The sequence below is a fragment of the Streptomyces sp. NPDC002209 genome, from assembly GCF_042890265.1.
Classification (GTDB): Bacteria; Actinomycetota; Actinomycetes; order Streptomycetales; family Streptomycetaceae; genus Streptomyces.
Genome location: NZ_JBIARX010000018.1, coordinates 57,672 through 113,736, shown reverse-complemented (window position 1 = coordinate 113,736; position 56,065 = coordinate 57,672). Strand labels below are relative to the sequence as shown.

Annotated in this window: 51 protein-coding genes, 1 tRNA gene and 1 pseudogene (2 of these 53 only partly in view); 13 read left to right on the top strand and 40 right to left on the bottom strand. The window is 71.9% G+C overall.

Going from position 1 to position 56,065, the window contains the following annotated elements; genetic code table 11:
• A protein-coding gene (locus tag ACFYXK_RS27880) for a hypothetical protein (protein ID WP_389413595.1) crosses the window boundary here: on the top strand, positions 1-240 show its 3' portion. It extends 180 nt beyond the left edge of the window; the window shows 240 of its 420 coding nt (coding positions 181-420); the start codon falls outside the window, past its left edge; the stop codon is at positions 238-240.
• Positions 237-590 (top strand): DUF488 domain-containing protein, encoded by a 354-nt coding sequence (locus ACFYXK_RS27875; RefSeq protein ID WP_389413613.1) that lies wholly within the window; start codon positions 237-239, stop codon positions 588-590. The genes ACFYXK_RS27880 and ACFYXK_RS27875 overlap by 4 nt, the downstream gene beginning before the upstream one ends.
• A gap of 88 nt (positions 591-678) precedes the next feature.
• Here ACFYXK_RS27875 and ACFYXK_RS27870 read toward each other — a convergent pair whose 3' ends face one another.
• From ACFYXK_RS27870 to clpS, 7 genes are all read right to left on the bottom strand, one after another.
• The gene (locus ACFYXK_RS27870; protein ID WP_389413594.1) at positions 679-1,629 is read right to left on the bottom strand and encodes a PLP-dependent cysteine synthase family protein; all 951 of its coding nucleotides are present in this window, start codon (positions 1,627-1,629) and stop codon (positions 679-681) included.
• Positions 1,629-1,907, bottom strand: a complete 279-nt coding sequence (locus tag ACFYXK_RS27865) for a MoaD/ThiS family protein (RefSeq protein ID WP_266628924.1) — start codon at positions 1,905-1,907, stop codon at positions 1,629-1,631. Before ACFYXK_RS27865 ends, ACFYXK_RS27870 begins: the two co-directional genes overlap by 1 nt.
• An 80-nt stretch (positions 1,908-1,987) precedes the next feature.
• Positions 1,988-2,095, bottom strand: a complete 108-nt coding sequence (locus ACFYXK_RS27860; protein ID WP_324603773.1) for a putative leader peptide — start codon at positions 2,093-2,095, stop codon at positions 1,988-1,990.
• Positions 2,096-2,172: 77 nt separating this feature from the next.
• The gene (locus tag ACFYXK_RS27855) at positions 2,173-2,595 is read right to left on the bottom strand and encodes a Mov34/MPN/PAD-1 family protein (RefSeq protein WP_389413593.1); all 423 of its coding nucleotides are present in this window, start codon (positions 2,593-2,595) and stop codon (positions 2,173-2,175) included.
• Positions 2,596-2,694: 99 nt separating this feature from the next.
• Positions 2,695-4,170: an amino acid permease gene (locus ACFYXK_RS27850; RefSeq protein ID WP_389413592.1), complete on the bottom strand. Its 1,476-nt coding sequence runs from the start codon at positions 4,168-4,170 to the stop codon at positions 2,695-2,697.
• A gap of 349 nt (positions 4,171-4,519) precedes the next feature.
• On the bottom strand, positions 4,520-5,137 hold the full coding sequence (locus tag ACFYXK_RS27845) for a DUF2017 domain-containing protein (RefSeq protein ID WP_389413591.1): 618 nt from the start codon (positions 5,135-5,137) through the stop codon (positions 4,520-4,522).
• Positions 5,137-5,451, bottom strand: a complete 315-nt coding sequence (gene clpS, locus ACFYXK_RS27840; protein ID WP_389413590.1) for an ATP-dependent Clp protease adapter ClpS — start codon at positions 5,449-5,451, stop codon at positions 5,137-5,139. Before clpS ends, ACFYXK_RS27845 begins: the two co-directional genes overlap by 1 nt.
• Positions 5,452-5,532: 81 nt before the next feature.
• Here clpS and ACFYXK_RS27835 point away from each other — a divergent pair, with 81 nt between their 5' ends.
• Together ACFYXK_RS27835 and ACFYXK_RS27830 are read left to right on the top strand one after the other, a co-directional pair.
• Complete coding sequence (locus tag ACFYXK_RS27835) at positions 5,533-6,861, top strand: nicotinate phosphoribosyltransferase (RefSeq protein WP_389413589.1); 1,329 nt, start codon at positions 5,533-5,535, stop codon at positions 6,859-6,861.
• 102 nt (positions 6,862-6,963) lie between these two features.
• Positions 6,964-7,566, top strand: a complete 603-nt coding sequence (locus ACFYXK_RS27830) for an isochorismatase family protein (protein ID WP_389413588.1) — start codon at positions 6,964-6,966, stop codon at positions 7,564-7,566.
• Positions 7,567-7,588: 22 nt separating this feature from the next.
• On the opposite strand, the gene ACFYXK_RS27825 is transcribed toward ACFYXK_RS27830, so the two are convergent.
• Complete coding sequence (locus tag ACFYXK_RS27825; protein WP_389413587.1) at positions 7,589-7,891, bottom strand: hypothetical protein; 303 nt, start codon at positions 7,889-7,891, stop codon at positions 7,589-7,591.
• 112 nt (positions 7,892-8,003) lie between these two features.
• Positions 8,004-10,415, bottom strand: coding sequence for an immune inhibitor A domain-containing protein (locus tag ACFYXK_RS27820; RefSeq protein ID WP_389413586.1), 2,412 nt, complete (start codon positions 10,413-10,415; stop codon positions 8,004-8,006).
• A 384-nt stretch (positions 10,416-10,799) separates the two neighbouring features.
• Between ACFYXK_RS27820 and ACFYXK_RS27815 the strand changes: the two genes are divergently transcribed.
• Positions 10,800-11,135 (top strand): hypothetical protein, encoded by a 336-nt coding sequence (locus tag ACFYXK_RS27815; protein ID WP_389413585.1) that lies wholly within the window; start codon positions 10,800-10,802, stop codon positions 11,133-11,135.
• Positions 11,136-11,168: 33 nt separating this feature from the next.
• Here the strand turns inward: ACFYXK_RS27815 and ACFYXK_RS27810 are convergent, their stop codons facing one another.
• Together ACFYXK_RS27810 and ACFYXK_RS27805 are read right to left on the bottom strand one after the other, a co-directional pair.
• Positions 11,169-11,912, bottom strand: coding sequence for an RDD family protein (locus ACFYXK_RS27810; RefSeq protein WP_389413584.1), 744 nt, complete (start codon positions 11,910-11,912; stop codon positions 11,169-11,171).
• Between the two features lie 99 nt (positions 11,913-12,011).
• Positions 12,012-13,604: an RDD family protein gene (locus ACFYXK_RS27805; protein WP_389413583.1), complete on the bottom strand. Its 1,593-nt coding sequence runs from the start codon at positions 13,602-13,604 to the stop codon at positions 12,012-12,014.
• Between the two features lie 269 nt (positions 13,605-13,873).
• Here ACFYXK_RS27805 and ACFYXK_RS27800 point away from each other — a divergent pair, with 269 nt between their 5' ends.
• The gene (locus tag ACFYXK_RS27800; protein ID WP_383519559.1) at positions 13,874-14,353 is read left to right on the top strand and encodes an SsgA family sporulation/cell division regulator; all 480 of its coding nucleotides are present in this window, start codon (positions 13,874-13,876) and stop codon (positions 14,351-14,353) included.
• Positions 14,354-14,400: 47 nt separating this feature from the next.
• Here the strand turns inward: ACFYXK_RS27800 and ACFYXK_RS27795 are convergent, their stop codons facing one another.
• On the bottom strand, positions 14,401-15,783 hold the full coding sequence (locus tag ACFYXK_RS27795) for an FAD-binding oxidoreductase (protein WP_389413612.1): 1,383 nt from the start codon (positions 15,781-15,783) through the stop codon (positions 14,401-14,403).
• A gap of 105 nt (positions 15,784-15,888) precedes the next feature.
• Between ACFYXK_RS27795 and ACFYXK_RS27790 the strand changes: the two genes are divergently transcribed.
• Entirely contained in the window at positions 15,889-17,439 is a 1,551-nt protein-coding gene (locus ACFYXK_RS27790; RefSeq protein ID WP_389413582.1) for a hypothetical protein, read from the top strand.
• Positions 17,440-17,542: 103 nt separating this feature from the next.
• On the opposite strand, the gene hppD is transcribed toward ACFYXK_RS27790, so the two are convergent.
• Positions 17,543-18,688, bottom strand: a complete 1,146-nt coding sequence (gene hppD, locus ACFYXK_RS27785) for a 4-hydroxyphenylpyruvate dioxygenase (protein ID WP_389413581.1) — start codon at positions 18,686-18,688, stop codon at positions 17,543-17,545.
• A gap of 134 nt (positions 18,689-18,822) precedes the next feature.
• Here hppD and ACFYXK_RS27780 point away from each other — a divergent pair, with 134 nt between their 5' ends.
• From ACFYXK_RS27780 to ACFYXK_RS27765, 4 genes and pseudogenes are all read left to right on the top strand, one after another.
• The gene (locus ACFYXK_RS27780) at positions 18,823-19,293 is read left to right on the top strand and encodes an Lrp/AsnC family transcriptional regulator (protein ID WP_030299924.1); all 471 of its coding nucleotides are present in this window, start codon (positions 18,823-18,825) and stop codon (positions 19,291-19,293) included.
• A gap of 86 nt (positions 19,294-19,379) precedes the next feature.
• On the top strand, positions 19,380-19,994 hold the full coding sequence (locus ACFYXK_RS27775) for an ArsR/SmtB family transcription factor (RefSeq protein WP_389413580.1): 615 nt from the start codon (positions 19,380-19,382) through the stop codon (positions 19,992-19,994).
• A gap of 65 nt (positions 19,995-20,059) precedes the next feature.
• The gene (locus ACFYXK_RS27770) at positions 20,060-20,272 is read left to right on the top strand and encodes a hypothetical protein (RefSeq protein WP_389413579.1); all 213 of its coding nucleotides are present in this window, start codon (positions 20,060-20,062) and stop codon (positions 20,270-20,272) included.
• A pseudogene (locus tag ACFYXK_RS27765) lies at positions 20,266-21,582 on the top strand (MFS transporter); the annotation flags it as partial. The gene ACFYXK_RS27770 and the pseudogene ACFYXK_RS27765, both read left to right, overlap by 7 nt.
• Here ACFYXK_RS27765 and ACFYXK_RS27760 read toward each other — a convergent pair.
• From ACFYXK_RS27760 to ACFYXK_RS27735, 6 genes are all read right to left on the bottom strand, one after another.
• Entirely contained in the window at positions 21,512-22,309 is a 798-nt protein-coding gene (locus ACFYXK_RS27760) for a S16 family serine protease (RefSeq protein ID WP_389413578.1), read from the bottom strand. The pseudogene ACFYXK_RS27765 and the gene ACFYXK_RS27760 overlap by 71 nt on opposite strands.
• A 185-nt stretch (positions 22,310-22,494) precedes the next feature.
• On the bottom strand, positions 22,495-23,136 hold the full coding sequence (locus ACFYXK_RS27755; protein ID WP_054222485.1) for an IclR family transcriptional regulator: 642 nt from the start codon (positions 23,134-23,136) through the stop codon (positions 22,495-22,497).
• A 510-nt stretch (positions 23,137-23,646) separates the two neighbouring features.
• The gene (locus ACFYXK_RS27750) at positions 23,647-25,431 is read right to left on the bottom strand and encodes a DEAD/DEAH box helicase (RefSeq protein ID WP_383519575.1); all 1,785 of its coding nucleotides are present in this window, start codon (positions 25,429-25,431) and stop codon (positions 23,647-23,649) included.
• Positions 25,432-25,561: 130 nt separating this feature from the next.
• Positions 25,562-25,939, bottom strand: a complete 378-nt coding sequence (locus ACFYXK_RS27745) for a type II toxin-antitoxin system death-on-curing family toxin (protein WP_389413577.1) — start codon at positions 25,937-25,939, stop codon at positions 25,562-25,564.
• Positions 25,940-25,986: 47 nt separating this feature from the next.
• The gene (locus tag ACFYXK_RS27740; RefSeq protein WP_389413576.1) at positions 25,987-26,187 is read right to left on the bottom strand and encodes a hypothetical protein; all 201 of its coding nucleotides are present in this window, start codon (positions 26,185-26,187) and stop codon (positions 25,987-25,989) included.
• Between the two features lie 154 nt (positions 26,188-26,341).
• Positions 26,342-27,820 (bottom strand): MFS transporter, encoded by a 1,479-nt coding sequence (locus ACFYXK_RS27735; RefSeq protein WP_389413575.1) that lies wholly within the window; start codon positions 27,818-27,820, stop codon positions 26,342-26,344.
• A gap of 181 nt (positions 27,821-28,001) precedes the next feature.
• Between ACFYXK_RS27735 and ACFYXK_RS27730 the strand changes: the two genes are divergently transcribed.
• Positions 28,002-28,073: transfer RNA gene (locus tag ACFYXK_RS27730), tRNA-Cys, on the top strand.
• A gap of 117 nt (positions 28,074-28,190) precedes the next feature.
• On the opposite strand, the gene ACFYXK_RS27725 is transcribed toward ACFYXK_RS27730, so the two are convergent.
• The 13 genes from ACFYXK_RS27725 to ACFYXK_RS27665 all read right to left on the bottom strand — a co-directional run bounded on the left by ACFYXK_RS27725 (position 28,191) and on the right by ACFYXK_RS27665 (position 45,214).
• The gene (locus tag ACFYXK_RS27725) at positions 28,191-28,397 is read right to left on the bottom strand and encodes a hypothetical protein (RefSeq protein WP_389413574.1); all 207 of its coding nucleotides are present in this window, start codon (positions 28,395-28,397) and stop codon (positions 28,191-28,193) included.
• Positions 28,398-28,867: 470 nt separating this feature from the next.
• Entirely contained in the window at positions 28,868-29,557 is a 690-nt protein-coding gene (locus tag ACFYXK_RS27720) for a hypothetical protein (RefSeq protein ID WP_389413573.1), read from the bottom strand.
• Positions 29,558-29,589: 32 nt separating this feature from the next.
• Positions 29,590-31,932: a hypothetical protein gene (locus tag ACFYXK_RS27715; RefSeq protein WP_389413572.1), complete on the bottom strand. Its 2,343-nt coding sequence runs from the start codon at positions 31,930-31,932 to the stop codon at positions 29,590-29,592.
• A 7-nt stretch (positions 31,933-31,939) separates the two neighbouring features.
• The gene (locus tag ACFYXK_RS27710; protein ID WP_389413571.1) at positions 31,940-32,368 is read right to left on the bottom strand and encodes a hypothetical protein; all 429 of its coding nucleotides are present in this window, start codon (positions 32,366-32,368) and stop codon (positions 31,940-31,942) included.
• Positions 32,369-32,916: 548 nt separating this feature from the next.
• Positions 32,917-34,086, bottom strand: a complete 1,170-nt coding sequence (gene mycP / locus ACFYXK_RS27705; protein WP_389413570.1) for a type VII secretion-associated serine protease mycosin — start codon at positions 34,084-34,086, stop codon at positions 32,917-32,919.
• 27 nt (positions 34,087-34,113) lie between these two features.
• Positions 34,114-35,541 (bottom strand): WXG100 family type VII secretion target, encoded by a 1,428-nt coding sequence (locus ACFYXK_RS27700; RefSeq protein ID WP_389413569.1) that lies wholly within the window; start codon positions 35,539-35,541, stop codon positions 34,114-34,116.
• Entirely contained in the window at positions 35,541-36,089 is a 549-nt protein-coding gene (locus ACFYXK_RS27695; RefSeq protein WP_389413568.1) for a hypothetical protein, read from the bottom strand. The genes ACFYXK_RS27700 and ACFYXK_RS27695 overlap by 1 nt, the downstream gene beginning before the upstream one ends.
• A gap of 168 nt (positions 36,090-36,257) precedes the next feature.
• Entirely contained in the window at positions 36,258-38,609 is a 2,352-nt protein-coding gene (locus ACFYXK_RS27690; protein WP_389413567.1) for a xanthine dehydrogenase family protein molybdopterin-binding subunit, read from the bottom strand.
• Positions 38,606-40,873 (bottom strand): (2Fe-2S)-binding protein, encoded by a 2,268-nt coding sequence (locus ACFYXK_RS27685; RefSeq protein ID WP_389413566.1) that lies wholly within the window; start codon positions 40,871-40,873, stop codon positions 38,606-38,608. Before ACFYXK_RS27685 ends, ACFYXK_RS27690 begins: the two co-directional genes overlap by 4 nt.
• Entirely contained in the window at positions 40,870-41,772 is a 903-nt protein-coding gene (locus ACFYXK_RS27680) for an FAD binding domain-containing protein (protein ID WP_389413565.1), read from the bottom strand. The genes ACFYXK_RS27685 and ACFYXK_RS27680 overlap by 4 nt, the downstream gene beginning before the upstream one ends.
• A 533-nt stretch (positions 41,773-42,305) precedes the next feature.
• Complete coding sequence (locus ACFYXK_RS27675) at positions 42,306-43,958, bottom strand: beta-N-acetylhexosaminidase (protein WP_389413564.1); 1,653 nt, start codon at positions 43,956-43,958, stop codon at positions 42,306-42,308.
• Between the two features lie 381 nt (positions 43,959-44,339).
• The gene (locus tag ACFYXK_RS27670) at positions 44,340-44,624 is read right to left on the bottom strand and encodes a DUF3039 domain-containing protein (RefSeq protein WP_030010729.1); all 285 of its coding nucleotides are present in this window, start codon (positions 44,622-44,624) and stop codon (positions 44,340-44,342) included.
• 29 nt (positions 44,625-44,653) lie between these two features.
• A complete protein-coding gene (locus ACFYXK_RS27665) occupies positions 44,654-45,214 on the bottom strand; it encodes a YqgE/AlgH family protein (RefSeq protein ID WP_389413563.1) in 561 nt (186 codons plus the stop codon).
• Between the two features lie 288 nt (positions 45,215-45,502).
• Between ACFYXK_RS27665 and murA the strand changes: the two genes are divergently transcribed.
• Complete coding sequence (gene murA, locus ACFYXK_RS27660; protein WP_383519604.1) at positions 45,503-46,849, top strand: UDP-N-acetylglucosamine 1-carboxyvinyltransferase; 1,347 nt, start codon at positions 45,503-45,505, stop codon at positions 46,847-46,849.
• 209 nt (positions 46,850-47,058) lie between these two features.
• On the opposite strand, the gene ACFYXK_RS27655 is transcribed toward murA, so the two are convergent.
• The 8 genes from ACFYXK_RS27655 to ACFYXK_RS27620 form a co-directional block, all read right to left on the bottom strand.
• Complete coding sequence (locus ACFYXK_RS27655; protein WP_030161324.1) at positions 47,059-47,340, bottom strand: HU family DNA-binding protein; 282 nt, start codon at positions 47,338-47,340, stop codon at positions 47,059-47,061.
• A 393-nt stretch (positions 47,341-47,733) separates the two neighbouring features.
• On the bottom strand, positions 47,734-49,137 hold the full coding sequence (locus ACFYXK_RS27650) for an NAD-dependent malic enzyme (protein WP_383519607.1): 1,404 nt from the start codon (positions 49,135-49,137) through the stop codon (positions 47,734-47,736).
• A 444-nt stretch (positions 49,138-49,581) separates the two neighbouring features.
• Positions 49,582-51,888, bottom strand: a complete 2,307-nt coding sequence (locus tag ACFYXK_RS27645) for a HelD family protein (RefSeq protein ID WP_389413562.1) — start codon at positions 51,886-51,888, stop codon at positions 49,582-49,584.
• Between the two features lie 104 nt (positions 51,889-51,992).
• Positions 51,993-52,562 carry a CGNR zinc finger domain-containing protein gene (locus ACFYXK_RS27640; protein ID WP_389413561.1) on the bottom strand — a complete coding sequence of 190 codons (570 nt, stop codon included), beginning with the start codon at positions 52,560-52,562 and terminating at the stop codon, positions 51,993-51,995.
• 115 nt (positions 52,563-52,677) lie between these two features.
• Entirely contained in the window at positions 52,678-53,202 is a 525-nt protein-coding gene (locus ACFYXK_RS27635; RefSeq protein WP_389413611.1) for a GNAT family N-acetyltransferase, read from the bottom strand.
• Between the two features lie 77 nt (positions 53,203-53,279).
• The gene (locus ACFYXK_RS27630; protein ID WP_389413560.1) at positions 53,280-54,437 is read right to left on the bottom strand and encodes a uroporphyrinogen-III synthase; all 1,158 of its coding nucleotides are present in this window, start codon (positions 54,435-54,437) and stop codon (positions 53,280-53,282) included.
• A 126-nt stretch (positions 54,438-54,563) separates the two neighbouring features.
• Positions 54,564-55,934: a nitrate/nitrite transporter gene (locus tag ACFYXK_RS27625; RefSeq protein ID WP_389413559.1), complete on the bottom strand. Its 1,371-nt coding sequence runs from the start codon at positions 55,932-55,934 to the stop codon at positions 54,564-54,566.
• A gap of 97 nt (positions 55,935-56,031) precedes the next feature.
• On the bottom strand, positions 56,032-56,065 hold the final stretch of the coding sequence (locus tag ACFYXK_RS27620) for a LysR family transcriptional regulator (RefSeq protein ID WP_383519620.1). The gene runs 938 nt beyond the window's last position; 34 of the gene's 972 nt are visible here — the last part of the coding sequence; its start codon lies off the right edge, out of view; the stop codon is at positions 56,032-56,034.

The following is a 56,065-nucleotide window of genomic DNA, read 5'->3' as shown; positions in this document are numbered from 1 at the left end:
CTGGCGGTGTCGTCCGTACGGGCCCACCGGGCGCGGGTCGCGTGGATCACCGGGAAGTACGACGACCGGCGGGCCGGGGTGATCCCGCTGCCCCCGGGGACGGTGGGGGCGCAGGGCCGGGCGAGCTTCCTGGAGGCGGACCGGCCCGCGGAGGTGTCGGTGTGGGAGTTCCGCAGCCGGCTGGGGGTGCTGGATCCTGCGGTGTGGGACGAGGTCAAGGGACTCGGAGGTGGCCGCTGATGGTGCGGGTGCGGCGGGTGTACGACCCTCCGGAGCCGGAGGAGGACGGCGTACGGGTCCTCGTGGACCGGCTGTGGCCGCGGGGCCTGGCGAAGGCGGCGGCGGGGGTGGACGAATGGCCCAAGGCGGTGACGCCGTCCGGGGAACTGCGGAAGTGGTTCCACGGGGGCGGGGGCAGCGCGCAGGAGTTCCGGGCCCGCTACGAGGCGGAGCTGGCGGCCCCGGAGGCGGTGGCGGAGCTGGACCGGCTGCGCACGCTGGCCGCGGCGGGCCCGGTCACCCTCCTGACCGCGGTCAAGGACCCCGCCTCGAGCCATGCCGCCGTCCTGGCGGAGCTGCTGTCCGGCTGACGCCCCGGCCCCCGGCGCGGGGCCGGGGTACCCGGGCCGCCGCGCCTCGAACGCCGGCGGGACAGAATTGCCGCCGGCGGGGCCGGACCTACGCCCAGAGCTGGCCCTGGAGGGTTTCGATCGCTTCCTCCGTCGTGGCGGCCGTGTAGACGCCCGTCGAGAGGTACTTCCAGCCGCCGTCGGCCACGACGAAGACGATGTCCGCCGTCTCGCCGGCGGCCACCGCCTTGCGGGCCACGCCGATCGCCGCGTGCAGGGCGGCGCCCGTGGAGACGCCCGCGAAGATGCCCTCCTGCTGGAGGAGTTCCCGGGTGCGGGTCACCGCGTCCGCCGAGCCCACCGAGAAGCGGGTCGTCAGGACCGAGGCGTCGTACAGCTCCGGGACGAAGCCCTCGTCCAGGTTGCGCAGGCCGTAGACCAGGTCGTCGTAGCGCGGCTCCGCCGCGACGATCCGTACGCCGGGCACGTGCTCGCGCAGGTAGCGGCCGACGCCCATCAGGGTGCCCGTCGTGCCCAGACCCGCCACGAAGTGGGTGATCGAGGGGAGGTCCCGCAGGATCTCGGGGCCGGTCGTCGCGTAGTGGGCGCCCGCGTTGTCCGGGTTCCCGTACTGGTACAGCATCACCCAGTCGGGGTGCTCCGCCGCCAGCTCCTTGGCGACCCGGACCGCGGTGTTCGACCCGCCCGCCGCCGGCGACGAGATGATCTCGGCTCCCCACATGGCCAGGAGGTCACGCCGCTCCTGCGAGGTGTTCTCCGGCATGACGCACACGATCCGGTAGCCCTTGAGCTTGGCCGCCATCGCGAGCGAGATGCCGGTGTTGCCCGAGGTGGGCTCCAGGATCGTGCAGCCGGGGGTCAGCCGGCCGTCCTTCTCGGCCTGCTCGACCATGTGGAGCGCGGGGCGGTCCTTGATCGAGCCGGTCGGGTTCCGGTCCTCCAGCTTGGCCCAGATGCGGACGTCGTCCGAGGGCGACAGGCGGGGCAGCCGGACCAGCGGCGTGTTGCCGACGGCGGCCAGCGGGGAGTCGTAGCGCATCAGACGGAGCCGCCGGCGACCGCCGGGAGGATGGTGACGCTGTCGCCGTCCTTGAGGGCGGTGGAGATGCCGTCGAGGAAGCGGACGTCCTCGTCGTTGAGGTAGACGTTCACGAAGCGGCGCAGCTTGCCGCCGTCGACGATGCGCTCCTCGATGCCCTTGTGGCGCGTCTCGAGGTCGGCGAAGAGCTCGGACAGCGTGGTGCCCTCACCGTTGACGGCCTTCTCGCCGTCGGTGTAGGTGCGGAGGATGGTCGGGATGCGGACCTCGATGGCCATGGCAGGCTCCAGTTGTGAGTAAAGCGGGAGGGGCTTAAGGGCGCGCGGCGCATGGGCCCCCGCGCGAGGGCCTGTGGTGCTCAGGCGGCAGGACAGATGCTGCTGGCGAGGCGGCACAGGTCGACGTGCAGCCGCGCCACAAGCAGCAGCCTGCCGGGCGTCTCGATGCTCACGTCGTGGGGAACCATGCGGTCATGTTAACGATTCCCGGTCCCCCATTTGGAGTGTGATCCCGCATCGTGGACGGAATCCGCTCACATCGTGGTCAGTAGGCCTCGACGACCTGCACTTCCTCCTCGGTGACGACGCCGTCGACGATCCGGTACGAGCGGAACTGGAACTCCCCGAGGCCGTCGGTGTCCGCCGTCGAGACCAGCACGTAGTGCGCGCCCGGCTCGTTCGCGTACGTGATGTCGGTACGGGAGGGGTAGGCCTCGGTGGCGGTGTGCGAGTGGTAGACGATCACGGGCTCCTCGTCCCGGTCGTCGAGCTCGCGGTAGAGCTTCAGCAGATCCTTCGAGTCGAACTCGTAGAACGTGGGCGAGCGGGCCGCGTTGAGCATCGGGATGAAGCGCTCGGGGCGGTCGGTGCCCGCCGGTCCGGCCACGACGCCGCACGCCTCGTCCGGGTGGTCCTTGCGGGCGTGCTCGACGAGCTGGTCGTACAGCGCCTGGGTAAGGGTCAGCATGAGCGACAGGATAAGCAGACGGGCCCTCCCGTACCGAGGTGTGGTACGGGAGGGCCCGGATGCTGGACACGGCCCGGACGGGAGCCGGTCGCGGGTCGGTCAGGAGACCGGCTGGGAGACGTCCTGGGAGGCGTCGCGGGAGACCTTGTTGAAGGCGGCTCCGCGCGGGTTGCGCTTCTTGAGCACCAGGTACGAGACGCCCAGGATCAGGCCCCACAGCGGCGCGCAGTACAGCGAGACGCGGGAGTCCTTGTCGATGCCCATCATCACGATGACCATGCCGATGAACAGCAGGGCGAACCAGCTGGTCCACGGGGCGCCGGGGGCGCGGAACGGGGACTGCGGCAGCTCGCCGCGGTCGGCCTTGGCGCGGTAGCGGATCTGGCAGACGAGGATCATGATCCAGGCCCACATGCCGGAGATGGTAGCGAAGGAGACGACGTAGTCGAAGGCCTTGCCCGGGGCGACGTAGTTGATCCAGACGCCCACCAGCATCAGCGCGGCGGAGAACGTCGTGCCCACGAGCGGGGTGCCGCTCTTGGTGAGCTTGGTGAAGAACTTCGGGCCCTGGCCGTTGAGCGCGAGGTCGCGCAGCATGCGGCCGGTGGAGTACATGCCCGAGTTGCAGGAGGACAGCGCGGCGGTCAGGACGACGAAGTTGACGATCGCGGCGCCGACGCCGAGGCCCATCTTCTCGAAGGCCAGCACGAACGGGCTCTCGCCCGCCTTGAAGTTGGACCACGGGATGACCGACATGATCATGATGAGCGCGCCGACGTAGAAGACGGCGATGCGCCACGGCACGGTGTTGATGGCCTTGGGCAGGGTCTTCTCGGGGTCCTTGGACTCGCCGGCGGTGACGCCGACCAGCTCGACCGCGAGGAAGGCGAACATGACGATCTGCAGCGTCATCAGCGTCTCGCCGATGCCGTTGGGGAAGAAGCCGCGGTCGTTCCACAGGTTGGAGACGGAGGCGGTCGCGGCGGCGTCGGAGAAGCCGACGGTGAGGATGCCGGCGCAGATCAGGATCATGCCGACGATGGCGGTGACCTTGACCATCGAGAACCAGAACTCGAGCTCACCGAAGAGCTTCACCGAGATCAGGTTGGCGGCGTAGAGGATGACCGTGAAGATCAGCGCGTAGGCCCACTGCGGGAAGCTCTCGTGGGTCCAGTACGACATGTACTTGGCCGCCGCGGTCACCTCGGTGATACCGGTGACCACCCAGAAGAGCCAGTACGTCCAGCCGGTCGCGTACCCCCAGAAGGGGCCGAGGAACTCTCGGGCGTAGTCCGAGAAGGAGCCCGAGACCGGGCGGTACATCAGCAGCTCGCCCAGGGCGCGCATGATGAAGAAGATGACCAGGCCCGCGATGGCGTAGGCCAGGATCAGGCTCGGGCCGGCCTTCGAGATGGCCTTGCCGGCGCCCAGGAAGAGGCCGGTGCCGATGGCTCCGCCGATCGCGATCATCTGGATCTGGCGGGCTCCGAGTGCGCGGTGGTAACCCTCGCCGCCCTCGGCCGCGGCGCCCTCTCCGGGCGTCCTGTCGTGCTGCTCGACCTGCACAGAGGTCATGTCTTGGTGCGCCTTTCTCCACGCCGACCCGCGCCTTGGAAGGCAGCGGATCGGGTCCTCGATCCCCCCGGATACGGATGGAGTTGCACCCGGCGGTCAGCCGGTTCAAGCAGGCCGGGGGACATGGGTGGCGCCCCGTCGGCGGTCGTGAAGATCTATCACGGGCTTACGGGTGGCCGGGGCGCGGAAAAGTGATCTGGGGCACACGGAATTCAGGACAAAGGTCCTGAAAAGAATCAGATCACCGCATCGCGGTGATCTGATCGTTATCCGGATTTGAGCGTCCGCTGAGCGAACGCCGCGCGAACAGTGTTCCTGCTTGAGGCTTTCCTGAGGGTTCCGAGGGTTCTCAGAGGGTTTCGATGAGGGTTTCCTGGAGGCCGCCGAGCCAGAGGTAGGCCATCACCATCGGCTTGCGCGGGTCGTCGTCCGGCAGCCGGAAGAGCATCGCGCTCTCGTCGTCCTCGGTGATGTCGAGACGGGCCGCGATGGTCAGGCGCAGGTCGTTGAGCGCCCCCAGCCAGCGCAGCGGGAGCTCCCCGGTGAGCTCGAGCAGGGCCGCCCCGTCGCCGCCGGGGGTGAGCGCGTCCAGGCTGCGCACGACGGCCAGCGCGTCCTCCCGCTTGTGGCTGCGCAGGTCGTTCTCGGTGAACCTGCGGAATTCCGCCGACCGGGCGGCGAGCTCCTGCGGATCCACCTTCCGGTCCTCGGGGCCGGGGCCGCCGTAGGCGTCGGGGAAGAGCCGGATCAGCGCAGGATCGGAGGGGCGTTCGGTGGGCCCCTCGTTGCCCTCGGCGAACAGCACGGCCAGCGGGTCGGCGTCCTCGTCGGGCTCGGGCGCGCCCGGACCGATGAGCTCCAGCAGCTGGACCGCGAGGGAGCGCAGGATGGAGATCTCGATCTCGTCCAGCGTGACGGCGGCACCGCCGCCCTCGAGGGCTTCGAACATCCCGGCGGACCGCCCCATCAGATGCGGTCCTGGGAGAGGGTCGCCCACAGGCCGTAGCCGTGCATGGCCTGCACGTCGCGCTCCATTTCCTCACGGGTGCCGCTGGACACGATCGCCCGCCCCTTGTGGTGGACGTCGAGCATCAGCTTGTGCGCCTTGTCCTTGGAGTAGCCGAAGTACGCCTGGAACACGTACGTCACGTAGCTCATGAGGTTGACCGGGTCGTTGTGCACCAGGGTCACCCAGGGAACGTCGGGTTCGGGGACCGCGAAGGTCTCTTCGGCCGACTCGGTGCGTTCGATCTCAATGGGAGCAACACTCACTCGTCCCATGCTGCCACTGCGAGGGGCCGGTCGCACAAACGGGTCCCGAGATCTCGTCACTCTGACGAAATGTGCGCTAGCATCCGTGACATGAACCCTGCGGACCTGGGCCTGCCGGTGGACGTGCCGTCGACAGCGCTCTTCACGGATCATTACGAGCTCACGATGCTGCAGGCCGCCCTGGCGAACGGCACCGCCGACCGCCGCTCGGTCTTCGAGGTCTTCACCCGGCGGCTGCCCGAGGGGCGCCGCTACGGGGTGGTGGCCGGCACCGGCCGCGTCCTGGACGCGGTGGAGAACTTCCGGTTCGACAGCGCGGTGCTGGAGTTCCTGCGCGAGCGGGCCGTCGTCGACATGCGGACCCTGGACTGGCTGTCCTCGTACCGCTTCTCGGGAGACATCTGGGGCTACCCGGAGGGCGAGGTCTACTTCCCCGGGTCGCCGGTCCTGCGCGTGGAGGGCAGCTTCGCCGAGTGCGTGCTGCTCGAGACGGTCATCCTCTCGATCCTCAACCACGACTCGGCGATCGCGGCCGCGGCCTCGCGGATGGCCTCGGCGGCCGGTGACCGGCCGCTGATCGAGATGGGTGCGCGGCGCACCCACGAGCTGGCGGCGGTGGCGGCCTCGCGGGCCGCGTACGTCGGCGGCTTCACCTCCACCTCGGACCTGGCGGCCGGCTTCCGGTACGGGATCCCGACGGTCGGGACCTCGGCGCACGCCTTCACGCTGGTGCACGACACCGAGCGGGACGCGTTCCAGGCCCAGGTGGCCTCGCTGGGCAGCGGGACGACCCTGCTGGTCGACACGTACGACGTGGCGGAGGCCGTGCGGACGGCCGTCGAGGTCGCCGGTACGGGGCTGGGGGCGGTCCGGATCGACTCCGGCGACCTGCTGCTGGTCGCCCACCGGGTGCGGCAGCAGCTGGACGAGCTGGGGGCGACGGCGACGAAGATCGTGGTCACCTCCGACCTGGACGAGTACGCCATCGCCTCGCTGGCGGCGGCCCCGGTGGACGCGTACGGGGTCGGCACGCAGCTGGTGACGGGCAGCGGGCACCCGACGTGCTCGATGGTCTACAAGCTGGTGGCGCGGGCCGCGTCGGCGGACCCCAAGGCTCCGCTGGTGCCGGTGGCGAAGAAGTCCACGGGCGGCAAGACCTCGATCGGCGGCCGCAAGTGGGCTGCGCGGCGGACGGACGCGGACGGGGTCGCGGAGGCGGAGGTGGTCGGGACCGGCTCGGTCCCGGCGCCGCTCGCCGACACCCAGCTCCTCGTCCAGCTGGTGAAGGCGGGCGAGGTGGTGGCCCGCGAGCCCCTGGAGGCGGCCCGCGAGCGCCACCGCGGGGCCCGCGCCGGCCTCCCGCTCTCGGCGACGCAGCTCTCGCGCGGCGAGCCGGTCATCCCGACCGAGTACGCCTAGAGAGGCTCGGGCCCGCCGGGGCGCCGCCCCCGGTTTCGGGAAGGGGCGGGGTGGGGGAAGAGCCCGCGCAGCGGCAAACACGACAACCGAAGGACACGCGACATGCACCGCGCACTGATCGTCGTCGACGTACAGAACGACTTCTGCGAAGGCGGCAGCCTCGCGGTCACCGGAGGGGCCGACGTCGCCGCCGCGATCACCGAGCTGATCGGCCAGGCCACGGCCGGCTACCGGCACGTGGTCGCGACCCGCGACCACCACGTCGACCCCGGGTCGCACTTCGCGCACCCCCCGGCCGAGCCGGACTTCGAGACCTCCTGGCCGGTGCACTGCGTCGCCGGTACCGAGGGCGTCGGGTTCCACCCGAACTTCGCGCCCGCGGTCGCCTCCGGGGCCGTCGCCGCCGTCTTCGACAAGGGGGCGTACGAGGCCGCGTACAGCGGGTTCGAGGGCGCCGACGAGAACGGCACCCCGCTCGACCGGTGGCTGCGCGACCGGCAGGTCACCGAGGTCGACGTCGTCGGGATCGCCACCGACCACTGCGTGCGCGCCACCGCCCTCGACGCGGCCCGCGCCGGCTTCGCCACCCGCGTGCTGCTCGACCTGACGGCCGCCGTGGCCCCCCACACCGCCGCGCGGGCGGTCGAGGAGCTCCGCGCGGCCGGGGTCGGGCTCGTCGGCGAGAGCCCCCGCCAGAGCCCGTGACGGACCCGGCAGGGCTGCTTGCCTAGTGGCCGAGCAGGGCGCGGATCGGGTGCCAGAGCTCCTGGGCCCGGTCCGGAGCTGCGCGCCACAGCAGCCCGTCCGGGTGGTGCAGGACGGCCGTGACCTCGTCCGGGGTCGGCGGCTGCGCGTTGCCGCGCAGGTACACCGCCCGCATCCCGAGGTTCCGCAGCCTGGTCAGGGCGCGGGCCCGGTTCGCGGCGTGGACCAGCACGCGGACGTTTCCGCCCTCGCCGGACGGCCTCGGCAGCGTGAGCGCGACCACCACGCTGCCGCCTGGCAATCTGACGAAACCTCCACCGGGCATGATCTTCAGCTCCCCCGTCAATAAGAAAACTCGCACCCGCATCTAAACGCGATCGGCCGCCGCCCGCTAGAGGGCGACGGCCGATCATGCTTTGACCTGCGGGTTTACCGAATTACTTGGCGGCGGGGCCGACCTCGACCGTCATCTGGAGACCGTCGTAGGTCTCCTTCGCGATCTTGATCTTGGTGTTGGTGTCAGCGACCTTCACCGAACCGGTCGGGTTCTCGTCGTAGTAGTACTTGCCCTTGTGGTCGTCGAAGACCAGGTTCGCGGGCTTCGGCTTCAGGAACAGCGACTCACCGTTCTTGTGCAGGGTGAACGCGTCCGTCGAGTACGCGCTGAACGGCGCGTCGTACGGCTGGATCTTGTTCCGCAGCAGGGTGCCGTCCGCCCACTTCATCGGCTTGGCGTTGGCGTCGATCGGGAGGATCAGACCCTGGCCCGGGTGCTGGCTGGTGTTGTTGTCCTTCTGGGACTTGTCCCACAGCCAGATCAGCAGGCCGTCCTGGTACGGGTAGTGCTCGACCCAGCCCGGCTTGGAGTTGGCCCAGCCGAAGTTGTACGGGCCCACCTTGAGGGTGGAGTCGTACGAGACGTAGCGGCGGTTCTCCGCGATGTAGTACTGCGGGTACTCCTTGGTGAACCCGGCACCGATGCGGGAGAAGCCCTTGCCGGTCCAGCCGTTGTCGCCGTTCTCGGCGCCGTCGGTGAACAGGTTCTGGCCGTCCGCGGTGATCGCGAGGGCGTCGGCGGTGAAGCCCTTGCCGCCCGCGCCGCCGTCCGTCTGGTAGCGGAAGCGGAGGTCGATCTTCTTGCCGGCGTAGGCGTCGAGCGGGAACTTCAGGTCCTGCCAGCCGCCCGAGGCGTCGGTCAGACCGGCGTTGCCCGCGGCGTCGGCCGGGATGGCCTTGCCATTGGCGGTGCCGTTCAGGACGGTCCAGGTGGCGCCGCCGTCGGTGGACACCTCGGAGTAGAGGTAGTCGTAGTCCTTCTCGATGTCCCACCAGCCCTTGAGGGACAGTGCGGCGGAGGACTTGCCGGTCAGGTCGACCGAGCGGGTGAGGGTGTTCTTGAGGTCGTCACCCATGTTGCTCCACCACTGCGAGGAGCCCTCGGCGGGAGCGACGATGTCGGTCTTGACCTGCTTCTTCGGCAGCTCGACGACCAGCGCCTGCTTGTCCTTGGTGTTGTACTCCGAGACGCCCAGCTTGTGGGTGGACTTCGTCGCGGCCTTGGCCGTGTCGTAGTTCAGCCAGCCCAGCTGGAGCTTGTCCCAGGCGGTCATGTCGCCCGGCATGTCGCCTATGGAGTCCTTGCCGTTGCCGAGCCAGGAGCCGGCGGACATCAGGGACCAGAAGCCGACCGAGTTCTCGCCGCCACCGGAGGTGTCGTAGAGGTCCGGCAGGCCGAGGTCGTGGCCGTACTCGTGCGCGAAGACGCCGAGGCCGCCGTTCTCCGGCTGCATCGTGTAGTCGCCGACCCAGATGCCGGTGTTGCCGATCTGGGTGCCGCCGGCCTTGTTGTTCGCCGGGCCGGTCTTGCCCGCGTCGGTGCCGTAGGCGTACCAGCGGTGCGCCCACAGCGCGTTGGTGCCCTGGACACCGCCGCCGGCCGACTCGTCCTCGCCCGCGTGGACGATCTGGAAGTGGTCGATGTAGCCGTCGGGCTCGTTGAAGTTGCCGTCGCCGTCGAAGTCGTTGCGGTCCCACTGGTCGTACTGGGCCAGCGTGGCCTTGATCTCGGCGTCGGTCTTGCCGGCCTTCTTCTGGGCGTCGACCCACGCGTTGACACCGTCGCGGACGGTGTCCCACACGTTGGCGCAGTTGGTCTGGCCGCAGTAGTTGGAGCCGTAACGGGCCTCGTTGTTCGGGATCTTGACCCAGTCGGCGACCTGGCCGTCGACCGAGTAGCGACCCGAGGAGGTCTTCTCGTAGTAGGTCTTCAGCGAGTCCTTGCCCTGGCCGGTACCGAAGTACAGGTCCTGGAAGTAGTCGCGGCTGAAGTCCTTGCGCCAGGCCGTGCTGTTGTTCTGCGCACGGTCGGGCTGGGCGATCGTGTTGTGCAGCGGACCGGGGGTGCCGCCGTACTTCGGGACGGCCGGCTTCGGGCCGTCCGGACCGTCCGGGTCGAACATGGTCGTGTTGTCGACCTGGTCCCCGAACTCGACGAGGATCGTGAAGATCTTGTCGGTCTTCTCGCGGCCGAGCTCGACGTACTTCTTGTCGTCGAGCTTGACGACCTTGGAGGCGCCACGCTGCTCGACGGTCTTCTTGCCCGACAGCACCTGGTCGAGCGCGGCTTCCCGCGCCTGGGCCTGCTGGTCGCTGAACGGGCCCTTCAGGTTGTGCTGGACCTGCTCCTTCGCGGGAGCGGTCGGGTCCTGGCGGTCCGCGGCGGGCGCGGTCGACGGCGCCTCGGAAGCCTGGGCAGTGACGAGGAAGGCGCCGGAAGCCGCAGTCGCGGCCAGGGTCACACCGATGGCTGCGGCGCGCAGCGCTCGTCGACGGCTGGAATTGCTGGTCACTTGATGTCGTTCCCCTCCCGCGGCCGCGACACAGGTCGGAACGTCTCCATAGGAGCGGGGGGTTCCGCGCGGCGCGCGTCTCAAGTGACGACATTTGACCGGAGAGTCTAAAGAAAAGACAGACCTTGACTTCTTCCTTACAACTGCACTATGCGGTCAGGGAGTTCCGCTATCCGGACGTTCCTCTGCCATATAGGACGAAGGGCGCGTCCTGACCACACTGTGGGACGGGTGGGTGAACCCGTGCGCCCCCCGTGCTCCGGGCACCGTGGGTTAGGTCACGCTTACTGGCGGTTCCGCTCGGGAATCCCCCGACGTAGAGTCGCTTGACGCGCGACCTAGTTGAGCAGACTCCCCCTCCCCGCCTTGAGGACGGATATCGCCATGCCGCGTCCTACTGCAGCCCAGCTTTTCTACGGGTCCGCCGCCGTCGTCGTGTCGACGATCGCCATGCTGCTGCTGTCGCAGACGAGCTCGGGGCGCGGGATCGCCGTCATCACCACCGCCGCACTGGCCCTCGGACTGCTCGTCGCGCTCACCGCCGCGAGCCCCCGCCGCCGCGGCCGGCACGCCGCCCCCGCCGGTACCCCTGCCGTTTCCCCCGGTGTTGCCGAAATCACGCCCGCGGCGGCCCCCGTGGACACGGTCCCCGCAGACGCGGCGGCCGCTCGGGTGCCTGAGCCCCGGGCGGCCGCCGTCGAACAGCCGGTGCACCACTGAACCGTAGCCCTTCACGGCCCGGTGCAACGTGAGTTACGTCGTCCTGACCACCACGGTCTTCCCGGCCTTGTCGTGCAGGCCCTGCTGGTACGGCTTGTCGACCAGCACCGAGATGAACAGCACGATCGGCCAGAGGCAACCGCAAAGGCAGCAGACCAGCCACGGCAGCCAGAGCGCGGCGGCGCGCGCCAGAGAGGCCTTGGACGTCGGGACGCTGCCGTCGTTGAGCATCGCGACGCGCATGCCCAACCACTTCTTGCCGGGAGTCTGGCCGCTGCTCTTGGTGAACCACCAGTCGTAGCCGACGTACGCGACGATCGAGATCAGCAGGAAGACGAGGCCGCTGCCGACGTACCACCCGTTCACGACATTGCTGACGTCCTCACCCTTGCCCGTGTCCACCTGGTAGAAATTCCAGCCGAGCGCCCAGCGGATGACGGCGAGGGGCACGGACACGATGATCAAGTCGATGAGGCGTGCGGCAAGCCTCCTGCCCGTGTCGGCGAGCGGGGGCATCCCGGCCAGCGGATCCGGCATGCCGCCACCGCCGAACGCGTCACCGCCTCCGCCGTAAGGGGGCGGTGGGGGCGGGTACCCACCACCGCCGCCGCCCGCACCGCCGGCACCGCCGCCGTACGGGCCTCCCGGGGGCGGGGGCGGCCCTCCCGGCGGCGGGCCGTACGGCGAACCGCCCGACGGAGGCGTCGGTTCCTGGGGCTTCTTGAGGAACGGGTCGTCCTCGGGCGGCTGGCCCGGCGGCGGCTGATCGGTACTCATGGCCCGAGTCGAACCCGGGTCCGCGAACCCCGCAACGGGACGGCGTCCGTTCGGGGGAAGGCGCCCCAGGCGGCCGGGCCGGGCCCGGCCGCGGCCGACTCAGCGGGCCACGTAGGTCCCGGCCGCCCGGTCGTGCAGGGCCCGGCGCCGGAGCTCGTCCCCGAGGCACCAGAGGCTGCCGGGGAGCCCGAGGAACGCGTACACCAGCCAGCGGCGCAGGGCAGCGCCGAACGTGGGCGGGCGGAGCGTGGCGGCGGACAGCACCCGGACCCCGAGGAGCTTCTTGCCGGGCGTGCGGCCCCAGCGGGCGGTGGGCAGCGCCTCGTAGAACACCCCGAAGAGCAGGACGGCGCCCAGGACGAGGCCCAGGTATCCGGCCGTGGTGGTGTCGAACAGCCACACGGTGGTGGTCCGGCCGCTGCCCTTCGCGGCGTCGACCTTGGCCTCGAGGTGGGCGGTGGCCGCGGGTACGAGGGGCCAGGCGGTCCCCGCCGCGACCGCGCCGAGTACGAGGGTGTCCAGCGCGCGGGCCAGGGCCCGGCGCACCAGCCCGGCGGGGCGGACGGCCCGCTCCGCCATCCGCTCGAAGACGGCCCGCTCGGTGGGCCGGGGAGCCGTGCGGCCGGCCGCCGGGGCCGGTGCCGCCGACGCCTCGGGGCCGTGCTCGGCCTCGGCGGGGACGGCCGCCCGGCGGGGGGCGGGGGCAGGAGCCGGGGCGGACCCGGCGGCGGGCCGGGCCCCGGACGCAGGGCGGCGGTCCGCCGGGGGCTGCTCGTCCGGCGCCGCCGGCGCCTGTGCGGACCGGGCTGGCGAAGCGGCGGCAGCCGGGGCGCGCCGTACCGGGGCCTCGGGCTCGGGGCGGGCCACCGGGTCGCGGCGCACCGGGGCCTCCGCCTCGGGCGGGGCCGCCGCGTCCCAGGCCGCCGGGGCCGCCGGCTCGGGCCGGGCCGCCACCGGCTCGCGCCGCGGTGCCGGGTCGCGCCGGAGCGGGGTCTGCGGCCATGAGGAGGTGAGCCCGGACGACCCGGCACCGGCACCGGTGCCGGGGGCGGCGGGCCACTCGGGCTCGACGGGAGCCGGAGCGGGCGCGGGCGCCGGAGCCGGGGCGGGCGCCGGAGCCGGGGCCTGGGCGGCCGGGGAGCGCGCGGACAGGATCCCCACGCCCTCGGCGGAGCCCCGCGCCGCGGCCTGCGCCGGGAACCGCTCCGCGGTCGCCGCCGCGGCGGACGGCGTACGGGCGAAGGACACCCCCGGCCCGCGCTGCGGCCGCTCGGCCGCCTCCAGCGGCTCCGGGCGCGGTCCGCGCCCCGGCGAGATCCCCGCCGAACGGGCGGGCGCGTGCCCCGCGTCGGGCTCCGGCGGCGGGTTGCCCCAGGACACCCGGTGGTCGCGGGGCCCGCCGAAGCCGGACTGGTGCAGCGGGTCGGCCTGCCAGGCGGGCGCCGCCGACGCCGGTACGGCGGGCCCTGCGACGGGTTCGGGTTCGGGTTCGGGTTCGGATTCGGGCAGCGCCTCGGTCACGCCGGTCTCGTCCAGGAACACCGGGCCCGTCTCCTCGGCCCGCGGGGCAGGGCGGCTCGTACCCGGGACCCAGTTGAGGCCGTTCCAGTACCGGACGAACCCGGGGATGGACGGATCGGGGTAGTAGCCCTCGCGGGCCGCGTGCTCGCCGTCACCAGGGGAGGCCGTCAATGTCCCCAACTCCGATCGTGGCTTGAGGCTTGTGCAAGGGGAGGACCATAGCCAAGAACCGTGCCCCTACAGGTCCGGTAACGGGAGAATCCAAGCCTTTGAGCGAACGCCGCACCCTACGGCCGTTTTCGGTCACCCGACAGAATCCGGCCAATCTTCGCTTCGGTGCGCGAAGTCGCGTCATACCCGGGCACATCGGCGCTCCCTCCGGGTGTGGGGCGCGAACGCGGCCCCGCGACACGAACCGGAGATCCCGAAGTGAGGCCGCCATGCACCACCCCGTCATCGAGCGCGAGCTGGAACTCAAGCTGGTCCTGTCCCCCGAGCGCAGCGTCGCCGTCCCCGCCCGGCTGGTCTACCTGACGGACGACCCGTACGCCGTCCACATCACCTTCCACACCGGCTCCAGCACCCCGGTCAACTGGACCTTCGCCCGCGAGCTGCTGGTCGAGGGGGTGTTCCGTCCGTGCGGCCACGGAGACGTCCGGATCTGGCCCACCAAGGTCGACAACAAGGCCGTCCTCTGCATGGCCCTGACATCCCCCGACGGCGACGCCCTGCTGGAGGCCCCGGCCGGCACGGTGTCGGCCTGGCTGGAGCGCACGCTGCGCGTGGTCCCGCCCGGCACCGAGGCCGAGCGGCTGGGCCTGGACGACGCCCTGGCGGAGCTGCTCGCGCCGACCCCGGCCGACGACCTGTGGATGCGGGACCCGTGGCCGTCGGACGAGTCGGCGGACGGTGACCTGTGATGCGGATCCGCCATCTCAGCCTCGTGCGTTCCATACCCGGCGCACGGTCAGAAGAGCTTGCCGGGGTTGAGCAGACCGAGCGGATCGAAGGCCTGCTTGACCGCGCGCTGCATCTCCAGCCCCACCGGCCCCAGTTCCCTCGCGAGCCATTCCTTCTTCAGGACCCCGACCCCGTGCTCGCCGGTGATGGTCCCGCCGAGCGCCAGTCCCAGCCCCATGATCTCGTCGAAGGACTCGCGGGCCCGGCGCGTCTCGTCCTCGTCGGCCGGGTCGAAGCAGACCACCGGGTGGGTGTTGCCGTCGCCGGCGTGCGCGCAGACCCCGATGAGCAGGTCGTACGTGCGGGCGATGGCGGCCGTGCCGTCGAGCATCTCGGCGAGCCGCGAGCGCGGTACGCAGACGTCGTCGATCATCGTCGCCGGGCGCAGGGTGTCCAGGGCGGTCAGCGACATCCGGCGGGCCTGGAGCAGCAGTTCGGACTCGGCCTCGTCCTCCGCGGGGACGACGGCGGTGGCTCCGGCGGCCGTGCACAGCTTCCCCACGGCCGCGAGGTCGTCGGGCGCGTGCGGGGTGTCGAAGGCGGCGAGGAGCAGGGCCTCGGTGGTGTCCGGCAGGCCCATGTTGCCGAGGGCGTTGACGGCCCGGACGGTCGTACGGTCCATCAGCTCCAGCAGCGAGGGCGTGAGTCCGGCCTCCATGACGGCGCAGACGGCCGCGCAGGCGGCGGCGGCCGAGGGGAACTCGGCGGCCAGCGCGAGCTGGCGGGGCGGCGCCGGGCGCAGGGCGAGGACGGCCTGGACGACGACGCCGAGGCTGCCCTCGGAGCCGACGAAGAGCCGGGTGAGGTCGTACCCGGCGACGCCCTTGGCGGTACGCCGGCCCGTACGCAGGAGCCGGCCGTCGGCGAGGACCACGTCGAGGCCGAGCACGTATTCGGCGGTGACCCCGTACTTGACGCAGCACAGGCCGCCGGACGCGGTGCCGATGTTGCCGCCGATCGTGCACTGCTCCCAGCTGGAGGGGTCGGGCGGGTAGTACAGGCCCTGCGCGGCGACGGCCCGTGAGAGCACCGCGTTCACGACGCCGGGTTCGACGACGGCGATGCGGTCGACGGTGTTGATCTCGAGGATCCGGTCCATCTTGACGAGGGAGAGCAGGATGCAGCCGTCGGAGGCGTTGGCGGCGCCCGACAGGCCCGTGCGGGCGCCCTGCGGGACGACGGGGACCCGTAGGGCGGTGGCGGTGCGCAGCACGTGCTGCACCTGTTCGACGGTGCGGGGCAGGACCACGGCCGCCGGGGTGCCGGCGGCGCAGAAGTTGGCCATGTCGGTGGCGTAGGAGGCGGTCACCTCGGGATCGGTGAGGAGGGCCTCGGCGGGGAGCCCCTCCAGGAGGCTCGCGCGCAGACGTACGGAGAGATCGTCGTCCATGACATCCATGAGCCCAGCGTGACACCGGGGGCCATCGGTGTGAACACGGCCGCGACGGGCTTCGGACACCTCGGCTAACTCATCATATTGACGCACAGTGACCCCATGCACCGTATCGACCGAATCGCCCGCATCGACGAGGAGGCGCAGCAGCCCGCGCCACCCGTGACCTTCACCGGCCGCAAGACGCTCGTGGCGGCTGCGGTCGCGGTGGTCCTGATCGCCGGGGCCCTGCTGATCCGGCCGGCCCGCCAGGGCGACGACGCGCGCCCGCCGGGGCCCACCGAGCGGGCCGCCTCGGCGGTCGGCATGGGTGCGCCGGCGGCGGCGGTGGACCTGACGGCGCTGGTCGCGGACCGGGAGAAATGGGTCGCGGGGCACGAGAAGGACGACGCGTCCTGGGCGGTGCTCGGGGCGGCGTACCTGGAGCAGGCGCGCCGGACGGCGGAGCCCGGCTGGTACCCGAAGGCGGAGAAGGCGCTGAAGCGGTCGCTGGAGATCCGCCCGGCCGAGAAGGGCAACTTCGACGCGATGACGGGCATGGGCACGCTGGCCAATGCCCGGGGCGACTTCGGGACCGGGAAGAAGTGGGGCGAGCTCGTACGGGCGCAGGCACCGAAGCGGTGGACGGCGTACCCGGTGCTGGTGGACGCGTACACGGGCCTGGGCGACTACAAGGCGGCCGAGCGGTCGATGGAGCGCCTGCTGGACCTGCGGCCGGGGCTGGCGGCGTTCATCCGGGCCTCGCAGGTGTACCGGGACCGCGGCTGGCGCGAGGACGCGACGATGGCGATGGAGCACGCGGGGGGTGCGGCGAAATCGCCGGCGGAGAAGGCGTACGTACTGTTCCGCCTCGGCGAGCTGGCCTGGGAGCGGGGGGACGCGAAGGAGGCGCTGCGCCAGTACGAGGGCGCGCTGCGGGCTGACCCGGCGCAGGCGGAGGCACTGGGCGGCCGGGCCCGGGCGCTGGCCGGGCTGGGCCGGGGCGGGGAGGCCGTCCGGGACTACCGGCTGGCGCTGGGCCGGGCGCAGGATCCGCGGCTGGCGCTGGAGCTGGGCGAGCTGCTGGATGCGCTGGGGCGCGGCGACGAGGCGAAGGCTCCGTACGAGATGCTGCGCACGGCGGCTGCGCGGGGCGCGGCGGAGGGGGTGAACGAGGCGGTGGTCCTCGGCCTGTTCGAGGCGGACCACGGGGATGCGGCGGTGGCCGTGCGGCGGCTGACGCAGGAGTGGTCGCGGCACAAGAACATGCAGGTGGCGGATGCGCTGGCGTGGGCGCTGCACAAGACGGGCGACGACGCGGGGGCGCTGGAGTACGCGAAGAAGTCGACGGAGCGGGGGGCGCGGAGCGCGGACTTCGCGTACCACCGGGCGATGATCGAGCGGAGCCTGGGCGACGACGCGGGGGCCCGGCGCCACCTGCAGGAGGCGCTGCGGACGAACCCGCGGTTCTCCCCCGCCCGGGTCCCGCTGGCGAAGGAGGCCCTCGCCTCGATCGGCCAGCCGCCGCCGGGCGGCCCGGAGAACATGCAGCCGACCAAGCCGTGGGTGGCCCCGGACCTCCCGAAGGCGGCCAAACCCAAGCCCCCGGCTCCGGCGGCGAAACCGAAGCCGAAGCCGAGTCCGTCACCGAAACCCGGCCCGGCCAAGGCCTGAGGCGACGACCCGGCGCCGCCGGAATCGGGCCGGCCGGCGGGACGGCAGAGCCCCCGGCGCCGACCGACAGCGCCAGGGGCCCGGGATTCGCGGCCTGGGGAGCCTAGAGGTTGCCGCGCTTCTCCTGCTCCCGCTCGATCGCCTCGAACAGCGCCTTGAAGTTGCCCTTTCCGAAGCCCATCGAGCCGTGGCGCTCGATGATCTCGAAGAACACCGTCGGGCGGTCCTGCACCGGCTTGGTGAAGATCTGCAGCAGGTAGCCGTCCTCGTCGCGGTCGGCCAGGATCTTCAGCTCGCGCAGCTCGTCGATCGGCACCCGCGTGTCACCGACCCACTCGCCGAGCGTGTCGTAGTACGAGTCCGGGACGGACAGGAACTGCACGCCCGCCGCGCGCATCGTGCGCACGGTCGCCACGATGTCGTTCGAGGCCAGCGCGATGTGCTGGACGCCGGGGCCGCCGTAGAACTCCAGGTACTCGTCGATCTGCGACTTCTTCTTCGCGATCGCCGGCTCGTTGATCGGGAACTTGACCTTCTTCGTCCCGTCCGCGACCACCTTCGACATCAGCGCCGAGTACTCGGTCGCGATGTCGTCGCCCACGAACTCCTTCATGTTCGTGAAGCCCATGACCTTGTTGTAGAACGCGACCCACTCGTTCATCCGGCCGAGCTCGACGTTGCCCACGCAGTGGTCGATCGCCTGGAAGGTCCGCTTGGCGGGCGCCGCCACCATCGGCTCGACGGCGACGTAGCCCGGCAGGTACGGCCCGGTGTAGTCGACGCGCTCGACCAGCGTGTGGCGGGTCTGCCCGTACGTGGCGATGGCGGCCAGCACGACGGTGCCGTGCTCGTCCTTCACCTCGTACGGCTCGTCCAGCCCGCGCGCGCCCTGCTCGACGGCGTACGCGTACGCCGCCCGCGCGTCCGGGACCTCGATCGCGAGGTCGATGACACCGTCGCCGTGCTCGGTGACGTGCTCGGCGAGGAAACGGCCGTGGTCCGTCGTCGGCTTGATCACCGAGGTCAGGACGAAGCGCGCGGAGCCGTTGGTCAGGACGTAGCTGGCCGTCTCGCGGACGCCGTTCTCCGGTCCGGAGTAGGCGACGAGCTTCATGCCGAAGGCGGTGGAGTAGTAGTGCGCGGCCTGCTTGGCGTTGCCCACGGCGAAGACGACCGCGTCCATGCCCTTCACCGGGAAGGGGTCTGCCTCACGCGCGGTGTGCGGGGTGGTGTCGAGGGTCTCAGTCATGAGCGCAGAGTCCCGCCGATCCACAAGCTGCGCAATAGTTTCATATTTGGCTGTACACAATGCCCAGCCGAGCCGGAGGATTACTGAATGATCTGTGCAGTATGACCACCCATCGCACCTACCCCGGAGGAACCATGGGCATCGACGAACTCGACGGCCGGCTCATCGTCCTGCTCGCCCGCGAGCCCCGCATCGGGGTCCTGGAGGCCTCGCGCCGGCTCGGCGTGGCCCGCGGCACCGTGCAGGCCCGGCTCGACCGGCTCCAGTCGAACGGGGTCATCCGCGGCTTCGGGCCCCAGGTGGACCCGGCGGCCCTCGGGTACCCGGTTACCGCGTTCGCGACGCTGGAGATCAAGCAGGGCCAAGGAGCCGACGTACGGGCGCACTTGAACGGCGTGCCGGAGGTGCTGGAGCTGCACACCACGACCGGGCACGGGGACATGCTGTGCCGGCTCGTGGCCCGCTCCAACGCCGATCTGCAGCGGGTGATCGACCGGGTCGTCGGCTTCGAGGGGATCGTGCGGGCCTCCACGGCGATCGTCATGGAGAACCCGGTACCGCTGCGGGTCATCCCCCTGGTGGAGCAGGCGGCCCACGAGGGCTGAGCCCTCCGGGTGATTCCCAGGGCTTCCAAAGAAGTGGCTGCAAAGAAACCCTTGCATAGAAGTCTTTGCAAGACTACGGTTGAGCCATGCCCGAAGAACCGAACACCGAAGAGCCGAACGCCGAAGAGCCCGACGCCGAAGAACCCAAAGTCCGTACGCTCGACGCCCGCTCCCTGCGCGGCCTCGCCCACCCGCTGCGCATGCGCATGCTGGCCGCGCTGCGCCGCGGAGGCCCGGCCACGGCCTCTCAACTGGCGGAGCGGCTCGGCGAGTCCAGCGGCGCCACCAGCTACCACCTGCGCCAGCTCGCCGCGCACGGGTTCGTCGAGGACGCGCCGGAGCACGGCAAGGGCCGCGAACGCTGGTGGCGGGCCGTCCACGACGGCACCCGCTTCGACGAGGAACTGCTGTACACCGAGGACCCGGCCACCCGCGGTGCGGCGGACCTCTTCCTGCACGAGATCGCGACGATCCACACGCAGGAGCTGAGCACCTGGCTCGGCACGGCCTTCGGCTGGCCCCAGGAGTGGCGGCGCGCCTCGGAGGTCAGCGACTTCACGCTGCGCCTGACGCCCGACCAGACCTTCGAACTGATCCACAAGATGCACGACTTGATCAACAGCTACCGCGACCTGCCGCCGTCGCAGGACACGAAGACGGTTCGCCTCCACTCGCACGTCTTCCCGCGCGCCGGCGAGTAGCCGCACCCCGCCGCCTCTCCTCGTATCCACCGCAGCCTCGTATCCACCGCAGAAGGAGTCCTGCCGTGCACGCCTTCCCGCCCGCCGAGATCCACGCCGAGACGCACGCCGCCCGTACCGCCGAACTCGCCGCCGAGGCCGCCGCCTGGCACCTCGCCCGCGAAGCCGCCCCGGCCGCCCCCGCCCTACGCAACAGGCTCGGCGAGGCCCTCGTCAGCGCAGGGATCCGGCTGATGCAGCCCGCCCACCTCCACGCCCGCATCCAGCACGCCGCATGAGCCGACGCCCCTTCGCCGCCGTCCTGGCCGCCAACACCATCTCCATAGCCGGGAGTTCACTCACCCTGATCGGCGTCCCGTGGTTCGTGCTCCAGACCACGGGCAGCGCCGGCCGGGCCGGGGTCGTCGCGTTCTGCGCCACCCTGCCCGTCGTCATCGCCGCGCTCGTCGGCGGCCCCGTCATCGACCGGATCGGCCGCCGCCGGGTCTCGGCGGCCTCCGACCTCATCTGCGCCGTCTCGGTCGGCGCGATCCCGCTGCTGCACTACGCGGGCGCGCTGGAGTTCTGGATGCTCTGCGCGCTGATGGCCGTCGGGGGTCTGGTCCACACGCCCGGCCTGACCGCCCGCGGCGTCCTGCTGCCGGACCTCGCCGAGCACGCCGGCACCACCGTGACCCGCGCGGCGAGCCTCTACGACGCGGTCTCCCGCGGAGCCCGGATGATCGGGGCCGCGCTGGCCGGCGTACTGATCGCCGCGTTCGGGGCCGAGTCCGCCCTGCTGCTGGACGCGGCCACGTTCGCCGTGTCGGCGCTGCTGGTCACCGCGTTCCTGCGCGGGGTCCCGGCCGCCGAGCCGCAGCGGGCCCCCGGGAAGATCTCCTTCGCCGGCTACCGGGCCGAACTGGCCGAGGGCTGGACCTTCCTCACCCGCACGCGGCTGCTGGCCGGCATCACCGTGATGGTGATGATGACCAACGGCCTGGACCAGGGCTGGTCCGCGGTCCTGCTGCCCGTGCACGGCCGCGAGACCCTCGGCGGCGCCACCGCGGTCGGCCTGCTCGTCTCCCTCTTCGGCGGCTTCGCGCTGCTGGGCGCCCTGCTCTACGGGCTGTGGGGCGAGCGGTTCTCCCGCAGGACCGTGTACACCACGGCCTTCCTGCTGTGCGGTGCACCCCGGTACGCGGTGGCCGCCTTCACCGACACCCCGCTGCCGCTCGCGGTGACGATGGCACTGTCCGGGCTGGGCGCGGGCATGCTGAACCCGATCCTGACCACCGTGCTCTACGAGAGGGTCCCGGACGAGCTGCGCAGCCGCGTCTCGGGCGTGACCACCGCGGGCTGCGAGCTGACCATGCCGCTCGGCGGGCTCTCGGCGGGCCTGCTCGTCGACGGGCTCGGGGCCACGCCGGCCCTGCTGCTGTTCGGCGGCGCGTACCTGCTGACCACGCTCGCGCCGCTGGTCTTCCCGGCCTGGCGCACGATGGAACGCGCACCGGAGCCGACCGGCCCCGCCGAGCTCAGCAGGACGGAACCGGCTCTCCCCGGGTCAGCGCACGCAGCGACTGCACCGCGTCCGTCAGCGAACTGACGGGGACCAGCCGGAGCCCCTCGGGGAGTTCGGACTGCGCGTCGGCGCACTCGGCCTGCGGTACGAGGAACACGCTCGCCCCGTCGCGCTGCGCGGCCTGGGTCTTCAGGGCCACGCCGCCGACCGCGCCGACCTTGCCGTCCGCGCTGATGGTGCCCGTACCGGCGATGGTGCGGCCGCCGGTGAGATCGCCCCCGCTGCCGTCGCCGTCGAGCTTGTCGACGATGCCGAGGGAGAAGAGCAGGCCTGCGCTCGGGCCGCCCACATCGGCGAGGTTGAGCTGGACCTTCACGTCCTTGGGGTCCTTGTGGAGGTAGCCGAGCGCGGCCTGGGTGGCCGTCGACTGCGACGTGGCCATTTCCTCCAGGTTGTGCGCCTCGATCTCCTTGTCGCTTCCGCCCGAGGGGTAGACCGCCTCCTTGGGCAGGACGGCCCGGCTGCTGTCGAACCAGTCGTCGACGAGCTCGGGCAGGGTCACGGTGGTGGAGGGACCGGTTGCCTGGATCGTGGTCATCCGCAGCTGGCCCGTGGTCTGCCGGGTCGGGGCGCCCGTCACGGTGATCACTGGCTTGCCGTCGCGGGCGCCGAGCACGTCGGCCGTGAGCCCCGGCTGGGCGATCACGAAGGGCAGCGGCGCGAAGGCCGCGGCGGCGAACAGCCCGAGCACGGGCACGGCGCAGACGGCCAGGGCGGCGGGACGCGGCAGACGTGTGAGGCGAGAGAGCACCCGCCCAATCTATCGGGCGCCCCCGAAGCCCCCGCGCCCCGCCATCCCGCCACCCCTCGCCGCAAGGCCCGGCGGATGGCTCGGCACGGGGCTCGGCGCGGGGCTCGGCAGGAGCGCGGCGCGGGGTTCGGCAGGAGCTCGGCGCGGGGTTCAGCAGGGGCTCGGCAGCGGCTGGGCGCAGGGCGTCAGCGCAGGGCGTCGGCGACCTCGCGGGCTGCGTCCACGACGCGCGGGCCGACCCTCTCGGGCACGGCGTCGGCCAGCATCACGACGCCCACGCTGCCCTCCAGTCCCGTGATGCCCACGAGAGGCGCTGCCGCGCCGCTGGCGCCCGCTTCGAGCTCCCCGTGGGTCAGCGTGTAGCCGGGCTCGATGAGCGTGCCCTGACGGGCCGCCAGAATGGCCCGCCCGGCTGCCCCGCGGTCCAGCGGGTGGCGGAAGCCGGGCCGGTAGGCCACGTGGTAGTCGGTCCAGGTCGGCTCGACGACGGCCACGGCGAGCGCCTCGGTGCCGTCGACGAGGGTCAGGTGCGCCGTGGCGCCTATGTCCTCGGCGAGCGACCGCAGCGCCGGCAGAGCCGCCTCGCGCACGAGCGGGTGCACCTGCCGCCCGAGCCGCAGCACCCCGAGCCCGACGCGGGCCCGGCCGCCGAGATCGCGGCGGACCAGGGCGTGCTGCTCGAGGGTGGCCAGCAGGCGGTAGACCACGGTGCGGTTCACACCGAGGCGGTTGGAGAGCTCGGTGACGGTCAGACCGTGGTCGGTGTCGGCGAGCAGTTTGAGGACTCTGAGTCCTCGGTCCAGAGTCTGGGAGGTTTCCGCGGTCACGAAGCCTCTCCCTCTCTCGGTGAGCGGCGGTGACTCTCGGGATGGAACGACGCCGGTCCCACGGCGACGCACGGAGAGGCCGCCGGTAGCGGCCATGGCACCGGCTGCGCTCCCGCGGCGGCGCTGCCACGGGGCGTTCGATGCGGGGACAGTAGCGAGCGGGTCCGCTCAGCGGAAGGGCTCGTCCAGAATCCGGGCGCCAACTACCCCTTTATGCCGGTTCAGGAGCGCCCGCGGCGCCGATTGTGACCGGGGCCCGCCGGCGGTGCCTGTGCGATCGCCCGACGCCGTACCCGAGTCCGCGGCCCCCCGCAGCGCCGCACTCGGACCCGCGGACGGACACGGAACGTGACCGGGGCCCGTACGAATCTCCGCACGAGCCGCGGCTCACGGTCCGTAGGAAAGGAGGCCGGAGAACGCAGGACGGGAGGCCCGAAGGACGGGACGACCGAAGGACGGACGGGACGACCGAAGAAGGCGACGGGAGGACCGAAGAAGGGGACGGCGGGCTCACCGCATCCGCGTGGCCCACTCCTGCACCTTCTTGATCCGCTCCCGCAGCTGCCCCGCCGTCGCCTCCGCGCTCGGCGGCCCGCCGCACACCCGCCGCAGCTCGGTGTGGATCACCCCGTGCGGCTTGCCGCTCTGGTGGACGTACGCCCCCACCATCGTGTTCAGCGACTTCCGCAGCTCCAGCAGCTCCTTGTGCGAGACCACCGGCCGCCGCTCGGCCGGCAGCTCCAGCAGGTCCGCCTCCGCATCCGGCTTGCGCCGGCTGTGCGCGATCTGCCGCGACTGCCGCTTCTGCAGCAGCATCTGCACCTGGTCGGGCTCCAGCAGCCCGGGGATGCCGAGGTAGTCCTGCTCCTCCTCGCTGCCCGGGTGCGCCTGCATGCCGAACTCGGCGCCGTCGTACAGCACCCGGTCGAAGACGGCGTCGGACTCCAGCGCCTCGAAGGACATCTGCTCGTCCTCGCCGGTGTCCTCGTCCTCCTGCCGGTTCGCCTCGTCCATCTCCTTCTCGGACTCGGCGTACGGGTCGTCCTCACCCTTCTTCTTCGGCTTGTCGAGGACGTGGTCGCGTTCGACCTCCATCTCGTTCGCGAAGCCCAGAAGATAAGGAATGGTCGGCAGGAACACGGATGCCGTCTCGCCGCGCCGCCTCGAGCGCACGAAACGCCCGACGGCCTGCGCGAAGAACAGCGGTGTCGAGATCGTCGTGGCGTACACCCCGACCGCGAGGCGCGGTACGTCGACACCCTCGGACACCATCCGGACCGCGACCATCCAGCGGTCGTCGTTCCCGCTGAAGGTGTCGATGTTCTTCGAGGCGCCGGTGTCGTCGGAGAGCACCAGGGTGGCCTTCGTCCCGGTGATCTCGCGGATCAGCTTGGCGTACGCGCGCGCCGAGTCCTGGTCGGAGGCGATGACCAGCCCGCCCGCGTCCGGGATGCCCTTGCGGACCTCGGTCAGCCGCTGGTCGGCGGCGCGCAGCACGTTCGGCATCCAGTCGCCGCGCGGGTCCAGCGCGGTACGCCAGGCCTGCGAGATGGCGTCCTTGGTCATCGGCTCGCCGAGGCGGGCGGCGATCTCGTCGCCGGCCTTGGTGCGCCAGCGCATGTTGCCGCTGTAGGACAGGAAGATCACGGGCCGGACGACGCCGTCGCCCAGCGCGTTCCCGTACCCGTAGGTGTAGTCGGCGGACGACCGCCGGATGCCGTCGTTCCCTTCCTCGTACGTGACGAAGGGAATGGGGTTGGTGTCGGACCGGAAGGGCGTACCGGTCAGCGCGAGGCGCCGGGTCGCCGGGTCGAAGGCCTCGAGGCAGGCCTCGCCCCAGGACTTCGAGTCACCGGCGTGGTGGATCTCGTCGAGGATGACGAGGGTCTTGCGCTGCTCGCAGCGGTTGCGGTGCAGCATCGGCCGCACGCCCACACCCGCGTACGTGACGGCGACCCCGTGGTAGTCCTTGCTCAGCGGCCCGGCGGAGTACTCCGGGTCCAGCCGGATGCCTATCCGGGCGGCGGCCTCGGCCCACTGCTTCTTCAGGTGCTCGGTCGGCGCGACGACGGTCACCTGCTGCACGACATGGTGGTGTAGCAGCCAGGACGCGAGCGTCAGCGCGAAGGTCGTCTTGCCCGCGCCGGGCGTCGCGACCGCGAGGAAGTCGCGGGGCTGGGTCTGGATGTACCGGTCCAGCGCACCCTGCTGCCATGCGCGCAGCTTGCTGGCGGTACCCCAGGGGGCACGGCCGGGGAAGGCGGGTGAGAGGTGGTGGGAGGCGGTAGTAGTCACGGTCTCCGGTTCGGGCTCTCGGCGGCGGCGGTATGCGGCGGTCGTACGTAGGACAACCGGGCCACCCTACCGGGGCCGGCCGGCCCCTCGCGGAGGGACAGGCCCGTGACCTCGGCGGGTGCGGTGAGCGTCACATCCGGCGCAACCGCTCGGCGATACGGGCCACATCGGCCTCGTCACCGGCCGCGACATCGATGACCAGGGCGTACGCGGCGTCCTGGTCGACGGCCGCGAGATCCACTCCGTTCACGGCGAGGAACGTCGCGGCGGCGAGCCAGGCGGTGCGCTTGTTCCCGTCGACGAGGGGGTGGTTGACCGCGATCCCGTGCAGCAGCGCGGCGGCCTGCTCGTACGGGTCCTCGTACGCCGAGGTACCGAACATCCGCGCCCGCGGCCGGTGCACGGCGGACTCCAGCAGCCCGGGCGCGCGCAGCTCGACGCCCTGCTCGTTGGCGAGGCAGGCGACCCGGGCCACGTCCAGCACCTCGGAAAGGGTCAGATGCCGCACGCCGATCCCGGCCGTGGCCCCGGTTTCGGGCCTGGCCCCGGCCCCGGTCACTGGCTGAGCCGCTTCAGCAGCACGTGGTGCCGCTGCGCCAACCGCGCGGCCTCGCTCCCGACCCGCGCCCGCTCCTGCCGCAGGTACTGGCGCACGGCCTCCTGCGCCACTTCCTCGGGGGTCCGCCCACTCGCATCGGCAAGATCGGCGAGCCCGGCCCGGTCGGCGTCATCGAGCCGAATGATCAAGTTCTCCATCCCCGCAGGCTACGCACGGACCCCCGAAGCCTCACCCGCTTTTCGGCGCCCCGCTCGAGCCCCGCGAACCAGCGGGTCACATCCGGCCCCGCCGGGGTTCGAGGCGCGGGGGTCCGGGGGCGGAGCCCCCGGCGCACTGCGCCTGCCGTATCGACTACGCCGGCGCAGCCACCTGGCCCGGTCGGGACCCATCGGCATCCAGCCGGGTCGCGACCCAGGCCCCCACCAACGCCACCGCGGCCATCGGCAGGAACACGACCAGGAACGCGGCGGGGTGCGAGCCCGCCCCCTCGGCGGCCACGGCGTGCGCCGCGCCCACCGCTCCCCCGCCCAGCGCGGCGAACGCCGCGCCCCCCGCCGCCAGCAGCACCACATTGGCCAGTGCGTCCGAGATCTGCAGCGCAGCGGAATTGGCCCCCGCCTCCTGCGGCGCCGAAAGCTCCAGCAGCAGCACGCTCGTGGAGCCGATCACCAGCCCCATCCCCAGACACCCCACCGCCCATGCGGCGGCCAGCGTCCAGACCGGCACGGACTCGATCAGCACGGCCGGGGCGGCGGCGATGGCGAAGGCCACGAGCACCATCCCGGCGACCATCAGCCGTTCCCGGTACGGCGCCATCCGGCCCTTCGACTGCAGCCACGAGCCGCCCGCCCAGGTCACCCCGCCGGCCGCCAGCGAGAACCCGGCCAGCGTCGGGCTCAGCCCCCGCTGGGTGACCAGCATCAGCGGCACGAAGCTCTCCGCCGCGATGAACGACCCCGCGGCGACCCCGCGCAGCAGCACCACCGACGGCAGCCCCCGCCGCGCCAGGTAGGTCCCGCGCGGCAGCAGCCCCCGTACGGCGGGCACCAGCAGCGCCGTACCGGCCGCGGCCGGAAGCAGCGACAGCCACCGGAGGTCCTGCGCGGCGTACTGCAAGAGCCCCGCCCCGACGGAGATCCCGAGCGCCAGCCGGATCCGCCGCCGGTCGAGGACGGCGGGCGGTGCGTCCGGATCCACCGGCCCGGACGCGGTCCGCCGTATCGCCGGCAGGGCCACCACCAGCGGGACGACGACCAGCACCGGTATGCCGAGGAACACCCAGCGCCAGCCGAGGTGCTCGGTCACGGTCCCCGCGGCCAGGGGCCCGACGATCGACGGCACCACCCAGCTCGCGGCGAAGGCGGCCATGATCGCGGGCCGCAGCCGCTCCTCGTACGCCCGGCTCACCACGACGTAGAGGGCGACGATGACCAGCCCGCCGCCGAACCCCTGCACGGCCCGCCCGAGGACGAACACCCACATGTCCGCGGCGGTGCCCGCGAGCACCAGCCCGGCGGCGAAGGCCCCGATCCCGACGGTCAGCGGCCGCAACGGCCCCTGCCGGTCGGCCCACTGCCCGGACAGCACCATCCCGAAGAGGCTGGTGGTGAAGTAGGCGGAGAAGGCGAAGGCGTACAGCCCGATCCCCTCCAGCTCCCGCGCGGCGACGGGCATGGCCGTCCCCACGGCGGTCGCCTCGAAGGCGATCAGAAAGATGACGGAGATGATCCCGATGCTGAGCGTCCGGTACGCGGACCCCAGAATCCCGCCCTCGGGCTGGGGCGGGACCGGCACACTGCGCTGTGGCACGCGGGGTTCAAGGGCACTCATCGCCCCAGAGTAAGGCGCGTGCCCCGGTTGCGCCCCTGTCAATTCGGCGGATTCCGCGGTAGGCCGCGGGACCTAGGACCACGGCGACCGTGAACGCAGCATGGCAGTCACGTTGCACCCCCCGCGCCCCCCTTCCGGCCCGCCGGAACCCCTCGTACGGTCATACCCGTAACCACCCCACAGCCGTGTGCCCGAGTGGTTGAGGGACTCGCCTGCAAAGCGAGTTACGCCGGTTCGATTCCGGTCACGGCTTCGACTGCCTGAACAGGCAAAACGAGAGGGCGGCACCCCAGCCGAGGTGCCACCCTCTCGTCTGTTCGTCTCAGTCGGCCGATACGAGCGCCGTCGGCCGCGGGGCGCCTTGTGGGGTTCAGTCGATCGTCTCCCCGTCGTGCGTACCGCCCTTGCAGAGGTTGGCCGTCAGATCGGCCGTTCCGCCGCCCTGCTTGCACTCATTCGGGGTGACGTAGGACGAGGCACCCTGAGTGGCGGCGGTGGCGGCGGCGACGCCTGTAAGGCCGAGTCCGGCAAGGGCTGCCGTGGCAAAGACGGCGGCGAGGATTCGTCGAATGCGCATTTGGTTCCCCTTTCGCGGATTGCCTCGGTTGGGGCACTACTCATCTCGATCTTCACATGGCACGTCATGTTGCGCCATTCGGGCGACAGGACTGCCGGGTACGGGACCAGCGACACGATCTGTCGGACAGACCGACGAGACCCGTATTCGCTCTTGCCGGCATAAGTCAGACCTGCAAAGCGAGTTACGCCGGTTCGATTCCGGTCACGGCTTCCAATAAACGCCTGACCTGCCCGTATGGGGTTCAGACGGAACTGCCTGGCTCCGTGACTCCTAACCGAGACGGAGCTGACGCTCGCACCGAGCGCCGTACAAGCTCTCAGGAGTCCTGAGGACGTACGTAGCGCGCTGCTCTCAGAGCTTGAGCTACAGCTCAGCACCACGACCAACAGCACGGCCGTCCGTTCCAGCGGAAGACGATCAACGCCTACGTCAACGCGGGCAAGGCCGTGTCGGCCTGGATCGCAGCATCACCGCGGTCCGGGCTCCGCTTTCGGTAGGTCTTCGGGACGTTCGGGCAGGCCGCCTCGGGCATCGCAGCCCAACTCCCGGGCGACCGCGAGAGCCGCGGAGTGGGCCAGAGCCACGTAGTCGGGAGCGAGGGCGGATTCGCCCGCCTGCCCCTTGTCCCATTTGCTGTGGAATTCAGCAGTGATCCGGAGAGGGACGTCGCTCGTCGAGCCGATGCGGGAGCTGACGCAGTCGAATGCGATCGTGTACTCGCGGAAGCTCGCCCAGCCCTTCGTACCCGCGTCGTTGGCCTCCGGCATGTAGTCCGGGACACCCGCGTTCTTGCTGGTGGCGCGGAAACGCAGAGAAGCCGTCGGGTAGTACCTGTCGGAATCGACGTCCTTGACCGCGCCGGAGATGTCGCACGACGGGATGGAGGTGTCGCGTACCTTCCTGCCGGCGCGGTAGGCGCTCTCCAATGCCTTCGCGATCACAGCGACGTCCGCGTTCTCCTTGTCCTCCCGGATCACGAAGCGCGAGGACTCCAGAACCCTCCCCAATGACGGACCGGACGCCGGGGAGACGAGACCACCACCGCAGACCTGTGTCGCCGAAACCTGTTCGGGCCCGCTCGGGGTCGACGTCTCCTCCGGCGTGGACCCGCTGCACGCTACGGCCGCCAGGCCGAGTACCACCACCCCGACCGCCATGGACGCCGCGTACGGCGGCCTTCTTCCGCCCGTCACTCCTTCTTGCCCGTCTCGGGTGCGTGCCCCTGCTGCTCCGCACGTGAGTTGCCCGCCTGGTACCCGGCGAGCATCGACTCGGTCAGGTCGTTTCCGAGAACACTGGTCGGAGCGACGGCGTGACGCTCCATGAACTCCTTCATGGGCGCTCGGGCACTGTGCTCCCCGGCCTGGTACATGGCCTTGGTCGTGGCGTGTGTCTTCGCTTCGCCGTCGTCCTTGTGCTTCTCCACTGCACCGTCCGACCATTCGCCGACCACCTGGGAGGCGACCTGTTCCACTGCGCCGCTGCCGACATCCACCGCCAGCGGAACCACGATCGCCGCAGCACCGGCAGCCACCGCAGTGGCCGGCAGGAATGCCACACCGGCCGCGATGGCCGCGGTCGTGCCGAACTCCACCCACGCCGACTGCTTCTCGTGTGCCTTCTCGTACTCCTCGTGCTGCTTCTCGCCCATGGCCTTGACCTGTTCGGCGCGGGACTCGTCGAGCATGCCCTGGACTTCGGCACCCGTACGGATGGACGCGCGGGCACGGCCCTCGTCGACCTGACCGTCGTGAAACCCTTGCGTTTCCAGCACGCTGGCCGAGTAGATGCGCTCTGCCGTGGACACGGCTGCATAGGAATCCGGGTGTTGTCCCAGGGTGCTCAGCAGGTTCCGCGCGTCCTCCAGTTCGAGGTCCACGTGACCGACCCTGGTCGTGGGCTCGAAGACGCTCTCGCCGTCCTGGTTCGCGATCGCCCGGTTGACGTCGTCGATGTACCCCGCGGTCATGTTGCCCACGCTGTCCGAAAGCGACTCGTGCGCCTTGAGCAGACCGGCGTCCCCTCCGTACTTCTGCACGACCGCCTCCATCACCCTGGCGCCCTGCTCGGTCCGGTGGAGCTCGGGCCTCGGGTCGTCCCAGGCGTGGCCCAGGGTTGCCGCCTCCAGGGCGTGGCCGAGGGCGTCCGGCATGTACTGCTGGACCTTCTTCAGGTCGTCCGGGTTCGTGCCCTCCATGTCGATGGTGAAGTCGTACTTCGCGTTGCCGAAGAAGTCGAGGTAGTTCTTGACCGGCTTCTTCTCCGCGTCCTTGCCCAGGTCGGCGGGGCCGGACTTCTCCGTGCCGTCCTGGTTGTACGCGTGCGGGGGCCGATCGGGGTCGAAGAACTGGGCCGACGCCTCCGGGCTGTGCCCCAGCGCCTCCAGGAAGCTGACCACCGGGTCGTAGCCGGCGCCGTTGACCCCGGAGGGGTTGAAGAGGTTCTTGCCGTAGCCGTTCAGCTGGCGGGTCTGGTTGAAGAAGTCCGGATCCTTGGCATGGATCTGCGTGGCGTGCTCGGCGATCGGGACCAGGAACTTGGGGTCGTAGTTCCCGTACCGCATGATGCCGCCGAGCAGTTGGTACCCGTAGGGCGGGTGCTGGTCGTACTGCGCGAGCGGGATGTGCTGGGTGCCGAGCTTGCGCAGGTCCTGCGCGAAGCTGTCGGGGAGGTGGGGCTCGCTCTTGGCGTTGGTGGCCGTGGCGAGGTTCAGTCCCAGGTTCTTCTGGAGCTCCTGGACGTCCTTGAGTCGCTGCTCGTCGAGCTTCGAGTAGTCGTACGTGTCCGTGGACATGTACCCGAAGAACTGGAGCGCGCCCTTGGGGCCGAGTGCCTCGTAGAAGTCCTTGGAGAACTCCGGGACCTTGGCGTTGTCCGCCAGCAGTTCGTTGAGCTCGACGAGCTCGACGTGCGTCAGATCCCGACCCTTCCTGGCCAGGTCTGCGGCATGGCCGCCCTGCTCGGCGTGGAGGCTGCCGTACCTGGGTCCGCTGAAGTCGTGGCCGTCGGTGACGTTGGCGGCAAGCATGCGAGCCAGCGACTGGTCGATGTCGTCACAGCTGTCGATGATGTCGTCGATCTTCTTCTGCCACAGCCCGCGGTTCTCACGGATGGACTGCTGGTAGTCGGGATCGTGGCGCGCCGCGTTCCGCTCCCCCTCGGAGGCGAGCGGGGTGGCGGAAACCCGCCCGCCCGCGTCCACCTGGAAGCCGGCCGCCGGAGCCTCCTCCACAGCAATCTTCTTCAGCTGCTCCCTGGAGGACTTGAAGACGGCGAGCCCCTCGGTCAGGGCCTTGTGGATGCCCTTGGCCTCTTTGGCCGCGTCCTCGAACTCCTTGGCCGTCTTGTCGACGAACCCTCGCGCCACACCCGCGGTGACACCGCTCCACTGGGCCTTGTCCGACTTCGCCTTCATCCCGTTGCGGGCCGACTCGGCCAGTTCGTCGAGCTTGTCGGCCATCGCCTTCCAGTCGGTGACGGCCGTCTGGAGCTTGTCGACGGGTGCGTTGAGCACGTTCTCGTACGTCAGCATCGTGGGCCTACTTGAGGTACTTGTCGATGGCGGAGGCCGTGAAGTCGGCTTGGAGCTGCTGCTCGTCCTTGGCGTGGGAGGAGAGCGAATAGTTCAGTCCGTTGGAGACGTTCGCGCAGGCGGCAACCAAGGTCTTCACCTGGCTATCCCATGCGGTGTTGGCCTTGGCCAGAGCGGCACCGCTGACGAAGCTCTCCTTGGACAGCGCACCGGCCGCCTCGGCCGAGGACGCAGCGGCGTGCTTGCCGTCGGTCAGGAGCCGGGAGTGCAGCTTGTAGGCCTCGGTCCCGATGGCGCCGATGTGGTCCTGGTTGATCTCGAGATCACCACTGCCGGCCCCGCCACCGCCGGGATCGGCGGGGACGTGGTTGAGCCGCATAGAGACGTTGGCCGCGGCGGTGGCGCGCGCGGTGGACCATTCCTCGTCGAACGACATCGCGTGCTTTTCTCCTTGTGTCACATCAGCGTCTAACACGTTGAACTGTGCTTGTGGTTACGGCTCCGGCGTCGAGCAGGCAGGCTCCCATCCCGGGGACGGCCGGGGGAAGGAGCCTGCTGGTGTCTGTCCGGTTCCGTACGCGGGGTGCGGATGTGGGGGGGAGGCTTGCGTCGGCCGGGGCCGGTGAGGCGGATGACGCTGCTGTCGCCTCGGTGAGTCGCTGAGGGAGGCACGGGGTTTCCGTCGCCTTCGGGGACACGGAAGGGGAGGTGTTGACGCCTGGGCCCCAGTCGCTTGTCGGTGCCCGCTCGTCGCCTTCGTACCCGTGTGAGACGTCTCTGCCCAGGACCACCTGGCCCTCGAGCGCGGGGATCCGGCCGAGGACGGTGTCCATGACGCCCTTGCCGGTGCTGGTCTTCCGGGTGTCGTCGGCCTTCATGGCAACGAGATGACGCTGCTGGGGCCGAACCGTCTCAGCACGGGCGGCCGGAGCCGCGGCGGCCCCGGCCAGCCGAGGTGGCGCCGCGGCCGCGCAACGGGCTCTGTCAGGCGTTCCTGCGCCGGACCACGACCGCCGTGACGGCTCCCCCGATGAGGACGCAGGCCCCGAGGCCAAGCCCGATCCAGAGGAGGCTGCTGCCGCCGTCCTTCCTGGCCTCTGCCTGGGGCGCTGTGGACTCGGGCTTCTTGCCGTCGGCCGACGGGGCCGGCGAGTTCTTCCCGTCCGCCGCCGCCAGGTCAGGGAGCGGGAAGACATCCGCCGGACCGGGGTCACCGGGGGTGGGCACGGCGATCCGGGGCCGGACGATGCCGTAGCCGATGTAGTCGTTGCGCGGGGCGCCGTCGGTCGGCTTGCCGGCGGTGTTCAGGAGGACCCGGAGGACCTGGTTGTTGGTCCAGTTCGGGTGCGCGGACCAGAGCAGGGCGGCGGAGGCGGAGGCGAGGGCGGTGGCGTCGCTGGTGCCGTGGGTCTTGCACAGCCCTGACTTGCCCTTGCATGCCGTGACGATGTCCATGCCCGGGGCAGCCATATCGATCTGCGGGCCGTGCTGGGATTCCTTCGTCGGCTCGCCCTTGGCGTCCACCGCACCGACCGCCACTACTCCGGGGGTTGCGGCGGGGTACATGACCTCGTTGACCGTATCCCCGTCATTGCCGGCACCGGCAAAGATCAGCTTCCCCTTGGAAAGCGCATACTTCACCGCTTCGCGACGGGCTTCATCGTCTTTCGGCGTACCGGCAATGGCCAGGGAGATATTGATGACCTTGGCGTCGGAATCAGCCGCATACCGAATGGCATCGACCCAGGATGGGGTACTCGCTCCGTCCAGCACGCTGCCCACCCGGATCGGGAGGATCTTAGCCCCAGGCGCAAGACCGTATGCTCCATCGCCAGTCGGGTGCTTTCCAGTTGCGGCGATCATGGAAGAGACACCGGTGCCGTGCCCGTTGTAATCGTTGTCTCGGCCAGTCTCTACATCACCAGCAGGAAAATTCTTGCCCGGTAGGACCTGGCCCTCGAGCTCCGGGATCTGGTCGACACCGCTATCGATCACCGCAACGGTGACGCCTTTACCGGTGCTGATCTTCCAGATGTCTTCGGCTTTCATCGTGTCGAGATGCCATTGCTGCGAGCGAATGGTCTCCGCATGGGCCGGGGTCGCGGCGACCCCGGCCAGCAGCAGGCCCACGAGGGCCGCGGTCGCCTTGCGCATGTGCATCTCGTACAACGTCCGTTCTGCTCAGTCGATCACCGGCGGAGCAACACGACGGTCGCCCTGCCAGGTCTCTTCGTCCTCGACCAGGTAGTCGGGGCGTTCCCCGCCCTGGTCCTCACGCCGCCTGCCCGGAGCATGCGTACCCGCACCCGCGTGGCCCATGGCACCGCCGCTGTTGCGCACGAGACCCGAGCCGCCCTGGGTGAACGGCTGACCGCCGGTGGCCATGCGTCCGCCTGCCACAGCCTGGCGGCCGCCCACGATGCCGCCCGGCTCGGAGGCCAGCCGACGTGCCGCAGGGGAACCACTCACGCCGCCGGCGTGGCCACCACCACCGTGCGGACCGCCCATCATGCCTCGGCCGGTCTGCGTGCCTTCGGTGCCGATGACCGTGCCGCGCGGGATACCCGGGTTGGGGCCGCTGGTCGGCACTTGGCGGCCGCCCATGATGCCGGAATCCCGCGGGGGCAGGCCGGCGATCGGGTTGACCTTGCTGAGGCCGTTACCGCCGGGACCGAGGCTCGGCAGCTGACCGAGGCCGGGACCGAGTCCGGGGACGGTCTTCCCGGTGATCGGCGGGAGCCCCACGGGCGGGAGGGGAGCGATGGGGCCGGGTCCGGGACCCACCGGGAGGTTGGGAACCGGCGTGCCCGTCGTCGGGGGCAGGGTCGTCGTGGGCGGCGGCAGGGTCCCGACGTGGTCGAGGTCCACGTCCACGTTGCGGTCCGGGATCCCGGGCAGGGGCGTGGGCACCGTCGTCTGGGGCGGGGTGCTGTCCGCCTTCGGCTGATGGCCCTGCACGGAGCCCGGCTCGTTCGATGGGGCCTCAGGGGACGCGGTCGTGTACGAGTGCGAGGAGCTGGCAGATCCAACGCTTCCGCCAGATCCCGGCCGCGCCATGTCCTGGCTTTCATAGACATTTGGCGGCACGAAGTCCCCCGGCGGCGGCGGGAACGTCGGGATCTCCGCCTTGTTCATCTCGCCGTACGACAGCTCGTACGACTGCGCCAGGTTGTTCATCAACCTGATCGACTCGCGGTGATCCGCGTCGAGCTTGCTCCGCTCCTGGCTGGCAATTTGCTGCGCGTCCGGGTCGTTGTGGGCCTTGCGGGCCGCTTCCAGGTTCTCGGCGGACTTCGTGTCGTAGGCGGGCATGTCCCGCGCCTCGATCATCTTCTGGACGGTCTCGCCCATCCACTTCGCGCCCGTCGCGCTGTACTCGCTCAGTCGCAGCGTCGCGTTGCCCGCCCGGCCCACCCATTCCTGGAACTTCGTTGCCGCTTCGCCCTCCCAGCCGGTGACCCGGTGGTTCTTGAGCTTCTCCGCGATCTTCGCGATGTCCTCGGACGCCTTCTGCAGGCGGTCGGCGCGGTCCTTGACCGCAGTCGGGTCCAGCGAGGCCCTCATCTCGCGCAACTTCTGGTGCGAGTAGCCCTCAAAATTCGTTGCCATCAGTAGTTACCCCCCGTCGCGTTGCCACCGGTGCCAGGAGTCTCGGGGCCAGGGTGCTTCGATGCCGCCAGCTTGCGCTGCTCCTCCACATACGGGTCGCGCTCCGGCACGTACTCTTCTTTCGCCTGCTTGGCGATGGCCGCCATACGTCGCTGCGTGTCCTCGTCCACACCGCTGTAGCCCTTGCCCGCCATCAAGATCGCGATCCCCAGGGCCTCGATCTGCCCCGCCAGGCCCTTCGAGAGCTTCTCCAGCTCCGAGACGACCGTCGTGTACGACTTGAAGAGGGCGTCGGCCTCCGGGAAGCCCGAGCCGAGCTTGGCCGCCGGCAGGGTGTTGGTTGCCAGCTTCTTGTGGTCCGCGGCCGAGCCCGTGAGGTCGTCCAGGAGGTCATCGACCATCTTCTGGTACTCCGACAGCGTGTCGTGCTCGATCTTCAGGTCGGCCGCGGCCTGCTGTGAGGCCGCCTGCTTCCTGATCGCGTCCGCCAGACCCGCGTTCATGCCGCCCAGACCCAACAGCCCGTCCGGCGCCTTCTCCTCTGCCACGATGGCCTCCCCGACTCCCCGAAATCCCCGTGGTTGCAGCGTTTCCGCCGCTCCCCGTCCCCGTTCGCACCCGTTCGCACGCGCGCGTATTACGTCTTACCGATCACTCTAGCGACCGGTTCCGACAGTCCCAAGCTCGGGGTTGCACGTGCAATGGGGGTCACACGGTCATGAGTTGGGCGCCGCGACCGCCGCCGAAGGGCGGATCGGGAGCCTGTTGACCGGGCGGCCCGTGGCCGACCGTACCGCCGAGGCCACCGCCGCCGGGGTCGTCACCACGGGAATCGCACTGGCCGCCTTCGCCCCGAACGGTGCCACCACGTCCCGCTCTTCGACCAGTTTGACGATGCGCACCACCGGCGCGTCCAGCGACGTCGGCAGCGCATAGCCCGTCAGGTCGGGGTGGCGGATCACACCCGATGCCGAGCGCAGGTTCTCCGTCAGCGCCGCGCCCACGCCCTGCGTGACGCCCGCTTCGATACGGGCTTCCAGCTGGCGGGGGTTGAGGATGCGGCCCACGTCCTGGGCCACCGCCAGCTCCACCACCCGTACCGAGCCCAGCTCGATGTCCACGTCCACCACCGCGCGGATCGCGCAGAAGGCCAGGCCCACGAAGGCGTCGCCCTGGCCGTCGCCGTCCAGGGGCTCCGTCGGGTGGGGGCGGCACTGGGCCGTCGCCCAGAGTTCCTTGCCCGCCATGGCCTCGGCGACCGTCGTGGAGAAGGCTCCGTCGTACGAGGTGATCCGGCCGTCCTGGATCTGGAGGAGTTCCGTCGACATGCCCAGCTTGTGGGCCATCGGCTGGAGGAGCTGGGTGCGGACCATCTTGGCCGCCCGTTCGACCGCGCCGCCGCTCACCCACGTGTGGCGGCCGTGGGCCGCCGGGCCCGCCGGCGGCTGGTCGGTGTCGACCGGGGCCGTCACCACCTCGTCCACGCCCAGCGTCTCCTGGACGATCTGGCGGGCGAGGGTGGAGAAGCCCTGGCCGGTGTCCACCGCCGCACAGATGACCGTCGCCGAGCCGTTGACGACCTTGACCGTCGCCGTCGACACCTCGTCCGTTCCCTCCGCGCCGAGCATGTGGACCATGCCCACGCCGTACCCGACGCCGCGCCGCACCGCGCCCGGCTCGCCCGCGCCCTCCGGGCCGCCCGGAAGCAGCCACTCCTCCTCCGGGGTGTCCTTCGGGAGGGACGGGAGCGGGTAGTCGCGCACCGCGCGCAGGAGTTCGGCCACGGGCGCCGGGCAGGTGACCGTCTGGCCCGTGGGGAGCAGGTCGCCCGTCGCCAGGACGTTGCGCAGGCGCAGTTCGGCGCCGTCGATGCCGAGTGCCGCGGCCAGTTTGTCCATCTGGCCCTCGTACGCGGCGCAGACCTGCATCGCGCCCTCGCCCCGTACGTGGCCCGAGGGGGGGTTGTTCGTGCGGACCGCCCAGCCTTCCACGAAGGCGTGCGGGACCACGTACGGGCCGCACGCGAACGCCACCGCCGCGGCCAGCGATTCGGAGGACGAGTCCGCGTACGCGCCCGCGTCCATCAGGATCTGGGCCTCGACCTTGACCAGGCGCCCGTCCGCGTCCGCGTGGTGGCGGTAGCGCAGCAGCGTCGGGTGGCGGTGGGTGTGGCCGAGGAAGGACTCCTCGCGGGTGGCGGCCAGCTTCACCGGGTGGCCGGTGCGCAGGGCCAGCAGGCCCAGGGGGAGCTGGAAGGCCGCGTCCTCGCGGTCGGCCGTGGCGCCCGGGACTCCGGTGACGACGACGCGGACGCGGTCCGGTTCGAGGCCGAAGCACGCCGCCGCCAGGTCGCGGTCCAGGTGCGGGTCGGTGGAGGCGGTGTAGATCTCCACGCCGCCGTCGGGCCGCGGCACGGCCAGCCCGGCCTCGGCGCCGATGGGCGCGGGGTCCTGGCGGCCGATCAGGTACAGGCCCTCGACGACGACCTCGCCGGTGACCTCCGGGTCGCCGTAGCGGAGCGGGATGTGCCGGATCAGGTTGCCGTCGGGGTGCAGGGCGGGGGCCCCGAAGGACTGCTCGGGATCCGTCACCGCGTCGAGCAGCTCGTACTCGACGGCGATCGCGGCGGCGGCGAGGCGCGCGGTGTCCGGGTGGTCGGCGGCGACGGCGGCGATGGGCTCGCCGTGGTGGCGTACGACGTCGTGCGCGAAGACGGGCCGGTCGGCGATGCGGCGGCCGTGCGTGGTCGCGCCGGGGACGTCGGCGTGGGTGACGACGGCGCGCACGCCGGGCATGGCGGCGGCCGCGGAGGTGTCGACGGAGAGGATGCGGGCGTGGGCGTGCGGGGAGCGCAGCACGGCGGCCCAGAGCAGGCCCTCGGCCCACAGGTCGGCGGCGTACGGGAAGGTGCCCTCGCTCTTGGCGCGCGTGTCGGCGGCCGGTACGGAGGCTCCGATTCCGCGTGGCACCTCCTGCTCGCCCGTCTCGGGCGGCGCGGCCGCCGACGCGCTCGTGGAGACCGTTACCGTCGCCGTCGCCGTTGCCGTGGCCGCGTCGTGCCCGCTCACGCCATGCCTCCGTGGTGGTGGATCCCGCCCTCGCCGGGCGGCGCCTGGTGCGGGATGCGCGCCTCCGGGCCGTTCCCGGCGGCGTTGCCGAGCCCGGACCCGTTGCCGGGGGCAGGCCCCGCCGCCGGGGCGTCGGCCGCGGCCGTCGCCTCGCGCTCCGCGACGACCTCGCGGACGGCCTCGATGACGCCCTTGTAGCCGGAGCAGCGGCAGAGGTTCCCGCACAGGGCCTGCCGGGTCTCCAGCTCGCTGGGGGCGTGGTTGCCCTCCAGCAGGTCATGGATGGTCATGGCCATGCCGGGCACGCAGAACCCGCACTGCACCGCACCCGACCTGCACAACGCCTGCTGCACGTCCGAGAGTTCCCCGCCGCTGGCGAGCCCCTCCACCGTGCGGACCTCGCTGCTCGCCGCCGTCGCGGCCGGAACCAGGCAGGAGGCCACGAGCCGCCCGTCGACCTGCACCGCGCACGCACCGCATTCGCCCTGCGAGCACCCGTCCTTGGCGCCGGCGAGGCCGAGGCGCTCGCGCAGCACGTAGAGCAGGGACTCGCCGATCCACGCACCGGTGACGGGCCGGTCGGCGCCGTTGACGCGCAGGACGTAGGAAGCCAGCGGGTGCTCGTGATGGGCGACGGCCTCGGCAGTCGCTTCTTCTTCGTACGCCGGCCCCTCGAGCGGGAAACCTCCGGCCGTTGCCGCATCCGGCGTCGCCACGGCGCTGTCGGCGGTGTCCGCACCCGGCACGCCCGCGGCCCCGGCTTCGCCCGGGCCCGAGCCCGGGCCCCCGTCCGCCCCGGCCTGCGAAACCACCCCGGCGGCTCCGCCGAGCCCGACCGCGAAGCCGTGCCCGTCGGTCCCGGCGGGATCCGCCGAGAACCCGTGCTCACCGGGCTCACCGGCCGGCCCGGGCTCCGCCCCGGCGGCGCCGTGGCCGGATGCCGTGAAACCGTGCCCGTTCGTGTCCCCGGGCTCCGCGAAGCCCCCGGTACCGCCGGCGCCGCCGATGCCGTCTGCGCCCGGGCCGCCCGCGAGGGCGTACTCCGCCGCCGCGACGGCGCTCACCTCGCGCTCCCGCTCCGCGACCGGCGCCACGGCCCCGGCCGCCTCTGCCCCGGCCGCCTCGGAGGCCCGGGCCAGGCCCACGGCCAGCGCCGCGCCGGCCGCAGCCGCCGCCGGCAGCTCGGGGGCCTCCGCCCCCGGGTGCGGCCGCTCCGCCGTGACCGGCGTCGCCGCCGGACCGTGGGCGGCCTCGATGTCGTGCGGAGCCGGATGCGCCGGCTCCCCCTCCGGGAGCGTGCCCACGCCGGGCCCGCCGAGCACCCTCGGGCCGCGCCCGGGGCCGCCGACGCCGGGGCCGCCGAGCCGCCGCAGGCCCGCGCCCGAGGTGCCCGCGTCATCCGCGTCCGACCGTGCGTCGGGCAGTACGCCCGAGCTCATCACGGCGCCCGCAGCAGCATCCGCAGCGGCGCCCGGAGCGGCTTCCGGGCGCGCGGCTGCCGCGGCCTCGAAGTCGGGGTGGGTCGCCCAGGGGGCCGCAGCGCCGCCCGGCAGCGTCGCCGGAGCCTGGCTCCAGTCGGCCTCCAGCCCGCTCCGCCGGAACTCGCCGGTCTCCTCGGGGAGTTCCGGAAGGGTCCACTGGCCGGTGGTCACGGGCTCGGAGTCCTGCACGGCCTCCGGGAACCGCCACTCGGCGGTCGCACCGGGATCGTGCCCGGCCTCGGCCGAAGCCGGACCGTGCCCCGCAGCCTGGCCCTGGGCGTGGCCGTGGGCCTGGCCCTGCCCGAGCTCCTGGCCGTGGCCCGGAACCTGGCCCTGGCGCTGGTCCGCGAACGCCGCCGCCACCGACGCCGGAATCGGGATCGAGGCCGGGATCGGCCCGCCGACCGGCGCGGGCGCGGCCGTGCCCGCAGCACCGGCGCCGCCGGTCCCCGGGCCTGCCTGGGGCGTCGTCCCCGCTTCCGGCCACTGCACCGGAATCGTCCACGTCCCCGTCGCCGCCGGATCCGCGCTGGCGGAGCCCAGCGGCACGATCATCGGCGGCGGCACGTAGCCGTGCCCGGGTGCCGCGAGCGGCTCACCGGTGCCGAGCGCGTCCAGCATGTCCTGCGGCAGCTTCACGAAGGCCGTCGCGTCGGAGTCGTACTCGCCGCCCTGCGGCACCGGCTCCCAGCCCCAGCCGGCGCCGGTCCGGTCCGCAGGCCCTGCGGGTGCCGCGGGACCCGCCTCCCCCGCCGTTCCGCTCACGTTCTCGTTCCCACTCATGAGGTCAGCGCCCTCCCCAGGGCCCTGCGTGCCAGCACGGCCACCGTCCGCCGCAGATGCAGTACACCGGGAGCCACCGGTTCTCCCTGGTCGGGCACGCAGGCGGCCGCGACGTACTCGCCGAAGGCCTCCAGTGCCTCGGGGGCCAGCGTCCGCTCGCCGTCCCAGTCGATCAGCGAGGCCACCCACTGCTCGGCCTCCAGCGGCCGCAGCGGCATCGGGGCGACCGCGCCGATCGCGCAGCGCACACCCCGGCGCGCCGGGTCCAGTACGAGCCCCACGGAGGCCACGGCACGCCCGGGCCCCGTACGGCCCGTGGCCTTCAGGAAGACCTGCGGCGCGTGCAGCAGCGGCACCCGTACGAAGCCGATCAGCTCGCCGGGCCGCAGCATCTCGCGGCCGGCCAGCAGGTGCGAGACCGGGATCTCCCGGCGCGAGCCGCCCGGGCCGTGGATGACGAGGATGGCCTCCAGCGCGGCCAGCACGGGCAGTGAGTCGCCCGTCGGCGCGGCGGTGGCGATGTTGCCGCCGAGGGTGCCGGCGTTGCGGATCTGCGGGGGCCCGGCGGCGCGCGCGGCGGCGGCCAGCGCGGGGATCAGAGCGGCGAAATCCGGCCGTCCCATCCGCGCGTGGGTGAGCCCGGCGCCGAGCAGGGCGTGCCCGTCCTGGTACTGCCAGCCGCGGATCTCGTTGATCCGGCCCAGGCCCACCAGCGCGGCGGGCCGCAGCAGCCCGGCGTTGACGGCGGCCATGAGGTCGGTGCCGCCGGCGACGGGCACGGCAGCGGGCATGGCGGCGAGCGCCGCCACGGCCTCGTCGAGCGAGGCCGGCAGCGTCACGGACTGCGCCGCCTGCGGCCCCTGAGATGAATGCAGTGCATGCGGTGCGTGCGTGGTCAACCCAGCTGCCCCTTCCCGATGTCCCGGTCCCGGCGCTCACGCCTGTCCGCCGTACGGTACGTGCTCACCGCCGGGACGTGGCAACTCTGGCACATCTTCCCCACCACCCGGCGCGAGGGTCCGGCGGGCGCCCCCTGAAGCTTCCGGCCGTCCGGTTTGCCCCGTATCCACTGAATCAACCGAATCGGCAATATTCGCCTAATGCACCGAAATCGAGCAAGAGTTCCCGACAACCCCCAAGGATGAAGGACGTCCCGTAAGCCTCCGGAGTTCCGCAGAAGTCCCAAGGATTCCGAACAGTGCCGAACCGTCCGGAAGGCCGCGCGAGGCCGCACGCCGACCGCCCGCCGACCGCCCGCAGCCGCACGAGCGCCGCACGCACACCCCGCGAGGTCCGGCGAGGCCGCGCAGGCCCCCGCGAGGCCCCCGGGAGGGCCGCGCAAGGGGCGTGCGAGGGCACGGGAGGTGCGCGCAAGGGCACGCGAGGGCGTGGACGGGTTCCGGCCACCGGCCGCCGCCCGTCCCCACCCGCGTCACACGTTCGGGGGCTCCCCTTCGATCGGACGCCCGAGCACCCCGGGCCGCCGCTGCCACGGCAACGGCCCGCCCGGCGGCCGGTAGTCCACGCCCAGCGCGTCCAGGCGCCGGTAGTGCCCGCCCATCCGGGCCTCGAAGCCCGCGTAGTCCCGCTCCCCCGGCTCCGGCAGCCGCGACCACACCACCTCCGCGAAGGCCGCCAGCCGCGGGAACACCTGGTAGTCGACCCTGCCCTGGTTCTCCATCACCTCGGTCCACACGTTGGCCTGCGCGCCCAGCACGTGGGACGCGGCCTGCGGCGACAGCTTCGGCGGCACCGGCTCGAAGCGGTACACGTCCTCCAGCGAGCGCACGTACCCGATCGGCATCGGCTCGTCCGGACCGCCCGCCTGACGGTGGTCCAGGTACACCTGCTGCTCCGGGCACATCACCACGTCGTGCCCGGCCTCCGCGGCGGCGATCCCGCCCGCGTACCCGCGCCACGAGGACACCGCGGCCCCCGGCGCGAGCCCGCCCTCCAGGATCTCGTCCCATCCGATCAGCCTCCGCCCGCGCTGCGCGAGCCAGCCGTCGAAGTGGCGGATGAACCAGGACTGCAGCCCGTCCTCGCCGTCCACCCCCAACTCCCGGATCCGCTCCTGCGCGACCGCCGATGCGCGCCACTGCGCCTTGGGGCACTCGTCGCCGCCCACGTGCACGAACGGCGAGACGTCCGCCGGGAACAGCTCCAGCAGCTCCTCGAACACACCCTCGTAGAAGCGCAGTACGGCCTCGGTCGGCGCGAGGACGTTCTCGTTGATCCCCCAGTCGTCCCACACCTCCAGCGCGGCGGTGTCCACGACGTCGGTGTTGCCCAGTTCCGGGTACGCGGCGATCGCGGCCTGCGAATGCCCCGGCACGTCGATCTCCGGGACCACCCGGACGTGCCGCTCGGCGGCGTACGCGACGATCTCGCGGATGTCGTCCTGCGTGTAGAAGCCGCCGTGCGGGGTCTCGTTCCACAGCGGCGAGGCCCGGTGCCCCCAGCGGCTGCGCGGCCGCCAGGCGCCGACCCCGGTGAGCCTCGGGTGGCGCTTGATCTCGACCCGCCAGCCCTGGTCGTCCGTCAGGTGCAGGTGCAGCACGTTGAGCTTGTGCGCGGCGAGCAGGTCGATGTACCGCAGCACGCCGTCCTTCGGCATGAAGTGCCGGGCCACGTCGAGCATCATCCCGCGCCAGCCGAACCGGGGCCCGTCCCGGACGTCTCCGACCGGCAGCCGCCGGCCGCGGCCCGGTGCCGTGGGCGCGCGCCGGTAGGCCTCGGGCCCGAGCAGCTGACGCAGCGTCTGCGCGGCGTAGAAGAGGCCCGCCGGGTCGGCGCCTTCGAGCAGCACCCGCCGCTGCGTGACGTGCAGCTCGTACGACTCCGCACCGGCGCTGCGCGCGAGCTCGGGGCGCAGGACCAGCCGGATGACCGCGCGCTCGCCGTACGTCTCCCCCTGCGCCGGCGCGGGCAGCTCCCAGCCGGTGGCTGCGCCGAGCTCCCGGCGCAGCCAGCGGGCGGTGCCCTCGGCGCCGGGGCCGGCGTCGAGCAGCGGATCGTCCAGCACGCACGTGCCGGCGTCGCGGTCGAATCGCGCGTACCGCGGCTCCGGAATCAACTCGGGCATGGCCTCGGCCCCTCCACCGTCCGGGCGTTGCGGGATGCGCAACGCACGTTTCGCATGACGCGCCTGGCGCCCGCGCTGCGGCAGACCCTATGCGGTCTCGGGGAAGTGGGGTGCGTTTCCGCGTCGTCCGGTGCGGTGCCTCGGCGTGACCGCATGGCCCTCCCCCCGGGCACGGCAAAGGCCCCCGCACGCGCACCAGCGCATCCAGGGGCCTTGGTCCTGCCTTGGTCCTGCCTCGGTCCTGCCGGAGTCCCGGGGAAGTCCTGCCGGGAACGGGCCGGCGGTCCGGGCCGGCCGGTGCGGACCGGGCGTCCGGACCGCCGGGCTGCCGGGCTGCCGGGCTGCCGGGCTGCCGGGCTGCCGGGCTGCCGGGCTGCCGGACTACTTGTCCTTGCCGCCCTTGTCCTTGTCCCCGCCGGGGCCCATCGACTCGTAGATCTCCTTGCACATGGGGCAGACCGGGTACTTCTTCGGGTCCCGGCCCGGCACCCAGACCTTGCCGCAGAGCGCGACGACGGGGGTCCCGTCGAGGGCGCTCGCCATGATCTTGTCCTTCTGGACGTAGTGGGCGAAGCGCTCGTGGTCGCCGTCGCCGTGGGACACCTGCGGCGTCGGCTCTACGAGGGTCCCCGTACCAGTCCCGCGCTCGGGCTCAAGAGTGCTCATAAAAGCCAGGGTACCGACCCCCGCGCGGGTCAGTTGAGCGACGGGTCGTCCGGATAGGTGGCGATCATCGCGAGCTCGCTGCGCTGGCGGCGCAGCACCGCGCGCCACAGCCTTTCCGGGTCCGGGAAGGACACGTCCCCGGGCTCCGACTCCACCACGTACCAGGCGCCGTCGCCGAGCTCGACCTCCAGCTGGCCCGGGCCCCAGCCCGAGTAGCCGGCGAAGATCCGCAGCGAGCCCAGGGCCGCGGCCAGCAGCTCCGGCGGGGCCTCCAGGTCGACCAGGCCGATCGCCCCGTACACGCGGCGCCATCCGAGTGGCCCCTCCTCGCCCGGGATGACCGCCACGCCGAGGGCCGAGTCCAGGCCCACCGGGCCGCCCTGGAAGACGACCCCCGGATCGCCGGCCAGCGTCGCCCAGGGCAGCAGGATGTCGCCGACGCCCACGGGGGTGGGCCGGTTGAGGACCACGCCGAGCGAGCCCTGCTCGTCGTGGTCGAGCAGGAGCACCACCGCGCGGTCGAAGTTCGGATCCGCGAGGGCGGGGGTGGCCACGAGCAGCCGCCCTGTGAGGGAGGACACCTCGGTCATGCCGACATGATCTCGCACATTCGCCCTTCAGGGGGAGCGGGCGGAGGGATCGGATCGCACGCAGCTCAGGGCGCACGGCAGCAGGAAGGAGCGCGCGGGGCCGTCACGGGCGGAATGCGACACTCCGCCATGGGGTGGCCACTGAGGGTGTTGTGGCTAATTCATGACAGTCCTACGGCCGCGTCGACCTTACGAACAAGGGGGTCGTGCCCCTTACCCTTTTCCCTGGCCCCCTGCCCACCCTCCTCTGGCTTCGCCGGGGGAGCCCCTCTCCGGAACGCGAGATTCATGACCGGCACAGACAGAGACGACGTACTACTTGTCCATGGCGGTACCCCGCTCGAGGGCGAGATCCGTGTCCGCGGTGCGAAGAACCTCGTGCCCAAGGCCATGGTCGCCGCTCTGCTCGGCAGCGAACCCAGCCGGCTCCGCAACGTTCCCGACATCCGCGACGTCCGGGTCGTGCGCGGGCTGCTCCAGCTGCACGGGGTGACCGTGCGCCCCGGCGAGGAGCCGGGCGAGCTGGTGCTCGACCCGACGCACGTCGAGAGCGCGAACGTTGCGGACATCGACGCGCACGCGGGCTCGTCGCGCATCCCGATCCTGTTCTGCGGTCCGCTGCTGCACCGCCTCGGCCACGCGTTCATCCCGGGCCTCGGCGGCTGCGACATCGGCGGCCGGCCGATCGACTTCCACTTCGACGTGCTCCGCCAGTTCGGCGCGACCATCGAGAAGCGCGAGGGCGGCCAGTACCTGGAGGCCCCGCAGCGCCTCCGCGGCTGCAAGATCCGCCTGCCCTACCCCTCGGTCGGCTCGACCGAACAGGTGCTGCTGACGGCCGTCCTGGCCGAGGGCGTCACCGAGCTCAGCAACGCCGCGGTGGAACCGGAGATCGAGGACCTCATCTGCGTCCTGCAGAAGATGGGCGCCATCATCTCCATGGACACCGACCGGACCATCCGGATCACCGGTGTGGACCGTCTCGGCGGCTACAACCACAAGGCGCTCCCGGACCGTCTGGAGGCCGCGTCCTGGGCTTCCGCGGCGCTCGCGACCGGCGGCAACATCTACGTGCGCGGCGCGCAGCAGCGCTCGATGATGACCTTCCTGAACACGTACCGCCGCGTCGGCGGCGCGTTCGAGATCGACGACGAGGGCATCCGCTTCTGGCACCCGGGCGGCCCGCTCAACGCGATCGCGCTCGAGACGGACGTGCACCCCGGCTTCCAGACCGACTGGCAGCAGCCGCTGGTGGTGGCCCTGACCCAGGCCGCGGGCCTCTCGATCGTCCACGAGACGGTCTACGAGTCCCGGCTCGGATTCACCTCGGCCCTCAACCAGATGGGTGCACACATCCAGCTGTACCGGGAGTGCCTGGGCGGCAGCGCCTGCCGCTTCGGCCAGCGCAACTTCCTGCACTCCGCGGTCGTCTCCGGCCCGACGAAGCTGCAGGGCGCCGACCTGGTCATCCCCGACCTTCGCGGCGGGTTCTCGTACCTGATCGCGGCGCTGGCGGCCGAGGGCACCTCGCGGGTCCACGGCATCGACCTCATCAACCGCGGCTACGAGAACTTCATGGAGAAGCTCGTGGAGCTGGGAGCCAAGGTCGAGCTGCCGGGCGGCGACCTCGTCTGAGGCGCCCACCGAGGCGTGTTCGAGGCGGGCGCCCCCGAGTCGGGCGCCCGCACCCCGCACCGCCGGCCCCGACAAGGGGCCCGCCAAGGCCCTGCAAGGGCCCTTGGACAGGCCGAAGGGCGGCCACCCAGCCGGGTGGCCGCCCTTCGGCGTTCTCTGCGTACTGCTGCCGTCCCGAGGGCCTGCGCGGCCCTCGGCACAAGGGCGGACTACTTGCCCTTGGCGGCTTCCTTGAGCTTGGAGCCCGCGGAGACCTTCACGCTGAAGCCGGCCGGGATCTGGATGGGGTCGCCGGTCTGCGGGTTGCGCGCGGTGCGAGCGGCACGGTGGGTGCGCTCGAAGGTCAGGAAGCCGGGGATGGTGACCTTCTCGTCGCCCTTGGCGACAATCTCGCCGACGGTCTCGGCGAGCGCGGCCAGAACGGCGTCGGCGTCCTTGCGGGTCACCTCGGCGCGCTCGGACAGAGCGGCCACCAGCTCACTGCGGTTCATGTTGTACTCCCGTGTTCAACTTGCCTTAGAGGCGTGAGATCGAAGCCGATGCTGCCAGGGCCCTCGGACAGTCCCCGGACCCGGGTCTGAACGTCAGACCCTCTCGCCCGGTTACGCATCCTGCCCCCACCAGCGGCGGGAAAGCCAATCCGGCACCCGCCAGGGTCACACGAAAAGCGCCACAGTCACGCCGCGGTGACGCTCCGTCCGCACTCGGTGGATGCGGACCGCGGACCTCGCGGGCATCCCCGCAACCCTAGAGGCGGCCCGGCGGGCCCGCATCTCGCGACGCGCCGGGATCGGCAAGCCGTGAGGGCCGTCACAGCGGCCCTCGCACGCCTTGCCGGATCCCTTCGGACCCCGTACCGCGACCCGCGTCGACCGGACCCCGCGTCAGATCGCCGAGGCGGCCTTGCGGACGGCTCCGGCGACCGCGCCGGCCACCTTGTCGTTGAAGACCGACGGGATGATGTAGTTCGCGTTCAGCTCGTCCTCGCCGACGACGTCCGCCAGCGCGCTCGCCGCGGCCAGCATCATGTCCGTGTTCACCGTGCGGGACTGGGCGTCCAGCAGGCCGCGGAAGACACCCGGGAAGACCAGCACGTTGTTGATCTGGTTCGGGAAGTCGGAGCGGCCGGTGGCCACGACGGCGGCGGTCTGGCGGGCGACGGCCGGGTCCACCTCGGGGTCCGGGTTCGCGAGCGCGAACACGATCGCACCCTCCGCCATGGCGGCCACGTCCTCGCCGGACAGCACGTTGGGGGCCGAGACGCCGACGAACACGTCCGCGCCGACCACGGCCTCCTTCAGAGTGCCCGTGTAACCCTCGGGGTTGGTGTTGTCGGCGATCCAGCGCAGCGGGGAGTCGGCGTCCGCGTCGACCAGGTCGGGGCGGTCCGCGTGCACGACACCGTGGATGTCGGCGCTGACGACGTTCTTGACGCCGGCCGCCAGGAGCAGCTTGAGGATGGCCGTACCGGCCGCGCCGGCGCCGGACATGACGACCTTGACGTCGCCAACTGCCTTGCCCACCACGCGAAGTGCGTTGGTGAGGGCGGCGAGGACCACGATGGCGGTGCCGTGCTGGTCGTCGTGGAAGACGGGGATGTCGAGGGCCTCGCGCAGCCGGGCCTCGATCTCGAAGCAGCGCGGCGCGGAGATGTCCTCGAGGTTGATGCCGGCGAAGCCCGGGGCGATGGCCTTGACGATCGCGACGATCTCGTCGGCGTCCTGGGTGTCGAGGCAGATCGGCCAGGCGTCGATGCCGGCGAAGCGCTTGAAGAGGGCCGCCTTGCCCTCCATGACGGGCAGCGCGGCCATCGGGCCGATGTTGCCGAGACCCAGGACGGCGGAGCCGTCGGTCACGACTGCGACGGAGTTGCGCTTGATGGTGAGGCGGCGCGCGTCCTCGGGGTTCTCGGCGATGGCCATGCACACGCGGGCCACGCCCGGGGTGTAGATCATCGAGAGGTCGTCACGGTTGCGGATGGGGTGCTTGGACGACATCTCGATCTTGCCGCCGAGGTGCATCAGGAAGGTTCGGTCGGAGACCTTGCCGAGGCTGACGCCCTCGATCCCCCGGAGCTTGCCGACGATCTCGTCGGCGTGTGCGGTGGAGGTCGCGGCGATGGTGACGTCGATGCGGAGCTTCTCGTGACCGGAGGCGGTCACGTCGAGGCCGGTGACCGACCCACCGGAAGACTCCACGGCGGTGGTGAGCTGGGAGACCGCGGTTCCGCTCGCGGGCACTTCCAGGCGGACCGTCATCGAGTACGAGACGCTGGGCGCCGTTGCCATGGCCGTGTTCCTCTGTTCTGTCCCTGGTTCTTCTGTACACACAGGGTCCCGCTGCACGCCGGGTGCGGCAGGACCTGTTGTCCGATCGTCCCACCTACCAGCCGGTACAAGGTAACCAGCTACAAATTTCGGAAAGACATTTCCACCATACGAGATAGACGGGGGTGCGGGGAAGCGTAGCCGCGTACGAAAAAGGTCCGCGCCCCTCGGTGACCGAGGAGCGCGGACCTGTATGAACGTCTATGACACCGACCCGCCATGCTCGCCTCGCGGCAAGTGGTCGCTCTAAGCGACGAAGGTTGGGCCCGGGGGCTTGGATCGAGCCGGTGCCGTACCCAGGCTAACAAAGGATCGCCGGAAGCGATCCCCCTCCAGGGGCTTGACCTCGCCCCACCACGCCGTTGGCTGCGAGCCATCCGGCCGTACGGGGCGAGTTCGGCGCAACTACGGCCTCAGCAGCGCCGGGACGCCCGCCCCGTCGGGCTCGTCACGGCCCGTCGAGACCACCGTCAGCTGCTGCGTCGCGCGGGTCAGGGCCACGTACAGGACGCGCAGGCCCGCCGGGGACTCGTCCCCGATCTCCGCCGGGGAGACGACCACCGTGGCGTCGTACTCCAGGCCCTTCGCCTCGAGGCTGCCGAGCGCCACCGCCCGCTCCCCCAGGTCCGCCAGCCAGCCCGCGGCCTCCGCGCGCCGGTCCATGGCCACGACCACGCCGACCGTGCCGTCCACCTGCTCCAGCAGCCGCCGGGTCTCCTCCCGGACCGCCGCGCCCAGATCTGCCCCGGCAGCCGTGAAGCGGGGCTCCAGGCCCGTGGAGCGGACCGCGGTCGGCGGCTCCATGCCCGGCATGGCCAGCCGCAGCACCCGGGCCGCGACCTCCGCGACCTCCGCCGGGTTGCGGTAGTTCACCGTCAGGGTGAACCGGCGTCGGGGCCGGGACCCCAGGGCCTCGTCCCGCGCCGCGGCCGCCTCGTCCGGGTCCGTCCACGAGGACTGCGCCGGGTCGCCGACCACCGTCCACGTGCCGTGCCGGCCGCGGCGGCCCACCATCCGCCACTGCATCGGCGTCAGGTCCTGCGCCTCGTCCACGATCACGTGCGCGTACTCGGTGCGCTCCGCCGCGATCCGCTCCGCCCGCTCCCACTGGGTCTCCTCGCGGGTCGGCATCAGCTCCTCCAGCCCGCTGAGCTGGTCCAGCGGGTCCATCTGCCGCTTGCGCTTGGGCCGGGCCGGCGCGCCGAGCAGCAGCTGGAGCTCGTCCAGCAGCGCCACGTCGTGCACCGACAGCGGGCCCTTGCCGTCCGGGCCCACCCGGCGCAGCGAGCGCGCCAGCTGACGGGTCTCGCGCGGGTTCAGGACCCGCCGCGACCAGCGCCCGAGCCGGCGCTCGTCGGCCATCGCGGCCAGCACCCCGCGCGGGGTCAGCTCGGGCCACCAGGCGTTCAGGAAGTCGATGAACGCGTCCTCGGTGGAGATGTCCTCGTCGAACGCGGAGCGCAGCTCGGCGGCCAGCTCCGGATCGCTGTGCCGGCCGGCCCCGCCGGAGCGCGCGTACAGGGCGTCGAGGAGCAGCTTGCGGGCGCGCGGGCGCAGCAGGTTCACCGGCGCGGTGCCGCTGAGCACGTTCTGCCGGATCCGGTTCAGGTCGTCGGCCTCCAGCTCCTGGCGCCGCCCGAAGGCGACGACCCGCAGCCGCTCCGGGGCGTTGCCGAGCTCCAGCGCGCCCCGCACGGCCTTGTGGAGCACCTTGCGCATCCGGGAGGAGCCCTTGATCCGGGCCACGGCCGGTTCGTCGTACGTGGTCGCCTCGGCGCCGTCGACCAGCGAGCCGAGCGCCCGGATGGCGACTTGGCCCTCCTCGCCGAGGGAGGGCAGCACGCCCTCGGTGTACGCGACGAGCAGCGGGGTCGGCGAGACGATCAGGATGCCGCCGGAGTAGCGGCGCCGGTCCTGGTAGAGCAGGTAGGCGGCGCGGTGCAGGGCGACGGCGGTCTTGCCGGTGCCCGGCCCGCCCGCGACCTCGGCGACCGAGGCGGCGGGGGCCCGGATCACCATGTCCTGCTCGGCCTGGATGGAGGAGACGATGTCCCGCATCGAGTGCGTACGGGCCCGCCCGAGCGCGGCCATCAGGGCGCCGTCGCCGATGGCGGGCAGCTCCCGGCCGTCGAGGAACGCGGTGATCTCCGGGCGCATCAGGTCGTCCTCGACGCCGAGCACCTTGCGGCCCTTGGAGCGGATGACGCGGCGCCGCACGACCCGGCCGGGGTCCTTGGGCGTGGACCGGTAGAACGGCGCGGCGGCGGGCGCGCGCCAGTCGATGACCAGCGGCGCGTAGTCGGCGTCGAGCACGCCGATGCGTCCGATGTGGAGCGTCTCGGCGATGTCGGCCGTGAGGTCCTCGCGGATCGCGTCGTCGGCCGGCTGGACGGAGGTGTACGCCCCGTCCGGGCCGCGTTCCCCGTCCTTGCCGAGGACCAGGTCGATCCGGCCGAAGAGGAAGTCCTCGAACTCGTTGTTCAGCCGGTTCAGGTGGATGCCTGCCCGGAAGACCTGTGCGTCGCGCTCGGCGAGCGCGCCGGGCGTGCCGACCTGACCGCGCTTGGCCGCGTCGTTCATCAGGAACTCGGCCTCGTCGATCTTCTCCTCGAGGCGGCGGTACACCTGGTCCAGATGCGTCTGCTCGACCGCGATCTCCCGATCGCGGACGGAATCCGCCGTGCTGTCGACAGCGGCATTCTGCGCGGCCACCAAGGCCCCCTTCTGACGTGCATGGGCGACCGTCAACCGTACGCGAATCCGCACCCGGTCCGCACGCCCGTTCCGATGACCGGGCGAAGATCACTTCCCGGCGGCTACCCGGGGCGTGCCGCGAGCACCCTGCGGCGGTGCCGGGCGACCCGCTCGCGGTTGCCGCACAGCTCGCTGGAACACCAGCGCCGCCGGTGCCCGCGCGAAGTGTCCAGGTAGACGCGGGTGCAGCCGTCCCCCTCGCAGGACCGCAGCAGGGCCCGCTCGCCCGGGTCGGTGAGCAGTTCCACCGCGTCCCGGGCGACGGCGGCGAGCAGCGCACCGCACTCCACCCCGCCGCACAACTCCCGTACGAGGTGACCCTCTTGGTCCTGTACGGCACACAGTCCCGGGGGTGGACCGGCGGCCAGCGCGTTGACCCGGGCCAGTGCGCCCTCGTCGGGGCCGGCCCCGGCGAGCTCGGCCCGTACGAGGCTCCCCACGTCGCAGCGCAGCGCCCGGAAGGCATCCACCCAGTCGGGACCCACCCGCGCGATCGGCGTCCGGTCGGGCACGAGCCCGGCCCCGGCGAGCCACAGCCGCAGCTCGTCGCCGTCCTGGATCTGCTCGGCGCCCGCGGGGGCGGCGAGGGTGGCCACCAGGTCCAGGCAGACCCGCCCGGAGTCGAACCACATGCCCGTCACCGCCTCTTGCGCCGGACACCCTCTGGGGGCGTGCCTCTCAGAGTGCCGCGCGCCGCTTCGATGCGGAACCCCCCGTACGGGGGCCAGGGAGTCGCCGAGCCGCCCGCTAGAGGGGCGGGTCGTCGTGCAGGAGGCGCTGGAAGAGGCGGTGGTCGCGCCAGGCGCCGCCGATGTGCAGGTAGCGGGGTGCGAGCCCGTACTGCTCGAACCCGGCCTTGGCCAGGACGCGCTGCGAGGCCAGGTTGTCGACCAGGGTCCCGGCCTCGACGCGGTGCAGCCCGAGCTCGTCGCGGGCGATCCGGCAGATCTCCTCCAGGGCCGCGGTGGCCAGCCCCCTGCCGGTCCAGGCCCGGTCGACCCAGTAGCCGACGCCGCCGCTGCGGAAGGGCCCGAGGGAGATGCTGCCGAGGTTGATCGTCCCGACGGGCGCGCCGGTGCCGGCCTCGACGAGCACGTACGGTGCGAGGCGCCCGCCGTCGCGCTCGGCGAGCAGCGCCTCGATGCGGGCGATCTGGCCCTCCTCGGTGAAGAACACCTCGGACCGCCACGGCTCGAAGGGCGCCATGTACGCCCGGTTCCGCGTCAGCACGTCGGCCAGCCCCCCGGCATCCCCGACCTCGACGCCCCTCATCTCCACCCCGTCAATGATCACCGGAACAAACTAACGAACCCCACCCGGCAATCCCAGCCCCCGCCGCCCGGTCCCGTTCAGCCGGCGGAGTCCGTGTGGCACTCCCCCGCGTCCAGCGCCAGCCGGTACCCCCTCTTGACCACCGTCTGGATGAGGTTCGGCACGCCCAGCGCCCCCCGCAGCCGCGCCATCGCCGTCTCCACGGCATGCTCGTCGCGCCCCGCCCCCGGCAGCACCCGCAGCAGCTCCGGCCGCGCCACCACCCACCCCGGCCTGCGCGCCAGCGCCCGCAGCAGGGCCATCCCCGCCGGCGGCACCGGCCGCAGCTCCGCGTCCACGAGCACCGCGTGCCCCCGGATCTCCACGCGGTGTCCGGCCACCGGCAGCACCCGGGCCCGCCCCGGCAGCTCCTGGCACAGCAGTTGCACGAGCGGGCCCAGCCGGAACCGCTCCGGCTGCACGGTGTCCACCCCGCGCGCCTGCAGCGGCAGCGCCGTCACCGGCCCCACGCACGCCGACAGCACGTCGCCCCGCAGCCCCGCGAGCACCGCGTCCGCCAGCCCCCGCTGCTCCGCCCGGGACAGCAGCGAGGCGGCCGCCGGAGCCGAGGTGAAGCTGACCGCGTCGACCCCGCCGCAGGCCACCGCGTCCAGCAGCCGGTCCAGCGGTCCGAGGTCCTCCGGGGCCATCCACCGGTACACCGGGACCACGACCACGTCGGCCCCGCCGGCCCGCAGCGCCTCGACGAACCCGGGCAGCGGTTCCCCGTGCAGCTGGAGCGCGATGCGCCGCCCGGCGACCCCGGCGGTGAGCATCCGGTCGAGCACCTCGGCGAGGGACTCCGACTCCGGGGACCAGGTCTCCACCAGCCCGGCGGCCCGGACGGCGCCCTTCACCTTCGGTCCGCGCGCCAGCAGTTCGGCGGCCCGCAGCCGCACGAGCAGCTCCTCGCCGATGCCCCACCCGTCGGCGGCCTCGATCCATCCGCGGAATCCGATCGCGGTGGTGGCGACCACCGTGTCCGGCGCGCAGTCGATCAGCTCCTTGGTGGCGGCGAGCAGTTCGCTGTCGTCGGCCAGCGGCACGATCCGCAGCGCCGGGGCGTGCAGGACGGTGGCGCCTCTGCGGCGCAGCAGGGCGATCAGCTCGTCCGCCCGCCGGGCTGCGGTGACTCCCACGGTGAATCCCGCCAGCGGGCCCGCCGTCGGGGCGGTGCCGGTGTGCGTGTCGTCCATGGTGACCTGCCTTGCCCAGTGGGTCGGTATCACATCGCGCGATCAGCTGTCGCGTGAACGGAACCGAGCCTGTCAAGTCGGCGTGTCAGGCTCGGTTCCGTCGTATTTCGTGCCCGTAAACCGCCGTTACACCGAGGTGAGCTGCGGCTTCGCCTCGGCGCCGGCCGCCGGGAGCGCCGCGGGGGCGGGTCGGCGAAGGTATACCGCCCATGTCACCGCGCAGCAGGCCGCGTAGAAGCCGAGGAAGGTGACGAAGGCGGCCGTCCCGGACCCGGAGCTCGAGAAGGCCTCCCGGAACACCAGGTTGATGCCGAGTCCGCCGAGTGCGCCCACCGCGCCGATGAGCCCCATGGAGGCCCCCGACAGCCGGCGCCCGTAGGCGGCCGCGGCCTCGGCGTCCATGCCCCGCGCCAGCCCCTTGGCCTGGAAGATGCCGGGGATCATCTTGTACGTGGAGCCGTTCCCCAGCCCGCTGAGCACGAACAGCGCCACGAATCCGACGAGGAAGACGGACAGCGACTTCTGGCCGGAGGCGTAGACGACGACCCCGGTCGCGGCGGCCATCGCCACGAAGGTCGCGAGGGTGATCCGAGCGCCGCCGAACCGGTCCGCGAGGGCGCCGCCGACGGGCCGGATCAGCGAGCCGAGCAGCGGCCCGATGAAGGTGAGCGAGGCGGCCTGCAGCGGGGTGCGGCCGAACTGCGTCTGGAGCACGAGCCCGAAGGCGAAGCTGTAGCCGATGAAGGACCCGAAGGTGCCGATGTAGAGGAAGGCCATGATCCAGGTGTGGGCGTCCCGGGCCGCCTCGCGGACGGCGCCCGCGTCATTGCGCACGGGAGCCAGGTTGTCCATGCGCAGCAGGGCCAGCGCGGCCGCGGCGACGATCAGCGGCAGGTAGACCGCGAGCAGCAGCCTCGGGTGTCCGGCTCCGGCAGTGCCGATGACCAGCAGGGCGACGAGCTGCACCACGGGCACGCCGATGTTGCCGCCGCCCGCGTTCAGGCCGAGCGCCCAGCCCTTCTTGCGCAGCGGGAAGAAGGCGTTGATGTTGGTCATGGAGGAGGCGAAGTTCCCGCCGCCCACGCCCGTCAGTGCGGCCACCGCCAGGAAGGTGCCGTACGAGGTCCCGGGCTCCATGACGACCAGTGCGGCCACCGTCGGCGCGAGCAGCAGCAGGGCGCTGACGACCGTCCAGTTCCGGCCGCCGAACCGGGCGACGGCGAAGGTGTACGGCACCCGTACGAGCGCGCCCACGAAGGTCGCGGTCGCGATGAGGAAGAACTTCCCGGCCGGGTCGATCCCGTAGGCGGGGCCCATGAAGAGCACCATGACCGACCACAGGGACCAGATGGAGAACCCGATGTGCTCGGAGAGCACGGAGTAGAGCAGGTTCCGGCGGGCGATGCGCTCCCCGGACTCCTTCCAGAACGTCTCGTCCTCGGGTTCCCACCGCTCGATCCAGCGGCCCCCCTTGCGCGGTGCGGTCGTACTGGTCATCACACGCCTCCACAGCTGTCGCGTCCGTGGTGACGACCGTAGGAACGGCGCGTTTCGGCCCCGGTCCCCGCCGGATGACCGGTGGGAAACCTTGCACTCACCCGCCGCCCGGGGCGCCTGTGAGCGCGGCG

Bases quoted from the DNA above. Each gene is read 5' to 3' on its own strand.
- ACFYXK_RS27870 (WP_389413594.1), bottom strand. From the start codon at position 1,629: ATGCGCTACGACTCCCCGCTGGCCGCCGTCGGCAACACGCCGCTGGTC.
- ACFYXK_RS27865 (WP_266628924.1), bottom strand. From the start codon at position 1,907: ATGGCCATCGAGGTCCGCATCCCGACCATCCTCCGCACCTACACCGAC.
- ACFYXK_RS27860 (WP_324603773.1), bottom strand. From the start codon at position 2,095: ATGGTTCCCCACGACGTGAGCATCGAGACGCCCGGCAGGCTGCTGCTT.
- ACFYXK_RS27855 (WP_389413593.1), bottom strand. From the start codon at position 2,595: ATGCTGACCCTTACCCAGGCGCTGTACGACCAGCTCGTCGAGCACGCC.
- ACFYXK_RS27850 (WP_389413592.1), bottom strand. From the start codon at position 4,170: ATGACCTCTGTGCAGGTCGAGCAGCACGACAGGACGCCCGGAGAGGGC.
- ACFYXK_RS27845 (WP_389413591.1), bottom strand. From the start codon at position 5,137: ATGGGGCGGTCCGCCGGGATGTTCGAAGCCCTCGAGGGCGGCGGTGCC.
- clpS (WP_389413590.1), bottom strand. From the start codon at position 5,451: ATGGGACGAGTGAGTGTTGCTCCCATTGAGATCGAACGCACCGAGTCG.
- ACFYXK_RS27835 (WP_389413589.1), top strand. From the start codon at position 5,533: ATGAACCCTGCGGACCTGGGCCTGCCGGTGGACGTGCCGTCGACAGCG.
- ACFYXK_RS27830 (WP_389413588.1), top strand. From the start codon at position 6,964: ATGCACCGCGCACTGATCGTCGTCGACGTACAGAACGACTTCTGCGAA.
- ACFYXK_RS27825 (WP_389413587.1), bottom strand. From the start codon at position 7,891: ATGCCCGGTGGAGGTTTCGTCAGATTGCCAGGCGGCAGCGTGGTGGTC.
- ACFYXK_RS27815 (WP_389413585.1), top strand. From the start codon at position 10,800: ATGCCGCGTCCTACTGCAGCCCAGCTTTTCTACGGGTCCGCCGCCGTC.
- ACFYXK_RS27810 (WP_389413584.1), bottom strand. From the start codon at position 11,912: ATGAGTACCGATCAGCCGCCGCCGGGCCAGCCGCCCGAGGACGACCCG.
- ACFYXK_RS27800 (WP_383519559.1), top strand. From the start codon at position 13,874: ATGCACCACCCCGTCATCGAGCGCGAGCTGGAACTCAAGCTGGTCCTG.
- ACFYXK_RS27795 (WP_389413612.1), bottom strand. From the start codon at position 15,783: ATGGACGACGATCTCTCCGTACGTCTGCGCGCGAGCCTCCTGGAGGGG.
- ACFYXK_RS27790 (WP_389413582.1), top strand. From the start codon at position 15,889: ATGCACCGTATCGACCGAATCGCCCGCATCGACGAGGAGGCGCAGCAG.
- hppD (WP_389413581.1), bottom strand. From the start codon at position 18,688: ATGACTGAGACCCTCGACACCACCCCGCACACCGCGCGTGAGGCAGAC.
- ACFYXK_RS27780 (WP_030299924.1), top strand. From the start codon at position 18,823: ATGGGCATCGACGAACTCGACGGCCGGCTCATCGTCCTGCTCGCCCGC.
- ACFYXK_RS27775 (WP_389413580.1), top strand. From the start codon at position 19,380: ATGCCCGAAGAACCGAACACCGAAGAGCCGAACGCCGAAGAGCCCGAC.
- ACFYXK_RS27740 (WP_389413576.1), bottom strand. From the start codon at position 26,187: ATGGAGAACTTGATCATTCGGCTCGATGACGCCGACCGGGCCGGGCTC.
- ACFYXK_RS27735 (WP_389413575.1), bottom strand. From the start codon at position 27,820: ATGAGTGCCCTTGAACCCCGCGTGCCACAGCGCAGTGTGCCGGTCCCG.
- ACFYXK_RS27725 (WP_389413574.1), bottom strand. From the start codon at position 28,397: ATGCGCATTCGACGAATCCTCGCCGCCGTCTTTGCCACGGCAGCCCTT.
- ACFYXK_RS27720 (WP_389413573.1), bottom strand. From the start codon at position 29,557: ATGGCGGTCGGGGTGGTGGTACTCGGCCTGGCGGCCGTAGCGTGCAGC.
- ACFYXK_RS27715 (WP_389413572.1), bottom strand. From the start codon at position 31,932: ATGCTGACGTACGAGAACGTGCTCAACGCACCCGTCGACAAGCTCCAG.
- ACFYXK_RS27710 (WP_389413571.1), bottom strand. From the start codon at position 32,368: ATGTCGTTCGACGAGGAATGGTCCACCGCGCGCGCCACCGCCGCGGCC.
- mycP (WP_389413570.1), bottom strand. From the start codon at position 34,086: ATGCGCAAGGCGACCGCGGCCCTCGTGGGCCTGCTGCTGGCCGGGGTC.
- ACFYXK_RS27700 (WP_389413569.1), bottom strand. From the start codon at position 35,541: ATGGCAACGAATTTTGAGGGCTACTCGCACCAGAAGTTGCGCGAGATG.
- ACFYXK_RS27685 (WP_389413566.1), bottom strand. From the start codon at position 40,873: ATGAGTGGGAACGAGAACGTGAGCGGAACGGCGGGGGAGGCGGGTCCC.
- ACFYXK_RS27675 (WP_389413564.1), bottom strand. From the start codon at position 43,958: ATGCCCGAGTTGATTCCGGAGCCGCGGTACGCGCGATTCGACCGCGAC.
- ACFYXK_RS27670 (WP_030010729.1), bottom strand. From the start codon at position 44,624: ATGAGCACTCTTGAGCCCGAGCGCGGGACTGGTACGGGGACCCTCGTA.
- ACFYXK_RS27665 (WP_389413563.1), bottom strand. From the start codon at position 45,214: ATGACCGAGGTGTCCTCCCTCACAGGGCGGCTGCTCGTGGCCACCCCC.
- murA (WP_383519604.1), top strand. From the start codon at position 45,503: ATGACCGGCACAGACAGAGACGACGTACTACTTGTCCATGGCGGTACC.
- ACFYXK_RS27655 (WP_030161324.1), bottom strand. From the start codon at position 47,340: ATGAACCGCAGTGAGCTGGTGGCCGCTCTGTCCGAGCGCGCCGAGGTG.
- ACFYXK_RS27650 (WP_383519607.1), bottom strand. From the start codon at position 49,137: ATGGCAACGGCGCCCAGCGTCTCGTACTCGATGACGGTCCGCCTGGAA.
- ACFYXK_RS27640 (WP_389413561.1), bottom strand. From the start codon at position 52,562: ATGTGGTTCGACTCCGGGCGGGTCTGCCTGGACCTGGTGGCCACCCTC.
- ACFYXK_RS27635 (WP_389413611.1), bottom strand. From the start codon at position 53,202: ATGAGGGGCGTCGAGGTCGGGGATGCCGGGGGGCTGGCCGACGTGCTG.
- ACFYXK_RS27630 (WP_389413560.1), bottom strand. From the start codon at position 54,437: ATGGACGACACGCACACCGGCACCGCCCCGACGGCGGGCCCGCTGGCG.
- ACFYXK_RS27625 (WP_389413559.1), bottom strand. From the start codon at position 55,934: ATGACCAGTACGACCGCACCGCGCAAGGGGGGCCGCTGGATCGAGCGG.